This is a genomic window from Haloarcula sp. Atlit-7R, from assembly GCF_003666065.1.
Lineage (GTDB): Archaea > Halobacteriota > Halobacteria > Halobacteriales > Haloarculaceae > Haloarcula > Haloarcula taiwanensis.
This window is the reverse complement of record NZ_QXIK01000005.1, coordinates 1-54,033: the sequence shown is the minus strand read 5'-3', so window position 1 is coordinate 54,033 and position 54,033 is coordinate 1. Positions and strand designations below refer to the sequence as shown.

The window sequence follows — 54,033 nt, the reverse complement described above, 5'->3', positions numbered from 1 at the left end:
AGACTGAGGCCGTTCCGGTCAGCCTACGCGCGTTTCTCTACGGCTCCACGGATTTCTGCGGCGGCGAAGTCGTGGTCCGGGCGGATGTTGACGAAATCGAGGAACTCCTCCGCGGCCAGCAACTCAGACGTATCGTAGTGACGTGCGGCGGCGGCGACTGCGGTCGGTGCACCGATGAGCGGCTCCAGTGCGCCCAGCGCACACGCGAGATCATAGGCCCGGGCGTCACTGATCGCCGCTTCACGGACGCTCGTGGCGTCGATGAAGTACAGGTCGTCGTGGGCCACGAGTACGTTCTCACAGCGGAAGTCGCCGTGTGCCAGGCCGTCCTCGTGCATCCGGTGGAGGAAGTCAAACACCGTCGGACTGTGTCGCTCGACGGTTTCGGCCGGGAGGTCGTCCAGCGGCTCGAAGTCGGGGATGTATTCAAGTACCAGCACGCCCATTCCATCGTATTCGAATGCCTCGATTGGCTCGGGAGCGTTGACGCCGATTTCCCGCATCCGCTGGGTCGCCGCCAGCTCGTGTTCCGCCATCTCGTAGGGCGTCCCGAAGTGCTCGAAAAAGCCCTCTGTGCCGGACGAAAACGCGCCGATGTTGCGGCCGGCGGTCAACAGCGTGTGAACCAGCGAGTTCTGCCCCGTGATGACCTTCACGAACCACTGGTCGTTGACGACAAGCGGCGTCGAGAGCCAGTTATCGGCCTCCAGAAACGTCACGTGGGCCGCGGGCTCGTCGTACCGTTCGATTACCGCCTGCACCACGCCTTCGAGTTGCTCCCAGGGGACCGTCCCGCGGAGGAATCGCCGGAACGCCATTCCCTCTAGGAAACGCCGTGGACGGGCAAATGGCTTGTGTCTGTCGGCGTGTGCTATTTAGTAACACAAAACATAGCTTCGGTATGGAGTTCGACGTTCCCGGCGAACACCGGATGATACGGGATTCAGTCCGCGAGTTCTGTGAGAATGAGATTCAACCGATAGCACAAGACATCGAGGACGAGCACCGCTTCCCGGCCGAGATATTCGAGGAACTCGGCCAACTGGACGTGATGGGTGTGCCGATCAGCGAGGAGTGGGGCGGGCTCGGCGGCGATACGCTGATGTACGCGCTGGTCGCCGAGGAACTCGGACGTGTATCTGGGAGTATCGGACTCTCGTACGTGGCTCACACGTCGCTCGGGAGTAAGCCGATAGAGCTGTTCGGCACAGCCACACAGAAGGAGCGCTGGCTTACACCGCTCGCCACCGGCGAACAGCTCGGCGGCTGGGCGCTGACGGAACCGGGAAGCGGGAGCGACGCCAGCGACATGGACACGACGGCCAAGCGAGACGGCGACGAGTACGTCATCAACGGCACCAAGCAGTTCATCACGAACGCCTCCGTCGCCGGCTCGGTGCTCGTCAAGGCCGTCACAGACCCCGGAGCGGGCTACGACGGCATCTCGACGTTCATCGTCGCGCCCGAGGACGACGGCTGGGCGGTGACGACCGAGTGGGACAAGATGGGGCTGAACGCCTCGCCGACCTGTGAACTCCAGTTCGACGACTGCCGGATTCCTGCGGACCGACTGCTCGGCGAGGAAGGCGACGGCTGGGAACAGACGCTGCAGACCCTCAACGGCGGCCGCATCTCTATTGCTGCGCTCTCGACGGGACTCGCACAGGGGGCCTTCGAGGCCGCGAAATCCTACGCCACCGAACGCGAACAGTTCGACCGTCCCATCTCGAAGTTCGACGCCGTCCGGGACAAAATCGTCGAGATGGACCGCAAAATAGAGCGTGCTCGGCTGCTGACTCACAAGGCTGCGACGATGTACGACCAGGGAGAAGACGTAACGCGACTCTCGTCGCTTGCGAAACTCGACGCCAGCGAAATCTGTCGCGAGGTCGCCGAAGACGCCGTCCAGGTGCTTGGCGGCTACGGCTACACGACAGACTTCGCCCCGCAGCGGTTCTACCGGGACGCGAAGCTCATGGAAATCGGTGAGGGCACAAGCGAGATACAGCGGATGGTACTCGGCCGAGAACTTGGACTTTGACGACGCCTACAGCGTTCAGATGTCGGACGGACTCTCCGGGACGACCGTGACTGGCACGTCGGCGGCGTCGATGACCGAAACCGCCGCGTCGCCGTCGCGGATTTTACCGGCTAGACCTTTCGGCTCGTGGCCCATGACGATATGTTGCACATCCACGTCAGCCGCGAGTTCGAGTAGTTCGTTGCCGACCCGCGTGCCCGAACGCATTGCAGACCGACCGACGTGTTCGATAGCGACCGTTGCCACGACATTGGTGTCGCGGAATCGGTCCCGCATCTCGTCCCGGAGTTGCATGGCCGTGCCGTCGGCGGTGTCTTCGTCGACGAGGTGGACGACGTACAGTTCCTCACCAAGTCCGTCTGCGAGTCGAACCGCCGTATCGATGACTGCCGGGGAGACTGAATCGTTGGCGATTGCAACGAGAATGGTCATACAGGACCCACGGCCTTCGCGTCCAAATCACTTTCTGCCAACCTAACAGGTTGGCTTACTCTGTCGCCTTCAGGTTGTGGACAGCGTCAACGTACTCGACCACCTCGGCAGTCGGTTGGATGGCCGAGAGAATCGCGTCGGCGTCCTTGTACGCCATCGGCGCTTCGTCCCGGACGCCTTCGATGACGGACTCCGAGTAGATGCCGTCCATCGCCGCGGCGAACTCGTCCATGTCGACCTCGCTGTGGGCCTGCCGACGGCTCATCACGCGACCCGCGCCGTGTGGTGCTGTCTGGTGGTACTCGTCGTTACCCTTCCCTCGTGCGATAATCGACCCGTCGGCCATGTTGAACGGGACCAGCAGCCGCTGGCCGTCGCGGGCCGGGGTCGCCCCCTTGCGGATGGTGAGGTCGCGGAAGTCGATGTAGTTGTGAATCGACTGAAAGCGGTCGACGGGGTCGATACCCAGCGCGTCACAGACGGCGTCGCTCATCAGGTCGCGGTTCCAGCGGGCATATTGCTGGGCGAACAGCATATCGACGAGGTAGCCGTGGGCCTCACGGCCTTCGAGCCAATCGAGGTCCGTGTTGCGGTCCTCGTCGTCGCTGCTGTGGATGGCGTCCTGCACCTGTCCCAGCGCGTCGAAGGCGTCTTCGATCTCGGAGCCGTCGAGTTCCCGGCGTAGCCGCTCTTTCCGGATGTATGACTCGCCCATGCCGCCGGTGACCCAGGCGTAGAGGTCCCGGGATTCGACGGTGTCCGGGTCGAACTTCAGGTACTCGACGTACTCCTCGGGAATCTGCTCGCGGATCTCGCCGATGGTCCGGCGGTCCGTCGCCGTCGACTGCCAGTATTCGGCGACGGACTTGCCGAGGTAGCGGGAGCCACTGTGGATGACCAGCCAGTAGTCGCCCGATTCGCGTGCCTGTCCGAACTCGATAAAGTGATTCCCGCCGCCCAGCGTCCCCGCGCTCTTGATGATATACCCCATGCCCTGGCGCTGGTCTGCCAGCACGCGGTCACACAGCGACTCGAAGTACTCCTCGTCGTAGCCGTCGAAGTCGAACTCCACAGGGTCGATGTGTTCGCCGAACCGCTCCGCGTAGGCTGCGTCGAACTGCTCGAAGACGCGGTTAGCCCGCTCGAACGGGAACTCCTCGACGAGGTGGACGGCGTCGTCGTAGTCTTGAACGTTTCGCCCCATCGGGACCGCCTCGCGGACGCGTCGCTCGCGCTCGGCGTCTTCCAGCGGGAGGTCCGGTCCGAGGTTTGTCGCGGCCATTCCACAGCCGACATCGACGCCGACGATGTTCGGGACGACACGGTCGCCCAGCGGCATGGTGAATCCGATAGGTGCGCCGGCTCCCCAGTGCGTGTCCGGCATGATCCGCACCGGTTCGGTGAACGCCGGGTGGTCGATGAGCGTCTCGATCTGCTCTCGACACCCGCTCTCGACGAGCGATTCGTCGTCGACCATCACCCGCGCCGTGGTGTGTTCGCCCGTCAGTTCGAGTACCATTGGTGTCATAGCGTAATCGCATGGAGGGTTTGAACCTCACGGTGGCCCGTAAGCGACTGGCACTCCGCCGAAGCAACAAAAACCCGAGGCCGAACAGGAGGTGACAGGCTAACCCGGTGATATATTCCTTCTCAGCCGCTGAGATGGGTTTTCACTCTGTGAGAACTCCCGTTCCCTTATATGCCACCGTAGTTCGGAATTCCACATGTGAGGTGACACAGATGTCCTATCAAGCGGCGAACCCCTTGGCAGACGAGTTCGAGTTCGAGCTCGGCGGGGCGTGGACCGCGTACTGGCTAGCGTTCCTGCGTGTCGTGACCGGCTGGTGGTTCTTCCACGCAGGCGTGACAAAGCTCATCGAGAACGGGCTGGCCTACACCTACGGGCCGACGTATCTCAAGCAGATGACTGGCACGGCACTCGGTCCGATCCCCGTGCTGATGGGCGAACACCTAGGCTGGTTCATTCAGGCGATGGTCCCGCTGGGCGAGACGCTCATTGGGCTCGGACTGATGGTCGGCGCGCTGGTCAGGCTCGCCTCCGTGTTCGGGGTCTTCTTCATGGCCCTGTTCTGGATCGGCAACGCGAGCTTCGGCCACGGGCTGGTCAACAGCGACTTCATGGGTCTGCTGCTGTTCATGACGATGATCGTGCTGGCGACTGGTCGCTACTACGGCCTTGACGCGATCATCGAGAGGACCAAACTGGTCAAACGAAACCCGAAACTGAGGTACCTGCTCGGTTAAGGAGGTGACCACCAATGCAACAACACACCACCGTCATCGACAAAGCGGCGATGGCACTCAGCGGCGGTCTGATGCTGCTGGGCGTCGTCGTCCTCGGCATCGTGGAGATACTGGCGGGTAAGCCCTACAGCGCGGCACCGCTGACGAACGAGGCGGGCGAGGTCATCGCGACTCCGATGGTCGATCCGACGCTCCGGACCGGGCTGGTCTTGGCCGGCATCCTGGTCCTGGCTCTGTACGGGCTCTACAAGCTCGTCGCCCCGATGAAGAATCAGACGGCCACGGCACAGCAGGAAATCACGGCAGACTGAGCGGTTCTCGTTTTCGCTGTTTTGACTCGGTGTGTCGATACTGTTTACAGAAGTGATAGTGGGTGCCGCACCACCCCACCGATTCCCCACTAACAACGTATTTACTGTGGCCATATTAATCAAGTGGGGTAGTTTCGTATTCTGATAGAGCCCACCACAACGCTCATCTCTGTGGTGGTGTTGAAATGTATATGCCTTCGCTGGTGGTTCACTACGCCTTCGTGGGGTTACTCGCTGCAACGCTGCTTGGCGCTGCATTCGATAAGCGGTCGCTGCTACTGTCGATACTCGTCGTCACGTTCCCCGACGTTGACGCGTTTATCGGGCTCTACTGGCAGGCCGGCCACCGGGCCGCGACGACGAACCTCGTTATCCCGGCGGTGCTGGCACTCCTTATCGGAGTCGACCTGTACGTGCGTGACAAATCGTATATCAGGAGCCGCTGGGGGGCTTACGGTGTTCGGGTCAGTTGGTTCTGTGTCGTGGTATATGTGGTCGGGCACGTACTGCTAGACCTGATTACGGGCGGTGCAAACCTCTTCTGGCCGCTGTACGACCAGTTCTATCAACTCAGCGGTCACCTAGAACTGTCGAGCCAGCGCGGCATCGTCCAGACGTTCGTCGAACTGCCCGAACCGCGCGCTCAGACGCCCGGCGGCACCGGCACGGGGGGCAGCGGTGGGTCGACCACACAGTCGATGGGCAACTCCAGCGAGGTCCAGATGAGCACCGGCATCGACCCCAACCCGGGACAGCCGGAACCCGAGGCCGTCGACCGCGTGTTCCCCATCGCCCGGAGCGGCTGGGAGCTGGTCATCCTCGTTGTCGGGACGCTCGCCACCGCCGCTCGTCTCCGCTTCGGCCACGACCTCTCGGACGAGTGATAGAGCGTCGGTCGGCACCGAGGCGCGTTCGCTTTCGAGTCCTTCATATACGCCGTGGCCAACCGGAGAACCATGGGCTTCGAGGTACGCCGACGACTCAGTGTCGCCGACACGGTGACGTTGTTTAACGCCGTCGTCGGGTTCGTCGCCGGAGCCATCGCCTTTACCGACCCGCATCTGGCCGCTCGCCTCATTCTGCTGGCGGTCATCGCTGACGCAATCGACGGCATCGTCGCCCGGAACGGCGACAGTTCGGCGGTCGGCCCGCTGCTCGACTCGGTGACCGATGTAGTTTCGTTCGGTGCGACGCCGAGTCTCTTTCTGTACGTGCTGTTGACAGACGCCTACGGCGGTATCGAAGGTGCACACCCGGCCGTGTTCGTCGGTCTCGCGTTGCTCGCCTCCGCGTACGTTGTCTGTTCCATCGTCAGGACGGCGTTCTACTCGACGTACTTCGATTCTCCCGACCAGCGGCCGGGTATGCCGAACACGCTCGGGAGTATCATCATCGCGACGGCGTATCTGAGCGGTATCACGAACCCGCTCGTGTTGAGTATCGGCGCGCTCGCGCTCTCGCTTGCGATGATCGCGCCCTTTGACTACCCGAAGCCGGGACCAAAACACGCCATCCCGATGGGTGTTGTGCAGGCGGTCGCCGTCGTTGCGCCGGCGGCACTGTTCCGGGCCGGACCACGGGCGATGCTCGCCATCGCGCTGCTGTTTTTCGCGCTCGGTCCGTGGGTTTACCCCGGCGAGTAACCCTCGCCGGTCGCACTCCGCTCAGACCGCCTCCTCGATGAACTCCGTCAGAGTGTCGTTGAAGACCTCGGCTCGTTCGACCATCGCCAGGTGGGCAGCGTCGGGAACGAACGACACCTCGCCGTCGGGGATCTCGCTGGCCAGCGTCTCGTGATACGCTCGTGGGGTCAGTTTGTCGTGTTCGCCACAGACAGCCAGCACGGGCACATCAATCTCGCCCAGTCGGTCCCGCACGTCGAAGCCATGACAGGTCATGAAGTCGCGGCGGGTCACTGCCTGCCCGACTGCCTCCATCTGCTCGCGTGAGCGCGACACGGCCGCGTGATCGATGTCGTGGAACAGGCGGTCCCGTTCGTGCAGGAACTCGACAGCACGGTCCCAGTCGTCCGCAAGCCATTCTTGCAGCCCTTCGAACACCGGAAGTTCGGGGCCGGTCCCAAGCAACACAATCGCTTCGGGCGCCCAGTCTCGCTCCAGCGCGACCCACTGTGCAATGGCACCGCCAAGCGAGTTCCCGACCAGCACGTCCGCGTCTGTCTCCCGACCCACAGCGACTACGTCGTCCGCGTAGGCGTCGAGTGTCGTGGTCCCGGCCGCGGTGTCGATATCGTCCGACTCTCCGTGACCTGACATGTCAAGCGCGACAGCGGGGTGGGTTGGCCCGGACGGGGCGTACTGGCGGCCCCACACTCGGTGTGTCGCGCCGCTACCGTGGACATACAGCGCTGTCGGTCCTCCCCCAGCAGGCTGTGTCTGTCTGTACGCCGTGACTCGCCCGTGGTGACTGACCCGTTCCATGCGGTACCGTTCGGAAGCGGTGTGGATAAAAGATTGGCGCGCCCAGATACAGTGTGAACCGCATTCAATCAACTTCCAGTATTTTCCCGCAGTACAGCGCATTTCAGCGATAGGTTTATATACTAATCTCGCTTACTTTGAGTTAGCATGACTTCGGAACAGCAGTTGTTCGACGAGACGCCCCTCCGCCGATTCGAGTACGACGACAGCGTCGTGCTCGCGGCGGACGTGGGACCCGATGCCGACGCGAGTGTCGATGTGGTCGACGGGACCGTCATCGTCGTCGCTGACGGCCACCAGTACGAACAGGAACTCCCTGGTGACGACGCACGAGCGTTTATGAACCACGGGGTTCTCACTATCGAACTGTCAGAGCGCGAGGGAGATAACTGATGAGACTTACTGTCAAACCACTCAAACAGAAAGACGCCGGCCGAGGCCTCGCGGCTATCGACCGCGCCGCGATGGACGAACTCGACCTCGAGAACGGCGATTACATCGTTCTCGAGGGGAAACAGGACAGCCGCGCGGTCGCCCGCGTCTGGCCCGGCTACCCCGAGGACGAGGCGAAGGGCATCGTCCGTATCGACGGGCAGCTCCGACAGGAAGCCAACGTCGGTATTGACGACCACGTAAACATCGAGAAAGCCGATGTCAACCCCGCGACCTCGGTCACCGTCGCGCTACCCCAGAACCTCCGGGTCCGGGGCAACGTCGGGCCGATGATTCGCAACAACCTCAGCGGGCAGGCCGTCACGCAGGGCCAGACCGTCCCGGTGAGCTTCGGCCTCGGCCCGCTCTCCTCGATGTCCGGACAGAAGATTCCCCTGAAAATCGCGGAGACCGAACCCTCCGGCACGGTCGTCGTGACCGACTCCACGGACATCCAGGTCAGCGAGATGCCCGCCGAGCAGGTCCACAGCGGCGAGGGCGCGCCCGAAGCGAGCGACACGCCCGACGTGACCTACGAGGACATCGGCGGCCTCGACCGCGAACTCGAACAAGTACGGGAAATGATCGAGCTGCCGATGCGCCACCCCGAGCTGTTCCAGCAGCTCGGCATCGAGCCGCCGAAGGGCGTCCTCCTGCACGGCCCGCCCGGCACCGGGAAGACGCTGATGGCCAAGGCCGTCGCCAACGAAATCGACGCGTACTTTACCACCATCTCCGGCCCGGAGATAATGTCGAAGTACTACGGCGAGAGCGAGGAGCAGCTCCGCGAGGTGTTCGACGAGGCCTCCGAGAACTCCCCCGCCATCGTCTTCATCGACGAAATCGACTCCATCGCGCCCAAGCGCGGCGAGACCCAGGGCGACGTGGAACGCCGCGTGGTCGCCCAGCTACTCTCGCTGATGGACGGGCTCGAAGAGCGCGGACAGGTCATCGTTATCGGCGCGACGAACCGCGTCGACGCTATCGACCCGGCGCTGCGCCGCGGCGGCCGCTTCGACCGCGAAATCGAAATCGGCGTCCCGGACAAGGAGGGCCGCAAGGAAATCCTGCAGGTCCACACCCGCGGGATGCCCCTCTCCGAGGAAATCAACATCGAAAACTACGCCGAGAACACCCACGGCTTCGTCGGCGCTGACCTCGCCTCCCTCACCAAAGAGAGTGCGATGAACGCCCTCCGGCGCATCCGCCCGGAACTCGACCTCGAATCCGACGAGATTGACGCCGAGGTGCTCGAACGTCTAGAGATTGAGGACGAGGACTTCCGCGAGGCGATGAAGGGCATCGAGCCCTCCGCGCTCCGGGAGGTCTTCGTCGAAGTCCCTGATGTCACCTGGGACTCCGTCGGCGGCCTCGAAGACACCAAGGAACGACTCCGGGAGACTATCCAGTGGCCGCTCGAGTACGAAGACGTGTTCGAGTCGATGGATCTGGAAGCCGCCAAGGGCGTGCTGATGTACGGCCCGCCCGGCACCGGGAAGACCCTCCTCGCGAAGGCAGTCGCCAACGAGGCCCAGTCGAACTTCATCTCCGTGAAGGGGCCGGAGCTGCTGAACAAGTTCGTCGGCGAGTCCGAGAAGGGCGTCCGCGAAGTGTTCAGCAAGGCCCGCGAGAACGCCCCAACCGTGGTGTTCTTCGACGAAATCGACTCCATCGCCAGCGAACGGGGCGGCGGCACGACCGACTCCGGCGTCGGCGAACGCGTCGTCTCCCAGCTGCTGACGGAACTGGACGGCATCGAGGACATGGAGAACGTCGTGGTCGTCGCGACCACGAACCGCCCGGACCTCATCGACGACGCGCTCCTGCGCCCCGGTCGGCTGGACCGGCACGTCCACGTGCCCGTCCCCGACGAGGACGCCCGCCGCGCCATCTTCGAGGTCCACACCCGGAACAAGCCCCTGGCCGACGGCGTCGACCTTGACGCACTGGCCAGCCGAACGGATGGCTACGTCGGCGCAGACATCGAAGCGGTCGCCCGCGAGGCGTCGATGGCCGCGACCCGGGAGTTCATCAACAGCGTGGACCCCGAGGAAATCGGTGACAGCGTCAGCAACGTCCGCGTGACAATGGACCACTTCGAGCACGCGCTTGAGGAGGTCGGCCCCAGCGTCACCGAGGAGACCCGCGAGCGCTACGACGAGATCGAACAGCGCTTCGACCGGGCCGAACCCGGCGTCACCGAAGAGAGCACGGCCAGCCGCACCTTCCAATAGGGACGGGCGACACACCAGCGCTGATTTTCCGCAGTTGAGGGTCGATTTTCGTTGCGTTAATGATCGTCAAGCCTGTCGAGCGTGATTTCGAGACATTCGTAGGCTTCCTTTGTCGCACCGGCCCCGCCGACAGTGACCGGTCCTGAATCGGCGTCGATGGTGAGCGACCGTTCCGCCGGGTTCTTGCTCGATGCGGGATAGACGAGGCTCTGCCGGGCATTTATTACGGGTCCTGATATCGTTGTCTCAGTTCGGTCCGTCGTCGAAAGGACCCGAGCGCGAGCAGTGATCGGCGTCCCTTCCCGTAGCGCCAGTGCCGCCATGAGTACTGCAAATTGAAACGCGGAGAACGTCCGCGGGAACGCACACATGTCGGCGACGTAGCATTCCGTTCCCATCAGCCAGTGACTGCCGAGAAACATCGTGAACTCGTCATGTGCGAGGTTCTCGTTGTCGAATGTAGTCGCCTGATGCTCTGCCATCGAGTCAGTCAGCAGTCCGGAATGCCCAGTGAGCCCGCGCTGCATATCGGCGGTCACAAGCAGCGGGGTAATGCCGCTCTCGATTGTCCGGACCGCCGTCGCGATGTCCTCATATGCGGGCGTCGATGCTGTCTCATCGCCGTGGACAAGTAACAATACCAGTACATCCCGCTCGATAGCGGCGCTGAGTTGCGGCATAAACGCAGAGAGGGCCGATTTCGGGAGCGCAATCGTGAGATTCTCATCGGCACTTTCAATAAGTGATTGCATCGCACTGATGACTGACGACTGGGTCCGGTGGATTTCCAGTCCCGATTGTCCCATCAGCATAGAATTCGGTGCTACGTGTATAAATCGTCCCCTGTATTGGGAGCGAGCGGCGCTGAGACGGGAACCGTCATCAGCAGAGAGAGGTCTGGTGTAACTTCTTTATGTGTGTGTCTCCTCGGAAGGGTGATGAAGTCACAGCCCACCGTCCTGTTCGTCCGCAGTCCAAGTCAGGACAGGGCCGCGATTTCCATGCTCCGGGACAGTGGCCTCACCGTCAACGAGTTCGACGGGGTTCGTGATCTGGAGTGTGCGCTCGGAGACTACGACACGGACTGCGTCGTCACGAACTGCGAAGTGGAGAACGTGGACGGGACACAGTATCTCGGTGGACTGACCGTGATCGAACGGCTGCGGGAGAGCCACCCCGAACTCCCGGTTGTCCTCTTTGCCGAAGTGACAAACGGCGACATCGCCCGCGAAGCCTACAGCCGCGACGTGTTCGGCTACATTCCGAGTACAGTAAGCGATGCCCACCAGCGACTTCTGGCACAGGTCGATGCCGCTGTCGCTTCCAGTCCGGCCCGGCAGCGGGCGAACAAGCGAAAACAGCTCAACGAGGCTGTCCGGCTGGTCAATCAGGCGCTCGTCCGCTCACAGTCGCGGATGGATATCGAACGCGATGTCACGGCGGTTCTGGCAGGCACAACCAGATACACTGAGGCCTGTACGGTGACCTGTCAGTACGACAGGCCGGTCGTTCGAGCGCTGGGGTCACAGCGTGACCACGTTTCTATTACCGCACCGGACCCGTTGCGCCGCGCTGAGTCAGAAAACCGACTGGTCGTTGCAGACATCGACCACGCAACGGTCGCAGACGACACAGAGGCACTGGAGACGGACTGCACCCGAATTCTTGCGGTCCCACTGGTGTACGGCGGGGATTCGTACGGTGTCCTCGGAGTCTACGCCGACAGTGTCGACACCTTCGACGCGGAAGAACAGGATACGTTCAGGGAGGTCGGGCACAACATCGCGCTGGCTATCGACGCCAGCCAGACGAAAGACGCGCTCCGGCAGCGGACGACGGATCTGGAACAGCAGAAAGAGCGGCTCCGAGAGCTCGCACAGATTATCTCACACGAACTCCGGAACCCGCTTCAGGCGGCGATGGGTCGGGTCGAGCTGCTAGCCGCTGAACACGCCGCCGAGGAGTTCGACGCCATCCAGCGCAGCCACACCCGGATGTCGTTTCTCATCGACGATCTCATGGAGATCGCCCGAGAAGGCGGCAGACAGTACACCGTCGAGCCAGTCGCGCTCTCCGACGTGATGGCCGACGCTTGGACGACGGTCACCACCGATGGGTCGACCATCGAAATCGACTGTACCGAGACGATACTGGCCGATAGCAACCGCCTGCGTCAGCTTGCGGAAAACTTCTTTCGGCTCGCCACGGAGCAGGGTGACACCGGGAAGATAACGATCACCGACACGGCCGACGGATTCGCGCTTGAACACGACAGCATCCCGTTAGAGGTGGGACAGGAGGGACCGTTTGAGCTCTATTACGCTTCCAGTGACGAGGGTGGCGGACTCCATCTCGCCGTGATCCGAGAAATCGCACAGGGCCACGGGTGGGAAATCGCCCTCTCCAACGACCCGACGGGACGGGTCCGGCTGCACGTGACCGGTGTTGAACGGCCGTCAGCGAAACCCACGTAGCGACCCGGCCTCGCCGTACGTGACTCGAAACCGTATTTTGCATCCAGTCCGGAGTTGTGGTATGGATCTTCAGGCTCGGTATCGCGTGCCAGCACTCACTGGCCTGTTGACGGTCGTGTCGCTCGCGCTCGTGTTTGGGGCCGTTCTCGGGGCGATTCCCCGGTCGGCTCTCCCCGCTGCGCCCGCGAGCGTGCTCGGGGCAATCCCTCACGCCAACGCTGTGGTCAGTGCCCTCGCTATCGGCACAATCGTCGGTGGCGTTCGAGCAATCCGTCGCGGCAACGTCGCGCGACACCGAAAGCTGATGCTCTCCTCGTTTGGCCTGTTCGCCCTGTTTCTCGTGCTGTATCTCTATCGGATAACGCTCGAAGGGCCAACGGACTTCACCGGTCCGTCGGTCGTCGAGATGTACTTCTACCTGCCGTTTCTCGCCGTCCACATCCTGCTTGCCATCATCGCTATCCCGGCGGTGTACTACGTCCTGCTGCTGGCCTACACGTACCCTGTCTCGGAACTGCCGTCGACGAACCACCCGCGGGCCGGAAAGCTGGCCGCGGGGCTGTGGCTGATCTCGTTCTCGATGGGTATCGCCGTCTACGCGATGCTGTACCTGATCTGGTGAGGTCTAGTCGCGCTCCGCTCGGAGCAGGCCGAACCACACCATGTCTCGCCACGCGCCGTCGAGATACCACTCCGCCCGGTGCGTGCCTTCTTTGCTGAATCCCAGTCGGTCGACCACTGCGACAGAACGGTCGTTCCCGCCAACAATCTTCGCCGACCACTTCCGGAGCGCCCGCTGGTCGAAGCCATACTGGACCAGCCTGCCCGCTGCCTCGGTGGCGTACCCCTGGCCCCAGGCATCCGGGTCGAGCCAGTAGGCCAGTTCGGCTATGCCCCGCTCCGGGTCGTGGTCGGTCATGGCGACGAGTCCGACCGGTTCGGTTCGGTCCTCAACTGGGCCCGGACTTCCGTCCGGGTCGATACAGACCAGTAGATGGACCGAGTCCTCGTCGGACAGCGTCTCCTCGTAGTAGGTCTCCATCTGGTCGGTGGTCGGCGGGCGGGCGTACGTCCCCAGCCCCCAGACCTTCTCGTCGTGAAACACGCGCTGTATCCAGTCGAGGTCATCCCGCTCCGGGGACCGAAGGGCGGTTCGGTCAGTTGCGAGGAAGGACGGCCCTGGCATGCGTGAGTCCTTGCTCGGACTGCGCAAAAATGTGGTGCCAGTCTGCACCGACGACGCTAGTCGTCAGCCGGCCTCGATTGCGTCCCGATATCGGGGCGGGCAACGTCGCGGTCCGTCGCCTCGCCTTCGATGTCGTAGGGGTATTCGCCGGTGACACAGCCGAGACAGAGGTCAGTTTGGCTCTTGTCCAGCGTCTCTGCGATGGCGTCGATGGAGAGATACGACAGCGAGTCCGCCTCGATTTCGCTGCGGATCTCGTCGACGGACTGGTTCCCGGCGATGAGTTCGTCCCGGGAGGCCATGTCGATGCCCATGTAACAGGGCGCGACGATGGGCGGCGCCCCGATGCGGACGTGGACCTCCTCGGCCCCGGCGTCTTTCAGCAACTGGATCAGTTGCGTCGAGGTGGTCCCACGGACGATAGAGTCGTCGATGATGGTGACGCTTTTGCCCTCGATAGTCGACTTGATGGGGTTGAGCTTCAGCCGGACGGCCCGCTCGCGCTCGTCCTGGGTCGGCATGATGAACGTGCGGCCGACGTACCGGTTTTTCATCAGCCCTTCAGCGAATTCGATGTCCGAACCGTCGTCCTGTGCGGCTTCGGCGTATCCGGAGGCGAACGCACGTCCGGAGTCAGGCACCGGCAACACCACGTCCGAGTCGACGCCGGACTCTTCCCAGAGTTTCCGGCCTAGTTCGCGCCGGACCTCGTAGACGAGGTTCTCGTCGATGGTCGAGTCCGGTCGCGCGAAGTAGACGTGTTCGAAGAAACAGTGGGCCGTGTTCTCGGGCTGGATTAGCTGGTACGTGTCGTAGCCGGTCCCGTCGGCGTGCAGGACGACGAGCTCGCCGGGCTTGACATCCCGGATCAGTTCGCCGTCGAGCGTGTCGATGGCGGCCGACTCGGAGGCGAGGACGTAGCCGTCCTCGAGTTCGCCGATACACAGCGGCCGGTTGCCCTGCGGGTCGCGCACACCGAGCACCGTCTCGTCGTGCATGATGGTCAGTGAGTACGACCCGTGGATACGGTTCATCGTCCGCTTGACGGCCCGGACCAGGTCCTCCTCCAAGAGATTACGCGCGAGGTCGTGGGCGATGACCTCGGTGTCGCCGTCGGACGTGAAGGCGTGGCCGAGGTCGGCCAGTTCGTCGCCGATTTCGTCGGCGTTGACAAGGTTCCCGTTGTGCGAGAGGCCCAGCGACCCCGACTTGAACGAAACGGAGAACGGCTGGGCACAGCAGGCGTTGACGCTCCCGGCGGTCGGGTATCGGACGTGGCCGATACCGTTCGGGCCGTTGAGCGCCTCCAGATCACCGGGGTCGAAGGCGTCACCGACGAGTCCCATTTCGACGTGGCTGTACTGCTGGAACCCGTCGTGGGTGACGATGCCGGCCGATTCTTGGCCGCGGTGCTGAAGCGCGTACAAGGAGTAGTAAAGCGGTCGGGCGGCGTCACGGTCCTCCAAAGAGATGCCAACAACGCCGCACTTCTCGTGCATTTGTGTTGAGTGTGTTATTCGCCCGCTTTCGACTGCCACTCGTAGTCACGCCGCTTGGCCGACTTGCCGAAACCGCACGACGAGCAGACCTTCTTTTTCGTGTGATACGACTTTTCACCACACCGTCGGCACTTCGTGTGCGTCGTGGTGTTTTTCTTGCCCTGACTCGGAGTTCCTGCGCCAGTCATGGAGTAATTGAGACGACGTTATCGCCGCGTATAATCGTTGTGTCTTCATCCTCAACGACGAGGTTCATGTGTTGGTCGTAGCCGGTGAGTTCCCCCTCGAACAGCTCGCCACCCTTCAGCTGTACGGTGACTGTCTCACCGAGGGACGCTTCGAGTACATCCAGCGGTCGTCCACTCATGTACGGTTTGGATAGTGATGGCCGCTTAAACGTACCGTTTGCGCGATGGCACTCCCACCACGGTTCCGATATCCTAGACCTCGACGCTAAACGGCGCTCGGTCGGCCGCTCGGACGGCGAAACCAGCCAGCAGGTCCGCGAGCGCGTCGAGGTCGTCGGGGTCGATAACCTCGACCGGCGTGTGCATATAGCGGTTCGGCAGGCCGACGTTGACCGACGGAATTCCACCCCGCGAGGTGTAGAAGGCGTCCGCGTCGGTCCCGGTCCGGATGCCCGTCGCCTGCAACTGAATGTCGATGTCCTCCTCTTTGCCGGTCTCCCGGAGTGCGTCGACCGCGACCGGATGGTTCGCGCTCCCGCGAGCGACGACCGGTCCTTCGCCGAGTTCCACACCCGTCGCGGCCTTGCCGGGCGAGCCCGGTGCGTCCGTCGCGTGAGTCACGTCAGCGGCGATGGCAACGTCAGGCGCGAGGTCGAACCCGACCATCTTTGCGCCCTGCACGCCGACCTCCTCTTGTACTGTCGAGACCGCGTAAACCGTCGCGTCCACATCCGACTCTGCCGCACGGCGAAGGCCCTCAGCGGCCGCCCAGATACCGATGCGGTTGTCCATCCCCCGGGCCGCCAGCCGGCCGTTCTCCAGTTCGCTCAGCGTCTGGACGAACGTCACCGGGTCGCCACGGTCGACGAGCGATTCCACTTCGTCGCCGTCCGCTGCACCCACGTCCACGTGCTGTTCGGCGATCTCCGGCACGGAGTCGTCATCCGAGTCCCGGAGGTGAATCGCGGTCTGTCTGACGACGCCCGAGACGGGACCGTCGGCCGTGTGAATGGTGACGTGTTGCCCGCGCGAGACAGTCTTGTCTGAGCCGCCAATGCGGCCCAGTTTGACGAAGCCGTCGTCGGTGAAGTCCCGAACAATGAAGCCGATCTCGTCCCCGTGGCCCGCGAGGGCGACGGTCGTGTCGCCGCCCTCGACTTTCGCGACGGCGTTCCCGTAGTCGTCCGTTCGAACCTCGTCAGCGAACTCGCTGACGTAGTCGAGCCACACCCGCTGGCTGTCGGCCTCGTATCCAGACGGACCGGGCGTTGTCAGAAGGGATTCGAGAAACTCTCGTCGTCGTGTGTCCATAGGCGGCATAGATCCCCCGTAGTCATGAAAACAGCGGACTGCACACGGATGGGACCGGCCGTCGTAGCCCGGTACCGCCACGGCTAAGAGCCGCGGCGTCGAACTGTCACTATGGCAGAATTCACCTTCCTGGAAGTACATCTCGACGGTGCGGAGTTCACTGCGAACGCTCCGTTCAGCGCTGGTGACGATGACGACGGCTCAGACAGCACGTCGTCGTGGTCGCGGACGGACAGATCACGCGACGAAACGGACGCAGAAGGCGGCAGTGGCCCCAGTGTCGCTCGCCTCGCACTCGCGGTACTCGGTGTCGTCGCAGTTGTCGCGCTCGTGCTGCGCCTGTACCTCGGCGGGTCCGATGACGGTGCTGCTAGCGATGGCGACCTGTAGCGGATAGGCCCCGCTCCCGAACCGGACGCGGGGAGTCGTTTTTACAGGGAGAAGGCCTATTTCCTCCCGCCACATTTCAGACGTATGGGATTATACCACAGTGTACAGGCTGTCGCCGGCGCGACCGGCGACGGCCCCATCGACTGGAGTGCTGTCGCCGACGCCGCAAAGGGGGCCACTGACACAGGCGACCTCACCGTCGAGAAGCCTGAACGCGACGGCTACGCCACCGACGTTCGGGACGCCAGAGACCGCGTTCGTGAGGTCGGTGAACTCGCCTTTGATCTGCCCGAGACTGTCGAAATCCAGAACCGTCACCACTGGATCGACGCCAACGTCGCGACGTTCAGTCGCGTGATGGAGCCGATTGAACAGCAGGCTGAGTACATCCCCGGCATCGCCCGCGTCGTCAATACCGGGTCGATGGCTGTTGCACTGTCGTTCCTGGGAAACAACGTTCTTGGCCAGTACGACCCCGTCCTGCTCGCAGACAACGACGCCCATGCGCTGTACTTCGTGCGCCCCAACATCAACCGGGTCGCCGATCAGTTGAACGTCGAGCGGGACCGCTTCCGCCGCTGGATCGCGTTCCACGAGGTCACCCACGCAGCGGAGTTCGGCGCGGCCCCGTGGCTGTCCGACCACCTCGAAACGGCGATGGAGGACGCCATCGACAACCTCACCGACGGCAACATCGACCGGACGACGCTCGGCGAACTCGATACGACGATGACCGCCGTCGAGGGGTACGCGGAACTGCTGATGGACCGTGCCTTCGACGACGAGTACGACGACCTGCGACGGAAAGTCGACGAGCGCCGACAGGGCCGTGGCCCCATCGCGTCGCTTATGCGACGACTGCTCGGTCTCGGGATGAAACGGCAGCAGTACGAACGCGGAAAGGCGTTTTTCGACGCAGTCGCAGACGCCCGCGGCGTCGCTGCGGCCGGGCGCGTCTGGGACTCGCCGGACACCCTTCCCACTGAAGACGAAATAGAGACGCCGACGCTGTGGATCGACCGCGTCGACCCCTGAAATAGCTACAGCACGCTACGTGGCCGCATGGACCGCTTATTTCTCCGGCTCTTCGACAGGCGCTTCGATTTTCGCGACGTCGAGGAGGATTTCGCTGTTCGATTCGTCGACAGCGACAACCGTCCCGGCGACGACGAGCTTTGAGATCGGCGTCGGGCCGAGAATGACTGCCTGGCCTTCGCTGAAGTCCTGTACCGAACTCTGGAGGTGGAACCGGGCGCGGCACTTCTCCGGGTCGTGGACGTTCGTAAAGTTGATTTCCTCGACAGTGACGTCGACCCGTTCGTAGTCGTGAGCGACGACGACGCTCTCGGCCTCGTCGATCTGCTGGCGGTCGATTGCGTCGAAGGCCTCGGAGGTCGGCTTGTATCCGCCTGTCGGGCCGGGAATACCTTCGACAAGCCCCAGCGAGGTCAGGCTCTGCATCTGGTTTCGTACTGTTCCGGGGTTCCGGTCGATCTCCTCGGCGATTGTCTCACCGGTGACCGCCTCACCGGTCTGTTGATACCTGTTTACCAGCGTCGTAAGCATCGTTCGCTGGCTGTTGTTCAGATCGATGCTAACCATACCGGTGTGTATCGGGAGCGGCTACTTATCCCATTGGGTTCACTCATTCGACGCCAGTCGCTGGCACGGCCGCAGCTACTCCATGTATCCCAGTTGTTTCAGGCGGTCTTCGACGGCGTCGCCGTCGTCGCTCCCGAGCGCGTCCGCGATGCTGAGCGGGTCGCGCTCGCCGACGGCGGGGTCCTCGGCAAACACCGGGAGCACCTCGCCGCGCATGTCCGTCGGCACCGCACAGCCGTGGGCAGCTAGCAGCGTCGGGGCGATGTCGAGGATGCTGATACGGTCGAGTTCGCCCTGTGGCTCGAAATCCGGCCCACTGGCGGCGAAGATGCCGTAGGGCGTGTTCTCGGCCGCCCAGCGGTCAGGGCCGCTCTGGACAGTCCCGCCGCCGATGCCGTCGTTGACGTGGACGCCCGGACGCTGGTCGACGACGACCTCCGGCCCGGCGTCGACATAGGGGCCGCTGTACACGTCCTCGCCCCGGTACACGTCGGTAAACAGCGGGCCGTGTTCGTCCTCGACCTCGCGCAGGTCGGCCATCAGCGACTCGCGGACCGATTCCACGTCGAACCGGGGGTTGATGTACACAGGCCCCTGCCCACTGGCGACAACTTTCGTCTGTTCTAGGTCGATAGCTTCGAGCTTCCGGTCCCGCTTGACGCCGTCGCGCTGTGGAACAAGCTGCTGGATGGACTCGGGGACGACGCGAGCGAGCGTGTCGACCAGTCCAGCACGCTTTGCGACCGCAAGCAGGTTCTCCCGGTCGAGTCCGATCCGGGTGAGGACGGCGTCGACGCTGGTGTCCCGGACCTGATAGCCGTTTTCGGCCAGCCACTCGTTGATGTAGAACTCCGTCTGGGTCGCGTCGCAGCCGTGATCGGACATCAGGACGAGGTTCAGCTCCTCCCGGTCGTCGAGTCGGCCGACCCACTTGTCGACCAGCTCCCACGCGCGCAGGCTCGGTTCGTCGTCCCAGAAGAAGTGATGCAGGACATTGAGGTAAAACAGCGTCACGTGGACGAAATCGAGGTCTCGCTCGTCCAAGAGCGTCGTCGCTACCTCGAATCGCTTCTCCAGCAGGTCGAGAATGGCGTCGACCTCCGCGCCGCGCTCGTCGTTCGAGGACAGCAGCGGGTCCGGGTGGACGCTGTAGTCGAACCGGGATTCAAGTTCCTCGGCCAGTTCCGGCGGCGAGGTGTAGCCGGAGCTGATTGACCGGTATTCGCCCTCGACGGCGTCAGGGCCGCCGGCGACGACGAGGTCGTCGATGTCCCGCGGCGGGTACATCGTCGGCATGTTGACGACGCCGGCCGACTGCCCCTCGTCGTTGAGGTAGTCCCACAGCTCGGCGGTATCGTAGTCGCCGCCGTTCATTACGGTGATCTCGCCTGCGGCGAGGTCGACGTTCTCGAACCAGAACACGCCAAAGCCACCGGGGTCTTTCCCCGAGGAGTAGCACTTCCAGTTCGGGAACGTCACTGGCGGCAGACAGCTCCGTGTCCCCGCCCAGGTACCGGTGTCCCGTAACGCGGCCAGATTCGGGAGCTCGCCGGCCTCAATCCACGGGTCGAGCAGTTCCCAGCTCGCGCCGTCGAGGCCGACGACGAGGGTCTTCGTCATGCTGAGACGGAGACAGGCGAGTCACTAGTCCCTTTCGCACCCGTCGCTAACGCGGGCCGACGGGCGACCGCGGGTCGAAACTAACAACGCGTCACTTTTGAGCGCGCCGCCGGAACTGGCAGTATGAGCAACCGGTCGGACATCGCACCGGACACCGTCTCGGTCGAGTTAACCGAGGACGGCGTCGTCGTGGAGTACCTCGACGGCCGCCAGGCGTTCTATCACGGCGTCCCAACGGCGGTCGAAGGGAGCATCCAGACTGCCCCGGGAAAAGACACACACGTCCTGATTACCGACGAGACGGAGACATCGGGTATCCTCGTGTACGTCAACGACCTCCGGACGCATGACGACATTCTCGAAGAGACGGGCGTCGGACGGGTCATCCTTGACGACGGCGAGGAAGACGAACTGTTTCCGGGGGTCACGGTCCGGGACAATCAGATGCGGACAGAAGTGGAAGTGGACTACGACGTGACGAACGGCCGGGTATTCGTCTTCGAGGAGGACGAACTCGGCGAGCGGAGCTTCGAAATCGTCGAAGCGTAATGCCTGTGGTGCGGGTGCGTGACTGCGAGGGCGAGGACCGTTACTGGATGTAGGACGGGTCTTCGTCGTCACAGTTCTCCTCGTGTTGACGCGCGTCGCTCTGGTCGTCGAACATCAGGCCACAGGTCTCGCACTTGTACCACGTGACCTCGTCTCGCTCGGTTTGGACAACCATACCAGAGATTCCGACGGCCGCCCGTATATTATTTTCCCGCAACACAACGGGAACCCTCAAGGGAGTCGGATTGCAAGAAGGCGGCATGAGCGGGGCCACTGACGCCGGTGTCGAACTCACAGTCGAGGGTGCGAACAAGCGCGACGCCGGGCGCGGTATCGCACGACTGCCGGAGTCCGCACGGACTGAGCTGGGCGTGCTGAGCGGGTCGCCCGTCATCGTTGAAGGCGACGACAGGACTGTCGTGAAGGTCTGGCCGGCGGATGACGACGGGTCCTTCGTCCGCATTGACTCAGATACCAGAGCGAACGCCGGCGTCAACATCGGTGACACGGTCACCGTGACCAGCGGGTCAGTCTCCGAGGCCACTGAGATCGCCGTCCAGCCGGTCGAACCGATGCCGGGCAGCGAGGACTACGAGAGCCTGGTCAGGAAGCGCCTGGTCGACCAGATAATCCAGGCCGACGAGCGGACCCACATCGAGGGGCTGGGGACCTTTCTCGTCCGCAAAACGTCGCCGTCGGGGCCGGTTCGGGTCACCGGCACGACGGCAGTGACTGTGCTGCCCGGTCTCGACGGCGGCAGCGATACCGACCAGTCGGCATCCGACGAGACAGCCACGGCGAACACACCGACCGCCGAGACGGAGTCCGGGGTGAGCTACGAGGACATCGGCGGCCTTGACGAGGAACTGGACCGCATCCGGGAGATGATCGAGATGCCCCTCTCCGAGCCCGAGGAGTTCCGCCGCTTGGGCATCGACCCCCCGAGCGGCGTCCTCCTGCACGGCCCGCCCGGGACGGGGAAAACCCTCATCGCCCGTGCCGTCGCCAACGAAGTCGACGCCTACTTCGACACCATCTCCGGCCCCGAAATCGTCTCCAAGTACAAGGGCGAAAGCGAGGAGCGACTCCGGGAGGCCTTCGAGAAGGCCGAGGCGAACGCGCCGGCTATCCTCTTTGTCGACGAAATCGATTCCATCGCGGGCTCCCGCGACGAGGACGCCGACATGGAGAACCGCGTCGTCGCCCAGTTGCTCACACTGATGGACGGCCTCGAAGACCGCGGCCGGGTCGTCGTCATCGGGGCGACGAACCGCGTCGATGCCATCGACCCGGCGCTGCGCCGCGGCGGCCGCTTCGACCGCGAAATCGAGATCGGCGTCCCCGGTGAGAGCGGCCGTCGCGAGATTATGGATGTTCACACGCGGGACATGCCGCTCCACGAGGACGCAGATCTGGACCGCATCGCCGCACAGACCCACGGCTTTGTCGGGGCGGACCTCGCGTCGCTGACCACTGAAGCCGCGATGGCCGCACTCCGGGCGGACCGCGATGACGGTGACGTCCACCAAGACGACTTCGAAAGTGCACTCGCCACAGTCGACCCCAGCGCGATGCGGGAGTACGTCGCCGAGTCGCCGACGGCGACGTTCGACGACGTGGGCGGGCTGTCCGAGGTCAAACAGACGCTGACGGAGGCTATCGAGTGGCCGCTGTCGTACGGAGAACTGTTCACCGCGACGAACACGGACCCACCGAGCGGCATCCTGCTGTACGGCCCGCCCGGGACGGGGAAGACCCTGCTGGCGCGGGCCGTCGCCGGCGAGAGCGACGTGAACTTCATCCACGTCGCCGGGCCGGAAATCATGGACCGGTACGTCGGTGAGAGCGAGGAAGCCGTCCGAGAACTGTTCGAGCGCGCCCGCCAGACCGCGCCGAGCATCATCTTCCTCGATGAAATCGACGCCATCGCCAGCCACCGCGGCCAGGGCAACGAAGTCACCGAGCGCGTCGTCTCGCAACTGCTTGCCGAACTGGACGGCATCACCGAAAACCCCAATCTGGTCGTGTTGGCCGCGACCAACCGCCGGGACATGATCGACGACGCGCTGCTGCGGCCGGGTCGCCTCGAACAGCACGTCGAGGTCCCCAACCCCGACCGTGACGCTCGCGAGGAGATTCTCGCTGTCCACACCGCCGGGAAACCGCTCGCTTCTGACATCCATATCGGGGACCTCGCCGAGGAGACTGATGGTTTCTCTGGCGCAGAACTGGAGGCCGTCGTCCGTGAAGCGTCGATGTTGGCCATCCGGGAGGTGGCGTCCGCCTACGGGCCCGAGGAAGCCACCGAGAACGCCGACGAAGTGACGATTACGCGTGCACACTTCAGCGAAGCGCTGGAACGGGAACGCGCGCGGTAGCCACGAGCGACGCGGTCGGGTCAAGCCGTTTTGCAGTAACTGCTGGTCAGTGGTTTCTCTTGACGCGTTCGGCCGAAAGGCGAGGAGAGGCGAAAGGGTCGACTCCGGGAGAGGAGTAAAAAGGCTGTCCGGACAGCCTTGGCGGACGAGCGACGCCGAGTGGCCGAGCAGCGAGACGGGCGTTAGCGCCGGCATCGACGTGAAAAGCGCCTTGCCGGCAGCTACTCGTAGCGAGTGGACACGCAAAAAAGGCCCGGTTGTCGGGTTCCGGCTACGCCTTATCGTCAGGCGACTCCGAATCCGGTTGGTCAGTGGGCTCCTGCTGTGGGGCGTTGCCTCCGCCTCCACCGTCGCCGTCCTCTGTAGCTGATTCCGACGCGCCTCGTCGGCCCAGTAGCGGGAGCGACCGACCGCGAAGGAGCCGCCGGCCGCCGACGACTGGAACGGCGAGGGCGACGAGCCAGGGCGCGAGACTCGCAGCAGTCACCAGCAGGCCTCGGGTGAACACGTATACGTCGGTCACCGACGAGAGGAACGCAGTGACCAGCGACCGCTCGTGGTACGGCACCTGCTGGGCCGACGGTTCCGGCGCTGGCTCGTGGATTTCGACACGCAGCGTCGAATAGGCGACCCGCTGTTCGAGTGAGCGTTTCTGTGCTTCGAGACGTTCGATGTCACTCTGCACTGACGACAGTTCGTCCTCGATGCGGAGCAGTTCTTCCGTGCTATTTGCCCGGTCGTAGAAGGTCCGCAGTCTGTCGCGGCGCTCCCGGAGATTGGTCAGCCGCGCTTCGAGGTCGACCAGTTTGTCGGTCACGTCTTTCGTCGTCGTCTCTTCGGAGCGGATCGTCCCCTGCTCGGCCACCATCGACTGGGTCGGCTCGTACTCCTCGCTTGGCACTCTGACGACGATGTATCCGGTGTACCACGTTTCGCCGTCATCGCGGTGGAGTTCACGGTTGGAGTCGCTCACGTACCCGCCGGACGCGCGAGCGCGGGCGGCGATTGCGTCGGCCGTCGTCGAGTAGTTCTCCACTTCGACCACCATCCGGCCGTTGCGGATGATGGCCCGGTCGGCCGCCGCGTCGCCGGCCTGAATATTCCCGCTATCCGCGGCGTTCGCCCCGGAGTCCGCTTCGACGGGCTGACTTGAGCTGCTGTCACCGCCGGACATCTGTGCGCCGTCACCGCCGCCCTGTGGCCCGCCCGCGTCGCTGCTCCCACCCAGACCGGCACAGCCGGCAAGGAGGAGGAGGGCGACGACAGCGAGGACCCTAACTCGCGAAGCCATACGGGATGGAATCGTCCTGACGACGGTATAATGACAGCGAACGCTCAAAAACCGCTTTTTGTCAAACAGCGACTGCGGTTATGGCCAGTCCGTCCGGCGGTCTGCAAGCGCCGGAAACTCCTCGCGGACCTGTTCGACACGGGTCGGGTCGAGAGTGGCAGTCACCAGCGCGGGGTGGTCGTCGGCGCTGGCGAGCGTCGTTCCCCACGGGTCGTACACCGTCGACCGACCCAGCAGTTCCGCGTCCTCGAATTTCCCGACGCCGTTCGCTGCGGCGACGTACAGCTGATTCTCGACTGCGCGGGCGCGACCGAACAGTTTCCAGTGCTCGACGCGCGGATACGGCCACGCACTGGGCACGAGCGTCAGCGTCACGCCCTCGTCGACGAGGTGGCGGTACAGCGCTGGGAACCGGAGGTCGTAGCAGGTGGTGACTCCCACAGTGAACCCCTCGAAGTCCACAGTCGGAACCGTCTCACCCGGCTCCAGTAGCTGGGATTCCGCGGAGTCGTAGCCAAACAGATGCTGTTTGCGATACACTGCCCGTCGCTCCCCGTCGCGGTCGAAGAATACGGCGGTGTTCGCCAGTCCGGCATCGGCGGGCACGTCGAACCCGGCCTCAGCGCTCGTCGCCAGGTCCTCGACGACGCTCCCGGCCAACACAGCCACGTCGTGGTCCGCGCCGGTGCTGCAGATTCGACTGAGCGTCTCGCCGTCCAGCCCCTCTGCTTCGCGTGCGTATCGGTCGAACGCGAAGTAGCCGACGTTGAACAGTTCCGGAAGCACGACGAGGTCCGCGCCGTCCGCGGCCGCGTCCTTGATGGCGGTCGTCGCGCGGCTGACGTTCTCGGCGACCGAGTCCGACGAGACGTCTATCTGGGCAAGTGTGAGCCTCATGCTTCGACTTCGAGGTCGTCCCGCAGCGCCTGTTCGAGGTTCTGCATCTCGCCGTCGAGGTTCCGCTTGAAGAAGCGCTCGACGCCCGGGAGCTTGCCGTCGACGATGAACCGGTTCGTCAGCTTCGTGCCGCCGTCGGCTGTCTCTTCGAGTTCGTGTTCGCCCTGAACGGTCATCACCTTCGAGCGACCGATAAAGCGAGCGTACTCCGGGCGACGCTGTTCGACGTCCTCGGTTTTCACCGTCATCGTCTGGTTGACCACCGGAATCGGGAGTTCGATCGACCAGTTCGCGTGTGTGTCGTCGATGATTTCCCAGTCAGTGACCACACTAATCGGCCGGGCCCGTTTATCCGGGTCAGTGATGAATTCCCAGACACGTTCCGGTGTGGCCGGCACAGTCATCGTTCGTTCGACCCGGACAGTCATGGAAGATACTGAGGACTACTGGCCGATGAATCCACCGATTGTAACAGTGCGGAAAACCCGGCAGCGGCTATCCAGTCGGCGTGACGCGCCACGTCGTCGACCGTGCGCGCCCCCATTTCTCGATCTCGACCTCGTCGGCCTCCTCAGCTAAGCGTGGGAGTCGCGCACCCACTTGCTTCGACGAGAGGCCGAGCTGCTCAGCGATGTTCTTCGCGCGGAAGTAGCTCTCTCCACGCGAGACGCTGTCCCGGAGATATTCGAGAATGCGTCGGTCTTCCTCGCTGTAATCGGCCATATAGGAGATACGGTCTCGGCGTTTTTAACGGTTCCCTTCACAGTCTCGCATCTGATACCGGTATCAGGCGTCGTAGGCGTGGATCGCCACGATAGCCACGGCCGCAGCGAGCATCGCGAGCCCGAACGCGCCGCCGGACGTCACGAGCAGGTTCCCCGTCTCAAGCTCCTGTGCGTGCAACACTGCGTAGTTGTAGCTGTTAGTTGCTGTGAACAGGGCCGCACCGACCGAGACGAGCCCGAACACCAGGGCCAGGCCCATCCCCATGTCGCTTTTGGACGCCTTGGAACTCATGTACGACGCTTTCGGTGTTGCCCACTTAGTTCATTCGGGCTGGGGCCACAGGACATATACCGACCCGTCGAAGCGAACCAGCCGCTCGTCTCGGACCCGGTGCTCTACGTCAACAAGACCCGCGGCGCGTGGGACCGGGCGAACCTCACACAGTCCGAGACGCCGCTGAACCTCGCGTTCGACACCTACAACCCCAAGCCGTACCCCTACACGATTACGAAGGTCGGCTACACCATCCGGATGAACGACGTGACCGTCGGAGAGGGCGCTCCGTCGTCGAGACAGACACGGCGCGGCCAGCGCAAGGAAAAACCGGACCGGTTCGGCGTCGCTTACTCGATGGTCGTGTGCTCGGACTCCTCGTTGAGCGCGAGGTTCGTCGCGATTTCGGCGCTCCGGACCGCGAACTCGGCGGTCTGCTGGAGGCTGACGAGCACCTCACGCACTTCCAGCAGCGCCTCGTTGTCCATCTCCGGCAGGTCGTCCAGAATCTCGTGTTCCTTGTCGCCGATGTCCTTGTACAGCTCCCGGACCTGAATCGCGGTGTCGTAGTTGCGGTCGACGGCTGCCTGCACCGCCAGCTCGGTGATGTCGTTGACCTGGTCGGTGAACTCGCGGATGCGCCGCATCGTCGAACTGTCGACGTTGAGCGAGTGGTCCTCGGTCTCGAGGGCGATTTCGGCGATGTCCTCGGCGTTGTCGGCGGTCAGTTCGAGGTTCTTCGCAATCGAGCGGTAGCCGATGAGCGGGAAGCCGTCGTTGAGGCCGATGGCCCGCGCGAGGTTCGGGTTCTGGTAGGCCGTGAAGATGAGGCGAAGCAGGAGGACGAATATCTTGTTGGCCTGTCGCTCGCGGTTGAGCGCCCGCTGCGCGAGATCGGGGTTGCCGTGTGCGAGAGATTTTACTGCCTCGTTTCGCATCGTCGAGCCGGTGGACTCCAGCCGTTCGAGGAGGTTGTTGAGTGTGAAGTCCTCCGGGTCGACGGAACAGCGGATGGCGATTCGGTCGGGTGTCTCCTCGATGACACCAAGCCCCATCAGCTGGGTTTCGGCGTTGTAAACGGCGTTGATGTGAGAGGATTCCAGCGTCTCCCCCTCTGGGGCTTCGACGTGGATGACGCGCCGGCCGAGCACGTACTGGGCGACGATAGCCCGCTCGACAGACGCAGCATCGAGATTTTCCGCGTGGATGATAGCCTCCGACTCCTCGGTCTGGACGGACTCGGGCATGACTGTCAGCGTGCCTTTGCCGCCCATCCGTAGCGACACCTCGTCACCTTTTTCGACGTCGTGCGCACTGGCCCACTCCGCAGGCAGCGTCATCGCGAGCGTCGACGGCCCCAGTCGCTGGACTTTCCGTGTTTCCATATGTCCTTTGTGGGGCGTGAGATACCTTAATCTTGACTATACATGATAAAATACCGCGGGCGATATATCATGGCCTGCCGCCCTCGACTGTGGAAGCGTCAGACGACTTCGACAAGTCTCCGCTCGTGACGCCCGACGCGGACCCGCAGCCAGCCGCGCAGTTCCTCGTCTAATTCCGAGTCCCCAGTGTCGACACGGAGCGTGCCGATGCCGTCCAGCTTCCGCCGCGAAGCGACCACTTCGAGGTCACACTGCCTGATGACCGCCGGCGACAACTGTTGGTTCCCCCGGCCGAACACGAACCCCTGCCCGCCGATGGGCGAGACAACGATGATATTCCGGTCGCCGAGAGCATCGAGAATGTCCGATTCGGCAGCGTCGCGGACGAGTACCTCTCCGTCGCGCCACACATCGACACCAAGGGTCGTCCCGTCGAATCCGATTTCACCTTTGATAGCGCCGACAGTGCTCCCCGGACCAAGAATGTACGTGACGCCTGGTTCGACGGCGTCGGCGACGCTCTCTGCGAGGGACCCGACGCTCCCGCCGCCCAGCTGCTTGGCCGACTGGCGCTGGTCGGCGACGGGGACCGTGGCGACCGCCCGCAGTTCCGTGACGACCTCCCCGCCCCTGAAGGCGTCCTCGTCGATGTCGTTGACCTCCGCACGCTCCGTCTCAGAGAAGCGGGCGACGATGCGGCCGGCCGCCCGCGGCGACACGCCGAACACGGAGGAGTACACCTTGACGCCCGCCGGCACCCCGAGAATCGGGATCGTCGCGCCCAGTTCGTCGAGGGTCATCGCCACGTCCACGGCCGTGCCATCGCCGCCGACGAACAGAATCACGTCCGCGTCAGCCTCGACGAAGGCCCGGACCGCCGCCCGCGTGTCCTCGCTCGTCGTCTCGTCGGCGGTTGCCGGAGCGCCGACAACAGTCGGGTCGAATCCTACCTCGCGAGCGATATCCGCACCCATCGGGTCACCGTACGTGAGCAGTTCCACATCCGCCCCAACCTGGGCGAGCGATTCCAGCGCGATCCGTGCCCGGTCCGGTGCGCGTTGCTCCGCACCACGGCGGCGCGCCTCGTCGACTTTCCCGTCAGTGCCCTTGAGGCCGACGCGGCCGCCCATGCCAGCGATGGGGTTGACCACGACACCGATTCGTCGCATTCGCCGTCACTACGCGACCCTGCGGCAAAAGCGGCCCGGGAGCGTGCCTTTCAAGCCACCCCACGCAGAACGCACAGCTATGTCAGTCGTACTCCAGAGTGGCGTCCAGACAGGAATCATCAACGCGTCCGGCGCAGTCATCACGCTCGGTGGCCTGCTGCTTACGTTTCTCTGGCTGAACCATCTCTACCGGTAGTCACTCCGCCGTTGGTGAGTCGACGCGCTCGCTGAACCACGCCGCTGCCTCCTCGACTAGCTTCTCCTCTGTCCCCTCGAACCGGACGGTCACGTGGTCGCCCGGATAGCTACCGACCTTGACCGGGAACTGCTCCTGTACCTCCGCGAGTCGGTCGAGCAGCGCGCTCTCGGGCTCATCGGCGTCGACGGTGCGAACGTACCGCTGCTCGCCGGTGAACTCGTCGGCGACCTCCTCGAACATCCGCTTCATCTCGGCCGGCACGCCCGGCAAGACGTAACAGCTCTCGACGACACAGCCGGGTGCGACGCCCTCGTGATTGGACAAGACACGGGACCCCTCCGGCACCTCGCCGGTCCCATCGGTCAGGTCGTCGCGCGTATACCCGCCGTGTTCCTCCAGCCACGCGATGGCGTCCTCGCTCTCGACGACGTCCCGGCCGAACGCCGCGGCGACGGCCTCGATGGTTTTGTCGTCGTGCGTCGGTCCGAGGCCGCCGGTGACGATGACGGCATCGAACTCCGCGTGGTACTCGTTGACCACGCGGGCGATGTCCGCGATCTCGTCGGGGACGACCGTCGTCCGTCCGACAGTGACGCCCCGCTCCGCGAGCTGGTGTCCCAGCCACGCGGCGTTCGTGTTGACCGTCTCGCCACTGAGCAGTTCGTCTCCGACCGTGACTACCGCGACGCGCATACCGCCTGCTTGGACTGGGGGACACAAATACTGTCGGTCACAGCACTTAGCGGTTTCAGTGAATCGGAGAGAAATGCTCCGTCAGGGATTTGAACCCTAGTCATCACCGTGAGAGGGTGATATGATTGGCCGGACTACACCAACGGAGCGTACACAACTTCGTAGCGAGGAGATACGTATAATCATTGCGTTTCAGCCCCGCCCTGTGCTGGTTTATCATGCTGGTCGCTGTAACTATTACCAGCTCTCTGCGGTAGCGAAATGTCACACGGACGCACAGCCGGACGTATCACTCATCGTCAAACGGTGATCCAGCGGCGTCGGGTTCCTGACCGGCGAGGCTGATTATGTTCTCGCGGCCGACCCTGAGCTTCGAGATATCGCCGTTGTCTTCCATGTCAGAGAGGAGCATGCTCACTTTCGACTTCGACCAGTCGGTGCTGTCGACGATATCCACCTGCTTCATTCGGCCGCCGTTCTCCTCCAGCAGCTTGCGGACGCGGTCGCTGTCGGTGAGTAACTCCTCGTCAGGGACCGCCGGTTCGTCGGGCGTATCGGTGTCCGCTGTTGCATCGCCCGGCGGAGCCGACGACGGCTGCTCCGTGGCCGCAGCGGCTGACGGTGTCGAAGCGGGCGGTTCGTCGTCGTCGGTTCCCAGCACCTGTCCCAGCGCGCCGGACCGCCACGCGGCCGCACCGCCGGCGACGAGGGCGATAAAGATGACGACAGCCGGGAGCATCCACGATGGCCCGCCACTGGACCCGTCAGGGGCGTCGGCAGCCGCCGTGGTACCGCGCTCCGTCTCGGTATTCTGCCCGGTCTCGCGCGGTTCCAGTTCCACGTAGGGCCGGCGGTCGTTGAACGACTGCTCGCCGTTCCACGTGACACTCGCGCTGTTTTCGAGCGAGTCAGGGGCGCTCTGTGAGTCCGGGTCCGGCTGGACATCGACGAACGTCAGTTCGGGGCCGCGCTCAAAGACGAACGACTGACTCGACCCGATGTAGAACCCGCCGTCGAATACGTCGCTGACAACCACTGCATCGCCCTCGACGACCGCGAAATTATGCCAGCGGAACGACATCTTCACCGTCCCAGTGTTCTGGAGCGGGTCGACCGTTGCCGACCGGTCGTAGTCGGTCGCACTCATGTTCCGGCCGGTCACGTTCGTCCCGTACTGCGTCAGCAGCGTCGACTGCCTGACGAAGTTCTGGTATAATGGCTGCTCTGACTGCTCGAACTCCGCGGCGAACTCCTCGAACTGCTGTTGCTCAGACTCGTTCGTGAGCGGGGTCCTGTGGAGGATAGCCCACTCCGCGGACCCGTTCTGATACAGCGTGACCTGGAACGTCGTCCGGTCGAACCTGTCCGGCGTCTGGACGCCGACGCTCTCGTCGGTCGGCTGTGCCACCGCCAGCGGCGCGGCACCGCTTCCCAGCAAGAGAACCAGCACGAGACTGGCGACGACCAGGCGTACCATCTGTCGTATATCATCGATGGACCGCATAAAAGCGCTGTGAATAGCACTGTTCTCAGTCAGTATCGGGCCGGTGTCCGGTGATTTCTCGATACGAGTACAACGAAGGTGCTGGTGACCGAAACCGGTGTCGCGCGCCGTGCGGGCGCTCGATCTCACAGCCCTCACCGGGTTCGAAGTAGATTCAATCGGCACTCTGTCCCGTGGTATCGGTTGTCTCTCGTCTAACACGTGACCATGGGAGGGGGCGATTCCTGTTTTGACACCGGTGTCTTGGCTTCTACACCGGTATTTCGCATAAATTTCCGGTGGGTTATTTAGAGAGGAGGGTCCAACGAACGGTAACCTATGGGAATTGCTGAGTTCGCAAGAGACGGCCGCGTAGTGGTGGGCGATCGGCCGGGCGCAGCAGTGGTAGCCGCTGTAAGTGGCTTCCTCTTGCTGGATTTAGTTGCAAAGCTCGCTGGGACAACCGTGTTCTTCCTCGGAACCAAGTTGCTGGGTGGCTCCCTCACTGTGGGCTCGTTGCTCTCGATGGTGGTGGACGGGCTGCTCGTCGGACTAGCGGTTGGACTCGCCGGAATCGGCCTGTCGATGACATACAGCATCCTCGACTTCGCTAACTTCGCACATGGGGACACGGTGACTGTCGGGGCGTTCCTGGGATGGGTCGCCGCTTATATCACCGCTGGCCTCGGGACCGGAGCCCCGATTTCAGAGCTGTTTATGCTTAACTCGGGACGGCAGTTGAGCACCGTTTCGACGTTCGGTCCGGTGCTTCTGGGTCTCGTCATCGCCGGCGTTGGGTCCATCGGTATCGTGTTACTTATCGACCGCCTCACCTATCGCCCCATGCGCGACACGGACAACATCTCGTTGTTGATTGCGTCAATCGGCGTCGCGCTCGCGCTGCGCTATCTCATCGCGTTCGTCTTCGGCACGCAGACCAGTGGGGTCGCAAGCGGCGGGCTTCGGGTGACCGTTTTCTCGATGGTCTCGGTGACCGACAACGAAATCACTCTGCTGGTAGTGTCGGTCCTGCTGATGCTCGGCGTCCACCTTCTGCTACAGCGGACGAAACTGGGCAAAGCAATGCGGGCGATGGCTGACAACGAGGATCTCGCACGCGTGACCGGGATTCCGACTGAACGCGTGATCCGGCTCACCTGGATTCTCGGTGGCGGCCTGGCGGGCATCGGCGGCTACCTCCTTGTTCTGGAAAGCGGCACCATCGCGTTCAATTTCGGTTGGATACTGCTGTTGCTCATCTTTGCCGCCGTTATCGTCGGCGGTATCGGCTCGATATACGGGGCGATGGCCGGCGGCGTCCTCATCGGGTTGGTTGACAGTCTGGCCCTGATCTGGTTGCCATCTGGGCTGACCCGGGCTTCCGCGTTTCTGGTGCTCATCGTCGTCTTGCTGTTGCGCCCGTCCGGCATCTTCGGGGGGGTGTCGACAGCATGAGTACTGTTGATACTGTTCGAGACCGTCTGGACGCACTCCCAGACGTAGGGCTAGTTCTCGGCTTCATCGCCAGTATCTGGGCCGTCATGCTCGTGCTGGCAATCGCTGTCGGCGGTGCGAACTGGACGAACCTCGCCGCCGGCTTCGTCGGCAGCGTGACCGTTCTTATCGGTGGCTATGCCATCCTCGCGCTGGCGCTGAATCTCCAGTGGGGATACACCGGCCTGTTCAATATCGGCATCGCGGGGTTCATGGCCGTCGGCGCGTACACGACGGCGGTGCTCACCGCGCCAACTGACCCGGCTGCCGGGGCGGTCCCCGGCTTCGGCCTCCCGCTGTGGTTCGGCCTCATCGGCGGCATGGTGATGGCCGCTATCGTCGGCGGCCTCGCAGCGCTACCGGCGCTTCGACTGAAAGCAGACTACCTCGCCATCGTGACGGTTGCGTTCTCCGAGATCATCCGGCTTATCGTCAACTGGAACGGCCTCGCCGAGGTCTCGCTGTTCGGGGTGCCGTTCGGAACCGGCGGCGCGACTGGTATCTCGTTCAAGTCCGCGAACGAGGTGGCGTCGACGCTTATCAACGGCGTCGGGCAGCCACTCGTTACCGCTGCGGAGGGTGTCGGCGTCTCCGGGCCGAACCTGGCGAACCTCACGTACGGAATACTCCTCTTGCTGGTCGTGGCCGCGAGCTACTGGGTGCTCGCTCGAATCACCAATTCGCCGTTCGGCCGCGTGCTGAAAGCGATCCGCGAGGACGAGACCGTGACCCAGTCACTGGGCAAGGACACCCGGCTGTTCAAAATCAAGACGTTCATGATCGGCTGTGCGCTGATGGGGCTGGCCGGCGTCCTGTTCCGCGGACAGGCGGGCTACGTCAGCCCGCAGCAGTTCAGACCGACGATTACGTTCTACGTGTTCGCGGCGCTCATTATCGGCGGCTCCGGCTCCAACACCGGGAGTATCATCGGCGCAGCGACGTTCTCCGGGCTGCTGTTCTACCTGCCCGCCCGACTGGGCGAGAACGTCACTCTTGGCGGCACTCGCGCACCCGGCAACATCATCGACGCAGTCGCCGGGCTCGGGTCGCTGGATCCACTTCCTCTCCTCGCATACACCATTAGCAACGTCAGTACGCTCCGGTTCGTTCTCATCGGCGTCGTGCTGATATACATCATTCAGAACCAGCCAGAGGGGCTGCTTGGCCACCGAAACGAACCCGCAACGAGCGTGCGCCTCGATAGATCGCAGTCAGGGCCAGGAGGTGAGGCAGATGAGTGAACCTGATGCTGCACCGCGACAGGAGACCGCCGTCACGAGCGACGCGATCGAGTCGCCACTGCTGGAAGTCGACGGCCTCCGCAAGGAGTTCGGTGGCGTCGTCGCGGTCGACGGGGCGACGTTCTCCGTCGCAGAGGGGTCGCTCACTGGCCTCATCGGGCCGAACGGGGCCGGCAAGTCGACGACGTTCAACTGCATCACGGGCATCCACGAGCCGACTGGCGGTCGGGTTACCTTTGACGGCCAGAATATCACCGGGCTCGCGCCGTACACGCTCGCAAACCGCGGGCTAGTCCGGACGTTCCAGATCGCCCGCGAACTGTCCGACATGACCGTCATAGAGAACGTAATGCTCGCGCCGGGCGGGCAGGTCGGTGAATCGGTCATCCGGTCGGTGACGCCGGGGCTTCGCGGCGACGTGATCGCGGACGAGACCGCCGTTCGCGACCGCGCGTGGGAGACGCTGGAGTTCTTCGAGATCGATCACCTCGCACACGAGAACGCCGGCAATCTGTCGGGCGGCCAGCGAAAGCTGCTTGAGATGGCGCGGGTCCTGATGACCGACCCCGAGATGATCCTGCTGGACGAACCGCTCGCCGGCGTCAATCCGACGCTCGAAGAGAAGTTGCTGGAGCGGATCCACGAACTCCGCCGAGAGCAGGGCCTGACCTTCCTGCTGGTCGAACACGACATGGATGTCATTATGAACAACTGCGAACACATCATCGTCATGCACCAGGGGAGCGTCCTCGCCGAAGGGGACGCCGAGACCATCAAGTCGGACGAGCGGGTACTCGAGGCGTATCTGGGAGGTGACGTATGAGCCAGCGTGCAACGGAGTCCGAGACTGTCACGCTCCCTAACCCAGCCGAGCGACTTCTCGCCATCCGGGACCTCGATGCGGGCTACGGCGACCTGCAGGTCCTGAGTGACGTCCACATGGACGTTGCGGACGGCGAGTACGTCGTCATCGTCGGCCCGAACGGGGCCGGCAAGTCGACGGTGATGAAGTCCGTCTTCGGCCTGACGACGTACATGGGCGGGGATGTCATCTTCGACGGGACCGATATCAGTCAGCGAAATCCCGACGAAATCATTTACGAGGGAATCAGCTACGTCCCCCAGACCGGCAACGTGTTCGGCTCGCTGAGCGTCCGCGAGAACCTCGAGATGGGCGCGTACATCCTCGACGAGGTGCCGGAAGGCCGGATCGAGGACGTGTACGAGCGGTTCCCGATTCTCCGGGAGCGGTCCGACCAGTCGGCCGGGACGCTGTCGGGCGGCCAACAGCAGATGCTCGCCATGGGCCGGGCGCTGATGCTCGACCCCGACCTGCTGTTGCTCGACGAGCCGTCCGCCGGGCTCGCTCCCGACCTCGTTGACGATATGTTCGACCGCATCGACCGCATCAATGACGACGGCACGGCTATTCTGATGGTCGAGCAAAACGCAAAAGAGGCACTTCGGCGGTGTGATCGGGGTTACGTGCTCGTACAGGGGCAGAACCGCTACGAAGACGACGGAACGGTTCTCCTCAACGACGAGCAGGTTCGACAGGACTTCCTTGGCGGATAAATAAAAACGGTCGGCGCTGCGGCCCCGTTACTGGTTCATCGCACTGTTGATCTCAGACGTGTAGGACGACTGTTGTTGCTCGAAGCCGACCTGATTGACGATGGTTCCGCCCTCCGCTTCGAACGCGCCGGCAAACGCCTCCTGCAACGCCTGCCCGTAGCTGTTGTTCACGTACAGCGTCGATGCAGTCTCGGCACCGAGTTCGTCCACGCCGACTTGCGCCAGGACCTGCCCCTGCAGGGCGTCGCTGGGTGGGGTACGGAACATGTAGTCGTTGTCTTCGAGGTCGGTAATCGTCGGCGACGTGGACGCCGGCGAACAGCCGACGACGCCGCTGTCGATGAGCACGTTCCTGGCGACCTGTATCGACGTTTCGGAGCTGGCCGCACCGGTGATAGACGGATAGCCCGCACTGACCAGTGAGTTGGCCGCGTCGATGCCCGCCTGCGCCTGCGTCTGGGTGTCACCGACCTGATAGTCGAACTCGAAGTCGACCTCGCCTTCGAGTTGCAGGGCCGGAAGTATCGCGCCGTCGCGGATTGGCCTTCCGAGCGGCCCGAGATCGCCGGTCTCGGGCATCAGCACACCGAACCGGATCGTCCGTCCGGAGTCGCTCCCGGAGCCGTTTGGTTCCGGCTGCGGGATGTCGTCGCCAGCGTTGAAGTCGACGGTGCTGAGCGATTCGATGCCACCGCCGTCCTGGAAGCCAAAGACCTGATACTGCGCGGAGGCCATGTCCCCGTTTTCGTCGAAATTGACTGCACTCGACGCCCCCTCGTACTGGATGTTCTCGCCCGCGGCGGCCGCTTCGACGGCCGCTGGCAGTTCGGAGGGACCGTACGTGTCACCCCCGGGGTTGGCGACGACGCGCATGTGATTCCGGACGGCTTGTCCGTCGTTTTCGCCGGCCAACACGTTCGCGAGAATCTGAACTGCCGTCGCGTCGTAGGCCTGTGAGGTGAACACGCCGGCCTCGTCGTAATCGAACTCGGAGGTGAACAGGTCGGTGAACGTATCGACGCCGGGACCGGCCGCCGACGGGGCCGTGCCACGGGCGTTCGACATATCGTTGCCGACGTTGCTCGGCAGCTCCCCGTCCTGCAGTCCGTCGGTGACGAGGATATCGGCGGCGTCGTCGCCGTAGTCAGCATAGAAGTCCTTGAACAGTTGGACACCACTCTGGGGGTAGCCGACGACCATCAGCACGTCCGGCGACTCCGGACCGCTGTCGCCACCGGACTCGGTCCCGGTTCCGGTCATTCCGCCATCACCCCCGTCTCCGCCGTCCCCGCCGTCTCCGCCGGTCTGTTCAGTCGAACAGCCTGCTAATCCGCCGAGCAGACCGACAGTGCTTATCGCCCCGGTTCGCTTCAGGAACGCTCGCCGATTAGTATCGCGAGACATACCACTTACCAGTGATGCACATCTTATAAAACTATATCCTCCCGTAACCCTGCTGTTCCGTAGTCTGCTACGAGCGCATCGATATTTTTTGTTGCCGTCGTTAGATATTAACGTTGAACTACTCGCTATCGGTTCAGATAGCGCTCAGAGGACCAGCACCGCTGCAAAAAACGTCGATGGTCGTCCCTTACTCGAAGTGACTGACCGACTTCTCGTACTCTTCAGCAGCCTTGTCCCAGTCGACGACCTCGAAGAAGGCGTCGATGAAGTCACCGCGGGCGGGACCGTAGTCGTAGTAATAGGAGTGCTCCCAGACGTCGAGCGCGAGGATGGGATGGGAGCCCCAGAGTGCGCCCTGGTCGTGCTTGTCGACCGGCACGTTGCGCAGTTGCTTGGCAACGGGGTCGTACACGAGCAGCGCCCAGCCGCCGGCGGCAGATGCGGCGGCTTCGAACTCGCCTTTCCAGCCTTCGTAAGAGCCGAAGTCCTCCTCGATGCGGTCACGGAGGGCACCCTCCGGCTCACCGCCGCCGTTGGGGTCCATGTTCTCCCAGAACAGCGTGTGGAGATAGTGCCCACAGCCGTTGTGGGTGACGTTGCCCATCGCAGCAGCGCTCGAGCCGAAGTCACCGGACTCGCGGTTCTCGGCGAGCGTCTCCTCGGCCGATTCGAGGCCGTTTACGTACCCCTGGTGGTGGGTGTCGTGGTGCCAGGTGAGCACCTGCTCGGAGATGTGTGGCTCCAGTGCGTCGTAGTCGTACGGGAGCGGTGGCAGTTCGGGATTTGAGTGTTCGGACATATGAAAACGCCTCCATCAATATCTGTCGCGCGGCTGCCTGTTAAACGTTTAGGAACCATTTGGTAGCACTAAACAAGGACAGCGAGACAGAGCGGTGACGGCCCGTGGCAGAGACGCTATCGAGCGCCTTCGTTTCGCGTGTAAGCGCCCGGGAGAGTTCAGCAAAGCAGAACGAAGCCGCCCTAGTCGTCTCCTCTGGCCTGCTCGAACATCGCGAGGGCTTGCTCGCGTCGCTCACTGTGGTCGACAACTGGGTCCGGGTACTCCGGCGCAGCGTTGCGCCGTTGTGTGAGCGAGCACTCGTTCCAGTCGTGGATAACTTCTGGCGCAGCGTCCCGTAACTCCGGGACGTACTCCTTGATGTACTCGGCGCTCGGGTCGTAGTCTTCACCCTGTGTCATCGGATTGAAGATGCGGAAGTAGGGCTGTGCGTCGGTCCCCGTTGAGGCTGCCCACTGCCAGCCGCCGTTGTCGTTGGCCGTGTCGTGGTCGACCAGTTTCTCCCGGAACCACTCGTAGCCGTGCCGCCAGTCGATGAGTAGGTCCTTGGTGAGGAAGGAGGCGACGATCATCCGGACGCGGTTGTGCATGTAGGCTTCCTCCCGGAGCTGTCGCATTCCGGCGTCGACGATGGGATAGCCCGTCTCGCCGTCTTTCCAGGCCTGCAACAGCTCTTCGTCGTTTTCCCACTCTATTGGATTCTCGTAGGACTTGTAGTTCGAACTGACGACGTGGGGATGGGCAAACAGTACTTGCGTGTAAAACTCTCGCCAGGCCAGCTGGGACTGGAACTCACGGACGGACTCGCGACGGTCGCCGCCGGTCCCCTCCTTGGCGTCCTGCGTGCGGTCGTACACCTCGCGAATACCGATGGTACCGAACTTCAGATGAGCCGAGAGCCGGGACGTGCACTCGTCAGCCGGGAAGTCCCGGCGCTCCTCGTACTCGTAGACGTTCTCGTTGAGGAAGTCATTGAGCAGGGCGCGCGCTTCATCGGTTCCCGCCGCTGGCACGTCCGCTTCCGGTTCCTCGAAGCCGAGGTCGGCCAGTGTCGGGAGCGTATCGCCGTCGACGTCGGCCAGTTCGTCGGCTGACGGCGGCTCATAGGGAGCCGCCTTCTCGCGGTCGTGCCATTTCCGGCCAAAGTAGGTGAAGACGCTGTAGGGGTCGCCGTCGTTCGTCGTAATCTCACCGGGTTCGTGCAACACGGCGTTCTGGACGGCCTCGCGGGCCACGTCCGCATCGTCGAGGGCTTGCCGGACGGCCGCGTCACGTTCCCGTGCGAGCCCGGAGTAATCCTTGCCCCAGGTGACTTTTTCGGCGCCGTACTCGGCTGCCAGCTCTGGCAAAACGGAGGTGGGGTCGCCCTCAGCTACAATCAGGTCACTGCCGCGGTCGCGGTACCACTCGCGCAAACTGTCGAGCGCGTCCAGCATGAACACGACCCGTGGTGGGCCAGCGTGGTCGAGCACGGCCCTGTCGAAGACGAACACCGGGACAACCCGGTCGGACGGTGTCGCCGCGGCGAGGCCAGCATTGTCCGTCGGCCGGAGGTCACGGCGATGCCAGTGGAGACGCATACGTAATACACGGACCAGCCCGGCCAAAAGGTACTGCCCAACGATGTTGGTCTGGCAGGCGCTGACGGACACCACTGTTATCTTGCCGCCGGTCGAGGGCCAACGTATGGAAGACGCGACCGTGACGCTGTCTGTTGACGACGGGATCGCCACAGTGACGCTGAATCAGCCGGAGTCGCGAAACGCCCTGTCGGCAGAGTTGGCCGACGCACTCACTGCGCAGTTCGAAGCGGTGACGGACAGCGACGCCCGGTGTGTCGTACTGGAGGGCGCGGGACCGGCGTTTTGCGCTGGCGGAGATATCAATGCGATGTTACAGGGCGTGAAACACGACCGACCGCCGGCCACGCAGGTCGAACTGGTGGTTTCGTCGCTCCACGAAGCGATTCGGACCGTCCATAGCTGTCCGCTCCCAGTCGTCGCAAAAATCGACGGCCCCGCCTTCGGTGCCGGCGCAGGACTCGCGCTGGCCTGTGATATACAGATCGCAAGCACTGCCGGCCAGATCGGCTTTGGCTTCCGGCAGGTCGGACTGGCGTGTGACTCCGGCGTCTCCTATTTCCTTCCACGTATCGTCGGCCCGAACAAGGCCAAAGACCTCCTGTTTACCGGCGAACTACTGGATGCTGCGGCGGCCGAGGAACTCGGGCTGTTTACCCGGGTGTTCGACGCAGAGACGTTCGAGTCGGAGTTTTCGGCGCTTGTCGCGGATATCGCCGCTGGACCGACGGTCGCACTCGGGCACGCCAAGCGGCTGGTCAACCGAAGCCTGGACAGTTCGCTGGAACAGGCACTCGAAAACGAAGCCACCGCGCAGGGTGTCGCGTTCACAACTGCCGATCACGAGGAAGGGACGACCGCGTTCGTCGAGAAACGCGACCCGGAGTTCGAGGGCCAGTAAGTTGATTACTGTGACCGACGCAACCACTGAGTCAGCAATCGGTAGTCAGCAGACAGATAATGTCTACGAGCTTTCCAACGCAGATTCGACCGAGCACACGTACCGTGACTGAGCGCGTCTGTCCCTCCGCCGGGACGGGAGTTCTGACATGACCGACAACCCCCCGGACTGGGAGTTCAGCGAGCGGGATATGTACATTCTGAGAGAGCTCTCGGCGGACCCCCAGCGGTCGTCCCGCGAGCTTGCGGACCTGCTGGAGTCCGAGTACGACATCGACGTGTCTCACGTAACGGTCAGCGAATCGATCCGAGAGATGCGTGACGCGGACGTTTTCCGGGAGACCATCGTCCCGAACGAGGAACTGTTCAATTTCGCACTGTTCGAGTTCAAGTTCAATCCCGAGCATTTCGCCGACTCCTGGCACGACGCGATGGTGTCCATCCGGGACGACCGGCACACGCTCTTTTACTTCCTCTCCGACGGTGAATATCAGTGGAAGTCAGTGATGATGTTCCCGAGCCGAACGGCCGAATCCCGCTGGATACACGACTTCTATAAGGAACACGGCGACGTGATCCAGAACGTCCGGAACTCGGTCGTTCACAATGTCCTGAAGTTCAAGACAGACCCGGAGGTGTTCACAGAACTCAACGGTGAACGGTCGTAGCCAACGGGAGAGACGGATCGAAATAAAGACGAGAGAATCCGACGCAGGGCCAGCCTGCTTACAGTTTCCGCTCGGCGTCCTCGGCCAGTTCCTTCATCCGCTTGCTGACACGGCCCGCGTCAGAAAATTCGTCTTCGCTCATCGCCGTCGCCAGCGAGTTTCCGAGCACGAACACGGCGTGTTTGTGTTCGCTCTTCGATTTGTGCACGTCGGAGGGACGCACGTCGAGTTCCTGGTAGGCGTCGAACAGGTCGGGGTCAACCGAGTCCATGTCGTCGCGGAAGTACTCCATAATCGTCACCATCTGCTCGTGTAGCTCGAGAAGCTCGTCTTTGTGCATAGCTACAGTATGCGGTGGCATGTGCATAAGAATTGCTTGAGAAGGGATACCAGACGCTCACGCCTGTATTTTCAGAAGACGTACTCGTCGTCGTGGCCCATCATGCCGTCTTCTTCGAACCCTGGTTCCTCGTCTTCGTCCTGTGGTCCGGAGGTTTTGTACGCCTTGAGCCCGGTCGATAGGAGGTCCTCGATGGCTTCCTCGCGGTTGAGGAACTCGCCTTTTTCGACGAGCTGCGCGATCTGCATCTCCAGGTGTTCCGGGATATTGATCTCTACCTTAGGCATCGCAACATAGGGGGCTTCGACTATGCCCTATTTAAACCTGACGGGGGTATGTTCGGAGATTGCAGAATTACAATTGTAGAACTGAGAGAGGAAGTTCGTAAACTCAGATATTAATTTCCGCGAATCGGAATCCGGTTGCTGTCACGTCGCGTGGCAGGTCAGAACGGCGAGAACTCGGCGGCTCCGGGCGGCGGTCCGGTTGTGCGCGGAATCGAGCGTATAGTTAGGCTCAAAGGTGCGCAATCCTAAGGCATGGCTGATGGAACCACTGCGTGGTGACGGGACGACGGTTGGTGAGACAACGGTCGTCGCACGCGGGTGTCGCCTCGACGATGCACCGGTGCGAGCGGTACTGGAGACAGACGCTCGCCCCCGGTTCTTCTGGGCGGCCGGTACAGAATCAATCGCAGCCCGCGGGAGCGCGGCGACTGTGACTGCCGACGGGCAGTCGCGGTTCGACGACGTTCGGACAGCGCTCGAAGCGCTGTTCGATGACTGCTCCGTTCCCGACAGCCTCCCGAGCATCGCTCGACCGCGAGCGTTCGGCGGGTTCGCTTTCCACAACGGAACACACGAAGGGGAGGACTCTCCCTGGGATGGGTTCTCAAGCGCGGCGTTTTTTCTCCCCGAGATACAGGTGACAAGGAGAGACGACGACGCCTGGCTCACGGCGATTGCGACAGGTCCCGAGGCCGCGACCGAAGCTGAGACGCTACTGGGTGAGTGGCGCGACAGGCTAGCCACAGACACCGAACGCGAGCCGGGCACCCCACCGGGAATTTCACACCGGAAGCGCACGCCAACACAAGACGGCTGGCGCGAGCAGGTGTCGGCCGCCATCGCAAGCGTCGACTGCGGCGACCTCCAGAAGGTCGTCCTCGCACAGAGTCTCAGGGTCGCGCTGGAGACCGACCTGTCGGTCCCCGACGTGATGGCGCGGCTGTCCCGGACCTACCCGGACTGCTACCGGTTCATGCTGTCGCCCGAGGCCGGCGGCACCTTCTTCGGGGCCACGCCGGAGCGGCTGGTCTCGGTCCGCGGGCGCACCGTCAGGACAGAAGCGCTCGCCGGCTCGACGGGCCGGGGCGACACGCCCGCCGAGGACGAGTGGCTCGCCGCCGAACTCCTCGATAGCGAGAAGGACCGCCACGAGCAGAAGCTCGTCGCCGACGCGATACGCGACCAGCTGGAGCCGTTCGCCTCGACGGTCCGCATCGGCGACCGAACGGTCCGCCGGCTCGCCACGGTCCAGCACCTGCGCACGTCGATAACGGCCGAACTCGACGACGACGAGCACGTCCTCTCACTTGTCGAGGCGCTCCACCCGACGCCGGCCGTCGGCGGCCTGCCGCCGGACGCCGCGCTGCGGACGATACGCGAGACTGAGGCGTTCGACCGCGGCTGGTACGCCGCCCCTATCGGCTGGGTCGACGCCGCCGGCAACGGGACTTTCGCCGTCGGCATCCGCTCGGCCGTCGCCACGGAGCAGAAGACGACCCTCTTTGCGGGCGCGGGCATCGTCGCCGACAGCGACCCCGACCGCGAGTGGGACGAGGTCCAGCTCAAGTACCGGCCGATTCTGGACGAACTGGAATGACCGCGCCGAACGTCAACACGCTGTGGGCGGAGACACTCGTTTCCGAACTCGTCGCCGGCGGCGTCGACGCAGCGTGTCTCTCGCCCGGCAGCCGCTCGACGCCGCTGACGGTGGCCTTCGCCGAACACCCCGAGGTCGAGGTGTTCTCCCACCTCGACGAGCGCTCGGCGGCCTTCTTCGCGCTGGGCCGGGCCCGCCGGACCGGCGAGCCGACGCCGCTGGTCTGTACCTCGGGAACTGCGGCCGCGAACTACCACCCGGCAGTCATCGAGGCGAACCAGTCAGGCGTCCCGCTGCTCCTGTTGACGGCGGACCGACCGCCGGAACTCATCGACAGCGGCGCGAACCAGACCGTCGACCAGGAGAAACTCTACGGCGATGCCGTCCGGTGGTATCGGGACATGCCCGAACCCGAGGCCGAGCCCCGGAAGATGCGGATGCTCCGGACCACGGCGGCCCGTGCGCTCACCGAAAGCACCGGCGCTGACCCGGGCCCGGTCCACCTGAACTGTCGGTTCCGGAAGCCGCTGGAACCGACGCCGACGCCCGCGGACGATCCGGACGGCGTCCCGGACGACTGGGCGGGCGGCGACGACGCGGCCGAAGCCGGCCGCGACGGCCCGTTCGTCTCGACCAGCGAGGGCGTCGCCGAACCGGACGAGGAGACGGTGCGCCGCGTTCGAGCGGCGCTTCGGACCGCCGAACGGGGTCTCATCGTCGCCGGGCCAGCCGATCAGGGGCTCAGTGCCGGCTCGCTGGAGCGGCTGGCGTCGGCGACAGGCTTCCCCGTTCTGGCGGACCCGCTGTCGGACCTGCGGTTCGGCCCCCACGTCGACCGCCTCGACGTGCCGGTCTGTGGCGGCTACGACGGTTATCTCGGCAGTGACGGCGTCGAGGAGTGGGGCGACCCCGACGTGGTCGTCCGCTTTGGCGCGTCACCGACCTCGAAGCCGCTGCGACATTACCTCCATGACGCCGACTGCCGGCAGTTCGTCGTCGACCCGAGCGGCGGCTGGCCGGAGGCCGAATTCACGGCGACAGACCTGCTCGTCGCCGACTCCGACGCTACCGCTGACGCGCTCGCGGCGAAGCCGCTGGGTGGCGGTTCGGAGTCGTGGCGCGAGCGGTTCGCCGGGGCGGAACGGGTCCACTGGGCGGCCGTCGACGAAACCGTCGCCGAAACCTACTGGGAGGGCGGCGTTCTCGCGGACGTGGCCGCGCTGGCCCCGGACCCAGCCACGCTGTTCGTCTCCAACAGCATGCCGGTGCGGGACGTGGACCGCTTCGGGCGGCCCCGCGACGCCGACCTGACCGTGCTGGGCAACCGCGGGGCCAGCGGCATCGACGGCATCACGTCGACGGCGCTCGGGGCCGGCAGCGCGACGGCGGACCCGCTCGTGCTCGTCACCGGCGACCTGGCATACTACCACGACATGAACGGCCTGCTCGCGCTCGGGCGCTGTGGCGTGGACGCGACGGTCGTCCTCGTCAACAACGACGGCGGCGGCATCTTCCACATGCTCCCAATCGAGGACCACCCCACCTTTGAAGACCAGTTTCGGACGCCACACGGTCTCGATTTCGAGCCGACAGAGGCGCTCTATTCGCTTGAGTTCGAGCGGGTGGCCGACCGCCGGGCGTTCCGCGAGCGGTTCGGCGAGTCAGTCCGGAGCGATGGGACACAGGTCATCGAGGTCCAGTTCGATGCCGGCGACAGCCACGCAGTCAGAGACCGGCTTGCCGAACAGGTCGCCGAGGCCCTCGCCGGCGACTGATTTTTCAGAGCCGCAACACCGACGCTGTCAACAGCGAGAGTCCGAACGGGAGCCACGTCCCCGACAGCGCGAGCGCCCCAATGAGCGAGAGCGCGCTGATGTTCAAGACCACCAGCAACACCGCCGTCGTCAGGCTCCAGCTCCCAAATACCATAATCGCAATCGTGGGCTCGGACTGGAGGTAGCCGACCATGAAGAGGGTACAGGCCCCGATTGTCAGGTTGACCCACAGGGGGAACGCCGGCAACAGTGCGCTGAACAGCATCACCGGATAGAGGGCGAACGTGATGGCAAACAGCGTCAGCCCCCGGCCGGTCGGCATCTCCAGAAGCGACCCGCGGGACGGCGTGTCGGTCTGGCGAACGGAGTACGTGGCCGACGAACTCCATGTGGCCTCGCCGCCGGCATTGTCGCTGAAATCGCTAGTCGCAGCGGCCCCGGAGCGACGGGTGGAACCTGCGTTCGACGCGGCCGCCGTCCCGCTGGTCGGATCGGTCGACTGTTCGTCGCTCGACGACGCATCGGTGTCGGTCGTCGAGCGGTCGGCTCTATCTTCGGCGACGCGCTCCCTTGCAGCCCGTTCTCGTTGTTCTCGCTCCCGGGCGCTTGTCCGGGACGTGCCCTGACCAGCGCTTGCCTCGGTCCGGTCGCTACCTGACGGAGATCCGCCATAGCCCGCCCGCCGTGCCGCTTCGGCCACGTCACTGCTGTGGGCGTCTGCCATATTGCTCTCGCCCGCAACGTAGGCGTCGTGACCCAGCCGGTCGTATCGCGCCCGCTCGTCCTCGTCGGTGAGCACGTCCCGGGCTTCGATGAGCCGCTGTGTCGCCTCGCCGGCGTCAGCAGCGTCGCTCACGTCGGGGTGTGTCTCTTTCAGTCGTTCCCGATAGGCCGTTTCGATGGCCGCCGTCGACGCGTCAGTCGGGACGCCCAGTATCTCGTAGAACGTCTCGCTCATGGCGGCCGAACCACCCGTCCGCGGCTCTGGTCGGTCACTCCTCCTCAACGCCTCCGTCAGTCTCCGCGCCACGGCCGGACGACTCGCGGTCCCTCGCGAGGCGTTCGAGCGCCGCCGCGATGCGTTCGAGCGTGAACACGAACCGCACGATTAGATACAGAACCCAGGGGACAACGGCCACTAGCAGGCCGAGGAGAATCTGCTGGACGATAAGCAGGCTGTACAGGACGATAGCCACGGAGAGGCCTGCGAGTATCCCTATCACCGCCTTGCTGTTCGGGTTGGAGGGCATCGCTAGCCCGTTCACGCCCGCGGAACCAAAGCGTTTGCTCCCGCGTGGATACGAGGAATCTTTTTGCGAGGGCCGTCCCGAGCCACGGTATGGTCTCTGAGCTATTCGACCCGGCCCGCTGGACCGCCGTCGACCGGTTCGACTTCACCGATATCACCTACCACCGCTCGACGGAGACGGGCGCAGTCCGCATCGCCTTCGACCGGCCCGAGAAGCGCAACGCCTTCCGCCCGGAGACGGTCGACGAACTCGCGACGGCGCTGGACCACGCCAAGCGCCAGACCGACGTTGGCTGTGTCCTCCTGACCGGGAACGGCCCCTCTGAGAAGGACGGGGGCTGGGCCTTCTGTTCCGGCGGCGACCAGTCCATTCGGGGCGAGAGCGGGTACGAATATCAGGCGGACGAAGATAGCGAGTCGCGGAGCGACTCGGAGCGGTCGAGCGGGGAGTCCGGCGACCCGCGAGACGTCGGCGACCCGGACGCCCCCGAGAACGTCGGCCGCCTCCACATCCTCGAAGTCCAGCGCCAGATCCGTCACATTCCAAAGCCCGTGGTCGCCGTCGTCCCGGGGTGGGCCGTCGGCGGTGGCCACTCCCTGCACGTCGTCTGTGACCTCACGCTCGCCAGCGAGGAGCACGCGAAGTTCCTCCAGACGGACCCCGACGTGGGCAGTTTCGACGGTGGCTTCGGCTCGGCGTACCTCGCCCGACAGGTGGGCCAGAAGAAGGCCCGCGAGGTGTTCTTCCTCGGCAAGACCTACAGCGGCGAGGAAGCCGCCGAGATGGGGATGGTCAACGAAGTCGTGCCACACGAAGACCTCGAAGACACCGCTATCGAGTGGGCCGAGCGGATGAACGAGAAGTCGCCGACGGCGATGCGGATGCTGAAGTACGCCTTCAACCTCGACTCGGACGGGATGGTCGGCCAGCAGGTGTTCGCCGGCGAGGCGACCCGGCTGGCCTATATGACCGACGAAGCACAGGAGGGTCGTGACGCCTTCAACGAGGGCCGGGACCCGGACTTCGACGACGTGCCCTGGCACTACTGAGCCGACGGAACGGACGGAACTGCGCGCTCAGTCCTCGTAGGCCAGCGTCATGACCCACTGCGAGAAAGTATCGTCGTGGGGGTCGACTTCTTCATCGCCGATAAACGGCGAGAGCTGGTCACCGGCCATCAGGAGCGAGAAATCCAGATCGCGGGCCGCAGGCGTCAGGTAGTACGTGTTGTGGCCATCGTACACCGTCTCCTCACGCTGAATGAGGTCCTTCTCGAACAGGGACTCGACGATGCGACTCCCCTTTCGCGAGGAGACGTCGAGTTCCTTCCAGAAGTCGCTCTGGTGGATGCCACCGGACTCCCGAATCAGTTCAAGCCCGGCCCGCTCACCATCAGAAAGGTCCGCCTCCGACGCTGCTGAACTCATGTATTACTCATACCGTGAGTCGGCCGCTTAAATCTGACCTTCGACCGGGCGGTACGGCGTCCGACATGGCGGCCCGGCCGCGTGCTGATACTCGTGGTCGGCACCCAGTGTGATGAGCGACGACGACCGCGTCCCGAATCCGTCGCCGTGGACGCAGACGCCGTACTCGTGGTCGCTGATGGTTTCGCCTGCCCGGTCAATCCATTCGCCGGCGGACTCGCCCGGTTCCGGTCGCATGGCCTCGTGTAGCCGCGCCGCGTTGTTCGCCTGCTCCTCGCCGGCGTCGGGCCGACGCGATGGAATCCGGTAGTCGCCGTCCGCGCCGACGTTGACGACGACGTGAACCCCGGGCTGGAAGTTCCGGACCGCGAGCTGCCCGTCCCATTCCAGCAGCACGGCGGCGTTCTCGTCTGCCAGCAGAAGATTGAATCCCGAGTATTCGGACTCTCTGGTCGCCTGTTCGACAGCGCGGGCGGCTGATTCGGCCGTTTCGTGGCTCAGCGCGTCCCGGACGAGCAGGCCGCGTGAGCGGTCGCCGGCAAGATCGGTGTCGATCCAGCGGTTCGTCACCGCCGCTAGCAGGCCGTGCTCGTTGTAACCTATCCACGTGCCGTCAGCTTCTTCGTCGGCGGGCGCGACGACGCGACTCCCCCAGTGGCGCTGTCGCGGCGGCTGTGACGGCCTGTCGAGTCGCTCGTCGCGGTTCGCTGCGACCGCGACGGGCGTGCCGTCGAAGACCTGCCACGCGAGGACGATTGTACACACGGGCTTCTATACGCTATCGACGTAGAAAACCGCTTGGCTGTGGCCCCCAGTCCGCTATGCCGATTCGTCCGATTCGCTGGCAGTCCTGAGCCGCGACCGGACGGCCTCGCGGTCGACGGTGCCCGAGGGCGTCCGCGGGAGCCCGTCGACGACCCGGACCGTCTTCGGGACCTCGTAGGCCGCGAGCCGCCCGGCGCAGTGCTCGCGGACGGCCGCGGGCGTCACGTCCCCGACGACCAGCGCGGCGACCCGCTGGCCCCACTCCTCGTCCGGCAGACCCACCACGGCCGCGTCCTCGACGGCGGGGTGGTCCCGAACCGCCGCGGCGACCGTGCCCGCGTCGACGTTCTCGCCGCCGGTGACGATACGGTCGTCGACGCGGCCCTCGACCCAGAGGCGGCCGTCGCCGTCGCGGTAGCCTAGGTCGCCTGTCCGGAAGCCGAACTCGCCGAACGCCGCGCCGTCGCCGCTTAGATAGCCCGACGTCACTGTGGGACCGTCGACGACTATCTCGCCGCGTTCACCGGGATCGCAGGGCTCCCCGTCCGAAACGACCGTCACGTCGGTGAACGCGAGCGGCTGGCCGACGGTGCCGGCATAGTCGAAGGCCGTCTCCGGCCGGGCCGTCGCTATCTGGGACGCCGTCTCGGTCATCCCGTAGGTGGGACAGACCGGGACGCCCCGCTCCCGACAGCGGTCGACGAGCGCCTCGCTCGCCGGCCCGCCGCCGAGCAGGACGAACCGGAGCGCGGACGGCGGTTCCCAGCCCGCATCGAGCAATCGCGAGAGCATCGTCGGCACCAGCGAGACGCCCGTCGCCCCGTGCTCCGCGATGACCCGCTGGGTCGCGTCGGCGTCGAACGACCGCTGGACAACGACCGCCGTGCCGTACAGCGCGCTCCGGACGAACGAGGCCAGCCCGCCCATGTGGTAGGTCGGCAGGCAGACCAGCCAGCGGTCCGTCGGCAGGACGCCCAGCCGGTAGGAGGACGCGACGGCGCTGGCGACGAGGTTGCCGACCGTCAGCCGGACGCCCTTGGGTTCGCTCGTGGTCCCCGAGGTGAAGACGACGAGCTGGGTGTCCGTCCGGGAGAGGCCCGCCGGCGTCACGTCGGACTCCCGGTCGGCACTCGCTCCGTCCGGCTGGACCGGGAGGTTTGCCACCGAGACGACCGGGCACGTCGCCGCTTCCGCGGCGAGGTCGCGCGTCGACGGCTCACAGACCAGCAGGTCCGCCTCGACGGTCGCACACTGTGCCCGGAGCGTCGCCGCGTCGAGTTCGACGTTCAGCGGCGCGACCGTCGCGCCCAGTCGCATCGTTGCGAACAGGAGCGTCCCGGTTTCGGGTCGGGTCGGCAGGAGTGTCGCGACGGTTGGGTCTGCGTCGAGTCGCCGGTCGAGGTCGGCGGCCACCGCGTCGACGGCGGCGTCGAGTTCGCGGTATGTCGCCTCGTTGCCTGCGTCCGCCGCAACCATCGCCGTCCGGTTTGGCGTGGCGCTCGCCCGGTGGGTCACGAGGTCTTTCGTCGGCCAGTCGATTGGGTCACGCATCGGTTTCCACCTCTGCTGGATTGATGCCGAGGCCGGTCGACTGGGGGACCGACATCGCGCCGTCGGTCACCGTCGTCGGGTCCGGCGCGAGGTCGGCGGCCAGTCTGTCGCCGGTCGCCAGACCGCAGGCCGAAACGTCGGGAATCGCGGCGGCGACGTGTAGCGCCGCGAGGCGGGCGACGACCGCGTCGATAGTCGTCGTGACGACCGGCTCGACGCCCTGCTCGCGGGCGCGCATCGCCAGCGTGTGGGCGTTGCCCGGGCCGCCCAGCACCATCGGCTTCAGTATCAGCACGTCGGCTGCGTCGGCGTCGAGCACGCTGTCGACCCGACGGTCGACGAGCGACTCATCAAGTGCGACGCCGACGCCATTGCCCCGAAGCTTGGCGTGGCCGGTGAGGTCGTCGGCCGGGAGCGGCTGTTCGACGTAGGCCACGTCCAGCGGGGCGAGCCGGTCGATGGCGTCTGCGGCCTTCTCGCGGGACCACGCGCCGTTGGCGTCGGCCCGCAGGGTCACGTCGTCGCCCACGCGCTCACGGACGGTCCGAACGCGCGCGACATCTTCGTCAACGGTTCGCTTCCCGACCTTGACCTTACAGCAGTCGTAGCCGGCCGCGACCGCCCGCTCGACGGCGTCGGCGGTTTCGGTCGGGGACCCGTCGCCGACTGTCGCGTTGACCGGGACGCGATTACAGTGCCTGTTGGAGTCGAACCACCGGTATAGCGGCACGCCATCGGCCCTGGCGTCGGCGTCCAGCAGCGCGGTCGCGAAGCCGTGGCGGGCGGCGGGAACCGATGCGGCGTCAAGCGAGAGGAGAATGTCCGTGTGCCCGCCGTCGGCCGCGACTGTGGTCGCGTCGTCGAGCGCGCGCTGACAGTCGTCGGCGGACTCAGTCCAGCCCGGAAGCGGCGTGGCTTCGCCGACACCCGTTTCGCCGCGGTGGTCGTAGCGGACGACGAACCCTGAACGCTGGCTGATAGTCTCGCGGGCGGTGGCAAGCGGACTCGACAGCGGGAGCGAGAACGGGTCGACCTTCATAGTAACTGTGGGATGGCGAGTCCCAGCGCGAACAGAACGGAGTGGGCGAACAGCGTCTGGCCGACCCGTTCAAGCGTCGGGTTCAGCGCGTCGCCGCCGGTCTGCGTGAGGACTGTTTTCGAAATCGTCGCCGCCAGTGGCAGGGTCAACAGCGGAGCCAGTGCCGGCAGCCCGTACTGGCCGTCAAGGGCGAACACGACCGGGACGGCGTAGGCCATCCCGACCAGCAGGAGAAATTCGACGCGGCTCCATCTGTAGCCCATGTAGACGGCCAAGGTCTTCTTGCCCGCGGCGCGGTCCGTCTCGCGGTCGCGGATGTTGTTGACGACGAGAATCGCGGTCGACAGGCCGGCCGCCGGGAGGCTCGCCGTGATAGCGGCGGCAGTGACTGACCCCGGCGGGAGTGTCATCGGGAACGTGCCGACGCCGCTTGCGCTCGCAACAGCCTGCACGTAATATGTGCCGGTGACCGCGATGACGCCAAAGTAAACGAACACGAACAGGTCGCCCAGACCGCGGTAGCCGTAAGGGAACGGACCGCCGGTGTAGAGAATCCCGGCGGCGATACCCGAGAGGCCGACGACGACGATGGGAAGGCCGCCGACTGCGACGAGATAAATACCGATGACGACGGCGAGCCCGTAGGTCGCGATCATCGCTCGTTTGACTTCGTCGGCGTCGATGAGGCCGCCAGCGGTCACTCGGGTGAACCCCTCGCGTTCGTCGGTGTCGGCCCCCTTCACCGCGTCGTAGTAGTCGTTCGCGAAGTTCGTTCCAATCTGGATGAGCAGCGCACCCACCAGCGCTGCGACTGCCGGCAATAGAGCGAAGACGCCGGCGTGGACTGCCAAGCCCATCCCGACGATGACCGGCGCGGCCCCGGCAGGCAGTGTCTGTGGCCGCGCGGCCATCACCCACGCCTGCCGCTTCGAAACGTCCGCCGTCGCTGTACTCATTGGCGAAAACTGGGGACGCTATCCCCAAAGCGACTGTGGTTCGACGGACACCCAAAATATGACCCGTTCTGAGACAGCAAGATCAGGGGAGTATCACAACCACTTTATCATGATTAACCATACGATAGCCTGAGATGCATAAGCCACTGCTTACCACGGATTTTCTCGACCGGGCGCGGGAATACTACGGGGATAAAGAGGCCATCGTCGCCACGACCGGCGAGCGCTTCACATACGACGAATTCGGCGAGCGAGCCGACGGGTTCTCTGCGGCGATGGCTGCCCGCGGCATCGAGAAAGGGGACCGGGTGGCCGTGCTGGACCCGAACACGCACTACCAGCTCGAAGCGGCCTACGGGACCATGCAACTGGGCGCAGTCCACACACCACTGAACTACCGGCTCGTGCCGGACGATTTCGAATATATTCTCTCGGATGCGGAGGTCGACGCCGTCTACGCGGACTACGAATACGCTGATAAAATCGAGCCGATCCGCGACGAGGTGCCCACCGAAATTTTCGTCACCAACGACACGGACGCCGTCGACGGCGACTGGGAATCGTTCGACGAGATCATCGAAGAGGCGGGGACCGGCTACGACCGCCCCGAGATGGACGAGGACGACCTCATCACCATCAACTACACGTCGGGGACGACCGGCGACCCGAAGGGCGTCTGCCGGACCCATCGTACCGAAACGCTCCACGCTTACATCGTCGCGCTCCACCAGGAAATCCGCGACGACGACGTGTACCTCTGGACGCTCCCGATGTTCCACGTCAACGGCTGGGGCCACATCTTCTCCGTGACGGGGATGGGCGCGAAACACGTCTGCACCCGCGGCGTCGACGCCGAGGGCATCTTCGACGCCGTCAGGACCGAGGACGTGTCCTACCTCTGTGGCGCGCCGACGGTGCTGAACATTCTGGCGGACCGCTACGACGACCACGATGGCGACATCGAGACAACGGGAGCCAACGACGTTCGCATCGCCACGGCCGGCAGCGCGCCGCCGGAAGCAGTCATCCGGACCGTCGAGGACGACTTCGGCTGGTATCTGAAACACGTCTACGGCGCGACCGAGACCGGCCCGCTTGTCACGACCTCCGACGCTCGCCGCTTCTTCGACGACGGCAGCGACGCCCGCTTCAGCGTCAAGAAGCGGCAGGGCATCGGCTATCTCGGGACAGACGTCCGGGTCGTCGACGAGGACGGCAACGACGTGCCCCACGACGATGAGACGCTGGGGGAAGTCGTCGTCCGCGGCAATCAGGTGATGGACCGCTACTGGAACAAGCCCGAACAGACCGAGGAGGCTTTCTCGGACCGCGTCGAGGGCTACTACCACATGGGCGACCTGGCGACGGTCGACGAAGACGGCATGATCGCCATCCGCGACCGCAAGAAGGACATCATCATCTCCGGCGGCGAGAACATCTCCAGCATCGAACTGGAGGACACGCTTTACGAACACGACGCCGTCAGCGACGTCGCGGTCATCCCTGCGCCGAGCGACGAGTGGGGCGAGACGCCGAAGGCCTTCGTGGTCCCGAACTCCGGTGACCCCGACAACCCCGGTGTGACAGCCGAGGACCTCCGGACGTTCACCCGCGAACAACTGGCGACCTACAAAGTCGTTCGCCGGGTGGAGTTCGTCGAGGAACTGCCCACGACGGCGACCGGGAAGGTCCAGAAGTACGAACTCCGCGAGCAGGAGTGGGAAGACGAGGACGAGATGGTCGGCCAGGGGTAGCGACGCGCGCCACCCTCACAGACATGTAGAAGAGGGGCACTGTCTAGTTGAGCGAGTTTGAGAAGCGAGGAGGTCGTAGCGAGAAGTGTTCATGCCACTCGCAGACCTCCTCAGAGAAACGTTAGATGAGGACAGCCAAGACGTTTGGGAGAATGAGCGCAC

58 protein-coding genes, 1 tRNA gene and 1 pseudogene (1 of these 60 only partly in view) are annotated in these 54,033 nt (G+C 64.2%); 25 read left to right on the top strand and 35 right to left on the bottom strand.

Features of this window, described 5'->3' with window-relative positions; all coding sequences use genetic code 11:
- Positions 1-7 carry the final stretch of a DMT family transporter gene (locus tag D3D01_RS12075; protein ID WP_101349990.1) on the top strand. It extends 902 nt beyond the left edge of the window, so only the last 7 of its 909 coding nucleotides appear in the window; its start codon lies beyond the left edge, outside the window; the stop codon is at positions 5-7.
- A gap of 16 nt (positions 8-23) precedes the next feature.
- Here D3D01_RS12075 and D3D01_RS12070 read toward each other — a convergent pair whose 3' ends face one another.
- Entirely contained in the window at positions 24-818 is a 795-nt protein-coding gene (locus D3D01_RS12070; RefSeq protein WP_101349991.1) for an RIO1 family regulatory kinase/ATPase, read from the bottom strand.
- Positions 819-901: 83 nt separating this feature from the next.
- Between D3D01_RS12070 and D3D01_RS12065 the strand changes: the two genes are divergently transcribed.
- Positions 902-2,041 carry an acyl-CoA dehydrogenase family protein gene (locus D3D01_RS12065; protein ID WP_121512350.1) on the top strand — a complete coding sequence of 380 codons (1,140 nt, stop codon included), beginning with the start codon at positions 902-904 and terminating at the stop codon, positions 2,039-2,041.
- A gap of 15 nt (positions 2,042-2,056) precedes the next feature.
- Here the strand turns inward: D3D01_RS12065 and D3D01_RS12060 are convergent, their stop codons facing one another.
- Positions 2,057-2,473: a universal stress protein gene (locus D3D01_RS12060; protein ID WP_101349993.1), complete on the bottom strand. Its 417-nt coding sequence runs from the start codon at positions 2,471-2,473 to the stop codon at positions 2,057-2,059.
- A gap of 55 nt (positions 2,474-2,528) precedes the next feature.
- Entirely contained in the window at positions 2,529-3,992 is a 1,464-nt protein-coding gene (locus tag D3D01_RS12055) for an RtcB family protein (protein ID WP_121512349.1), read from the bottom strand.
- Positions 3,993-4,213: 221 nt separating this feature from the next.
- Here D3D01_RS12055 and D3D01_RS12050 point away from each other — a divergent pair, with 221 nt between their 5' ends.
- From D3D01_RS12050 to D3D01_RS12035, 4 genes are all read left to right on the top strand, one after another.
- Positions 4,214-4,738 carry a DoxX family membrane protein gene (locus D3D01_RS12050; protein ID WP_101351431.1) on the top strand — a complete coding sequence of 175 codons (525 nt, stop codon included), beginning with the start codon at positions 4,214-4,216 and terminating at the stop codon, positions 4,736-4,738.
- 14 nt (positions 4,739-4,752) lie between these two features.
- A complete protein-coding gene (locus tag D3D01_RS12045; RefSeq protein WP_121512348.1) occupies positions 4,753-5,049 on the top strand; it encodes a hypothetical protein in 297 nt (98 codons plus the stop codon).
- Between the two features lie 191 nt (positions 5,050-5,240).
- Positions 5,241-5,933 carry a metal-dependent hydrolase gene (locus D3D01_RS12040; protein ID WP_121512490.1) on the top strand — a complete coding sequence of 231 codons (693 nt, stop codon included), beginning with the start codon at positions 5,241-5,243 and terminating at the stop codon, positions 5,931-5,933.
- Positions 5,934-6,005: 72 nt separating this feature from the next.
- Entirely contained in the window at positions 6,006-6,692 is a 687-nt protein-coding gene (locus D3D01_RS12035) for a protein sorting system archaetidylserine synthase (protein WP_101349996.1), read from the top strand.
- A gap of 21 nt (positions 6,693-6,713) precedes the next feature.
- On the opposite strand, the gene D3D01_RS12030 is transcribed toward D3D01_RS12035, so the two are convergent.
- Complete coding sequence (locus D3D01_RS12030; RefSeq protein WP_101349997.1) at positions 6,714-7,490, bottom strand: alpha/beta fold hydrolase; 777 nt, start codon at positions 7,488-7,490, stop codon at positions 6,714-6,716.
- Positions 7,491-7,637: 147 nt separating this feature from the next.
- On the opposite strand from D3D01_RS12030, the gene D3D01_RS12025 reads away from it, so the two are divergent.
- Together D3D01_RS12025 and D3D01_RS12020 are read left to right on the top strand one after the other, a co-directional pair.
- On the top strand, positions 7,638-7,883 hold the full coding sequence (locus tag D3D01_RS12025; RefSeq protein WP_101349998.1) for a hypothetical protein: 246 nt from the start codon (positions 7,638-7,640) through the stop codon (positions 7,881-7,883).
- Positions 7,883-10,156 carry a CDC48 family AAA ATPase gene (locus D3D01_RS12020; RefSeq protein WP_121512347.1) on the top strand — a complete coding sequence of 758 codons (2,274 nt, stop codon included), beginning with the start codon at positions 7,883-7,885 and terminating at the stop codon, positions 10,154-10,156. The genes D3D01_RS12025 and D3D01_RS12020 overlap by 1 nt, the downstream gene beginning before the upstream one ends.
- A gap of 56 nt (positions 10,157-10,212) precedes the next feature.
- Here the strand turns inward: D3D01_RS12020 and D3D01_RS12015 are convergent, their stop codons facing one another.
- Positions 10,213-10,965, bottom strand: coding sequence for a TrmB family transcriptional regulator sugar-binding domain-containing protein (locus D3D01_RS12015; protein ID WP_121512489.1), 753 nt, complete (start codon positions 10,963-10,965; stop codon positions 10,213-10,215).
- Positions 10,966-11,094: 129 nt separating this feature from the next.
- Here D3D01_RS12015 and D3D01_RS12010 point away from each other — a divergent pair, with 129 nt between their 5' ends.
- Together D3D01_RS12010 and D3D01_RS12005 are read left to right on the top strand one after the other, a co-directional pair.
- Positions 11,095-12,630: a histidine kinase dimerization/phospho-acceptor domain-containing protein gene (locus D3D01_RS12010; RefSeq protein ID WP_121512346.1), complete on the top strand. Its 1,536-nt coding sequence runs from the start codon at positions 11,095-11,097 to the stop codon at positions 12,628-12,630.
- A gap of 61 nt (positions 12,631-12,691) precedes the next feature.
- A complete protein-coding gene (locus D3D01_RS12005; RefSeq protein WP_121512345.1) occupies positions 12,692-13,252 on the top strand; it encodes a DUF420 domain-containing protein in 561 nt (186 codons plus the stop codon).
- 3 nt (positions 13,253-13,255) lie between these two features.
- Here the strand turns inward: D3D01_RS12005 and D3D01_RS12000 are convergent, their stop codons facing one another.
- The 5 genes from D3D01_RS12000 to D3D01_RS11980 form a co-directional block, all read right to left on the bottom strand.
- The gene (locus D3D01_RS12000) at positions 13,256-13,816 is read right to left on the bottom strand and encodes a GNAT family N-acetyltransferase (RefSeq protein ID WP_121512344.1); all 561 of its coding nucleotides are present in this window, start codon (positions 13,814-13,816) and stop codon (positions 13,256-13,258) included.
- A 56-nt stretch (positions 13,817-13,872) separates the two neighbouring features.
- On the bottom strand, positions 13,873-15,315 hold the full coding sequence (purF, locus tag D3D01_RS11995) for an amidophosphoribosyltransferase (protein ID WP_121512343.1): 1,443 nt from the start codon (positions 15,313-15,315) through the stop codon (positions 13,873-13,875).
- A gap of 14 nt (positions 15,316-15,329) precedes the next feature.
- On the bottom strand, positions 15,330-15,503 hold the full coding sequence (locus tag D3D01_RS11990; protein ID WP_004517916.1) for a 50S ribosomal protein L37e: 174 nt from the start codon (positions 15,501-15,503) through the stop codon (positions 15,330-15,332).
- Positions 15,500-15,682: an LSM domain-containing protein gene (locus D3D01_RS11985; protein ID WP_004517917.1), complete on the bottom strand. Its 183-nt coding sequence runs from the start codon at positions 15,680-15,682 to the stop codon at positions 15,500-15,502. The genes D3D01_RS11990 and D3D01_RS11985 overlap by 4 nt, the downstream gene beginning before the upstream one ends.
- A gap of 73 nt (positions 15,683-15,755) precedes the next feature.
- Positions 15,756-16,814, bottom strand: a complete 1,059-nt coding sequence (locus D3D01_RS11980; protein WP_121512342.1) for a M20/M25/M40 family metallo-hydrolase — start codon at positions 16,812-16,814, stop codon at positions 15,756-15,758.
- A gap of 111 nt (positions 16,815-16,925) precedes the next feature.
- Between D3D01_RS11980 and D3D01_RS11975 the strand changes: the two genes are divergently transcribed.
- Positions 16,926-17,204: a hypothetical protein gene (locus tag D3D01_RS11975; RefSeq protein ID WP_101350005.1), complete on the top strand. Its 279-nt coding sequence runs from the start codon at positions 16,926-16,928 to the stop codon at positions 17,202-17,204.
- Positions 17,205-17,288: 84 nt separating this feature from the next.
- Positions 17,289-18,239: a zinc-dependent metalloprotease gene (locus D3D01_RS11970; protein ID WP_121512341.1), complete on the top strand. Its 951-nt coding sequence runs from the start codon at positions 17,289-17,291 to the stop codon at positions 18,237-18,239.
- A 36-nt stretch (positions 18,240-18,275) separates the two neighbouring features.
- Here D3D01_RS11970 and D3D01_RS11965 read toward each other — a convergent pair whose 3' ends face one another.
- Entirely contained in the window at positions 18,276-18,806 is a 531-nt protein-coding gene (locus D3D01_RS11965; protein WP_023843253.1) for an Rrf2 family transcriptional regulator, read from the bottom strand.
- A gap of 75 nt (positions 18,807-18,881) precedes the next feature.
- Positions 18,882-20,426, bottom strand: a complete 1,545-nt coding sequence (locus tag D3D01_RS11960) for an alkaline phosphatase family protein (protein WP_121512340.1) — start codon at positions 20,424-20,426, stop codon at positions 18,882-18,884.
- A gap of 123 nt (positions 20,427-20,549) precedes the next feature.
- Here D3D01_RS11960 and D3D01_RS11955 point away from each other — a divergent pair, with 123 nt between their 5' ends.
- Positions 20,550-20,975, top strand: coding sequence for a DUF5796 family protein (locus tag D3D01_RS11955; protein ID WP_101350008.1), 426 nt, complete (start codon positions 20,550-20,552; stop codon positions 20,973-20,975).
- A 40-nt stretch (positions 20,976-21,015) separates the two neighbouring features.
- Here the strand turns inward: D3D01_RS11955 and D3D01_RS24835 are convergent, their stop codons facing one another.
- Complete coding sequence (locus D3D01_RS24835; protein WP_004517924.1) at positions 21,016-21,150, bottom strand: hypothetical protein; 135 nt, start codon at positions 21,148-21,150, stop codon at positions 21,016-21,018.
- Between the two features lie 85 nt (positions 21,151-21,235).
- Here D3D01_RS24835 and D3D01_RS11950 point away from each other — a divergent pair, with 85 nt between their 5' ends.
- Positions 21,236-23,353: a CDC48 family AAA ATPase gene (locus D3D01_RS11950; RefSeq protein WP_121512339.1), complete on the top strand. Its 2,118-nt coding sequence runs from the start codon at positions 21,236-21,238 to the stop codon at positions 23,351-23,353.
- A 271-nt stretch (positions 23,354-23,624) separates the two neighbouring features.
- On the opposite strand, the gene D3D01_RS11945 is transcribed toward D3D01_RS11950, so the two are convergent.
- The 10 genes from D3D01_RS11945 to D3D01_RS11895 form a co-directional block, all read right to left on the bottom strand.
- A complete protein-coding gene (locus tag D3D01_RS11945) occupies positions 23,625-24,644 on the bottom strand; it encodes a DUF4349 domain-containing protein (RefSeq protein ID WP_121512338.1) in 1,020 nt (339 codons plus the stop codon).
- Between the two features lie 78 nt (positions 24,645-24,722).
- A complete protein-coding gene (locus D3D01_RS11940; protein ID WP_121512337.1) occupies positions 24,723-25,541 on the bottom strand; it encodes a carbon-nitrogen family hydrolase in 819 nt (272 codons plus the stop codon).
- Positions 25,538-25,969 (bottom strand): SRPBCC family protein, encoded by a 432-nt coding sequence (locus D3D01_RS11935; RefSeq protein WP_101350012.1) that lies wholly within the window; start codon positions 25,967-25,969, stop codon positions 25,538-25,540. The genes D3D01_RS11940 and D3D01_RS11935 overlap by 4 nt, the downstream gene beginning before the upstream one ends.
- Positions 25,970-26,036: 67 nt before the next feature.
- Positions 26,037-26,264 carry a hypothetical protein gene (locus D3D01_RS11930; RefSeq protein ID WP_004592831.1) on the bottom strand — a complete coding sequence of 76 codons (228 nt, stop codon included), beginning with the start codon at positions 26,262-26,264 and terminating at the stop codon, positions 26,037-26,039.
- 63 nt (positions 26,265-26,327) lie between these two features.
- On the bottom strand, positions 26,328-26,525 hold the full coding sequence (locus tag D3D01_RS11925; protein WP_101351434.1) for a hypothetical protein: 198 nt from the start codon (positions 26,523-26,525) through the stop codon (positions 26,328-26,330).
- Between the two features lie 365 nt (positions 26,526-26,890).
- Positions 26,891-27,925: a phosphate uptake regulator PhoU gene (locus tag D3D01_RS11915; protein WP_004961528.1), complete on the bottom strand. Its 1,035-nt coding sequence runs from the start codon at positions 27,923-27,925 to the stop codon at positions 26,891-26,893.
- A gap of 98 nt (positions 27,926-28,023) precedes the next feature.
- Positions 28,024-29,094, bottom strand: coding sequence for an ATP-NAD kinase family protein (locus D3D01_RS11910; protein ID WP_121512336.1), 1,071 nt, complete (start codon positions 29,092-29,094; stop codon positions 28,024-28,026).
- 196 nt (positions 29,095-29,290) lie between these two features.
- Positions 29,291-29,986, bottom strand: coding sequence for a molybdopterin-binding protein (locus D3D01_RS11905; RefSeq protein ID WP_121512335.1), 696 nt, complete (start codon positions 29,984-29,986; stop codon positions 29,291-29,293).
- A 74-nt stretch (positions 29,987-30,060) separates the two neighbouring features.
- Positions 30,061-30,135 (bottom strand) — tRNA-Glu (locus tag D3D01_RS11900).
- A gap of 140 nt (positions 30,136-30,275) precedes the next feature.
- Complete coding sequence (locus tag D3D01_RS11895; RefSeq protein ID WP_121512334.1) at positions 30,276-31,490, bottom strand: hypothetical protein; 1,215 nt, start codon at positions 31,488-31,490, stop codon at positions 30,276-30,278.
- Between the two features lie 318 nt (positions 31,491-31,808).
- On the opposite strand from D3D01_RS11895, the gene D3D01_RS11890 reads away from it, so the two are divergent.
- Genes D3D01_RS11890 through D3D01_RS11875 form a run of 4 tightly spaced genes read left to right on the top strand, consistent with a single transcriptional unit; the run spans position 31,809 to position 35,779 of the window.
- Positions 31,809-32,924, top strand: a complete 1,116-nt coding sequence (locus D3D01_RS11890) for a branched-chain amino acid ABC transporter permease (protein WP_101350016.1) — start codon at positions 31,809-31,811, stop codon at positions 32,922-32,924.
- Positions 32,921-34,204 (top strand): branched-chain amino acid ABC transporter permease, encoded by a 1,284-nt coding sequence (locus tag D3D01_RS11885; RefSeq protein ID WP_121512333.1) that lies wholly within the window; start codon positions 32,921-32,923, stop codon positions 34,202-34,204. Before D3D01_RS11890 ends, D3D01_RS11885 begins: the two co-directional genes overlap by 4 nt.
- Entirely contained in the window at positions 34,197-35,027 is an 831-nt protein-coding gene (locus D3D01_RS11880; protein WP_101350018.1) for an ABC transporter ATP-binding protein, read from the top strand. The genes D3D01_RS11885 and D3D01_RS11880 overlap by 8 nt, the downstream gene beginning before the upstream one ends.
- Positions 35,024-35,779 (top strand): ABC transporter ATP-binding protein, encoded by a 756-nt coding sequence (locus D3D01_RS11875; protein WP_121512332.1) that lies wholly within the window; start codon positions 35,024-35,026, stop codon positions 35,777-35,779. The genes D3D01_RS11880 and D3D01_RS11875 overlap by 4 nt, the downstream gene beginning before the upstream one ends.
- Positions 35,780-35,806: 27 nt before the next feature.
- Here D3D01_RS11875 and D3D01_RS11870 read toward each other — a convergent pair whose 3' ends face one another.
- The 3 genes from D3D01_RS11870 to D3D01_RS11860 all read right to left on the bottom strand — a co-directional run bounded on the left by D3D01_RS11870 (position 35,807) and on the right by D3D01_RS11860 (position 39,562).
- Positions 35,807-37,183, bottom strand: a complete 1,377-nt coding sequence (locus D3D01_RS11870; protein ID WP_101350020.1) for an ABC transporter substrate-binding protein — start codon at positions 37,181-37,183, stop codon at positions 35,807-35,809.
- A 187-nt stretch (positions 37,184-37,370) separates the two neighbouring features.
- Positions 37,371-37,982 carry a superoxide dismutase gene (gene sod / locus D3D01_RS11865; protein ID WP_053968142.1) on the bottom strand — a complete coding sequence of 204 codons (612 nt, stop codon included), beginning with the start codon at positions 37,980-37,982 and terminating at the stop codon, positions 37,371-37,373.
- Positions 37,983-38,164: 182 nt separating this feature from the next.
- Positions 38,165-39,562: a deoxyribodipyrimidine photo-lyase gene (locus D3D01_RS11860; RefSeq protein WP_121512331.1), complete on the bottom strand. Its 1,398-nt coding sequence runs from the start codon at positions 39,560-39,562 to the stop codon at positions 38,165-38,167.
- Positions 39,563-39,605: 43 nt separating this feature from the next.
- On the opposite strand from D3D01_RS11860, the gene D3D01_RS11855 reads away from it, so the two are divergent.
- Together D3D01_RS11855 and D3D01_RS11850 are read left to right on the top strand one after the other, a co-directional pair.
- A complete protein-coding gene (locus D3D01_RS11855) occupies positions 39,606-40,463 on the top strand; it encodes an enoyl-CoA hydratase/isomerase family protein (RefSeq protein ID WP_121512330.1) in 858 nt (285 codons plus the stop codon).
- A 148-nt stretch (positions 40,464-40,611) separates the two neighbouring features.
- Positions 40,612-41,130, top strand: coding sequence for an Lrp/AsnC family transcriptional regulator (locus D3D01_RS11850; protein ID WP_101350023.1), 519 nt, complete (start codon positions 40,612-40,614; stop codon positions 41,128-41,130).
- 58 nt (positions 41,131-41,188) lie between these two features.
- Here D3D01_RS11850 and D3D01_RS11845 read toward each other — a convergent pair whose 3' ends face one another.
- Positions 41,189-41,470 (bottom strand): UPF0058 family protein, encoded by a 282-nt coding sequence (locus D3D01_RS11845; protein WP_004517945.1) that lies wholly within the window; start codon positions 41,468-41,470, stop codon positions 41,189-41,191.
- Positions 41,471-41,541: 71 nt separating this feature from the next.
- Positions 41,542-41,757 carry a ribbon-helix-helix domain-containing protein gene (locus tag D3D01_RS11840; RefSeq protein ID WP_004517946.1) on the bottom strand — a complete coding sequence of 72 codons (216 nt, stop codon included), beginning with the start codon at positions 41,755-41,757 and terminating at the stop codon, positions 41,542-41,544.
- A gap of 259 nt (positions 41,758-42,016) precedes the next feature.
- Here D3D01_RS11840 and D3D01_RS11835 point away from each other — a divergent pair, with 259 nt between their 5' ends.
- Both D3D01_RS11835 and menD read left to right on the top strand, forming a co-directional pair.
- Positions 42,017-43,354, top strand: a complete 1,338-nt coding sequence (locus tag D3D01_RS11835; protein ID WP_121512329.1) for an isochorismate synthase MenF — start codon at positions 42,017-42,019, stop codon at positions 43,352-43,354.
- Positions 43,351-45,129, top strand: a complete 1,779-nt coding sequence (gene menD, locus D3D01_RS11830) for a 2-succinyl-5-enolpyruvyl-6-hydroxy-3-cyclohexene-1-carboxylic-acid synthase (protein WP_121512328.1) — start codon at positions 43,351-43,353, stop codon at positions 45,127-45,129. Before D3D01_RS11835 ends, menD begins: the two co-directional genes overlap by 4 nt.
- 4 nt (positions 45,130-45,133) lie before the next feature.
- Here the strand turns inward: menD and D3D01_RS11825 are convergent, their stop codons facing one another.
- Together D3D01_RS11825 and D3D01_RS11820 are read right to left on the bottom strand one after the other, a co-directional pair.
- Entirely contained in the window at positions 45,134-46,087 is a 954-nt protein-coding gene (locus D3D01_RS11825; protein WP_121512327.1) for a J domain-containing protein, read from the bottom strand.
- Positions 46,088-46,121: 34 nt separating this feature from the next.
- Positions 46,122-46,379, bottom strand: coding sequence for a hypothetical protein (locus D3D01_RS11820; protein WP_101350027.1), 258 nt, complete (start codon positions 46,377-46,379; stop codon positions 46,122-46,124).
- A gap of 89 nt (positions 46,380-46,468) precedes the next feature.
- On the opposite strand from D3D01_RS11820, the gene D3D01_RS11815 reads away from it, so the two are divergent.
- Entirely contained in the window at positions 46,469-47,428 is a 960-nt protein-coding gene (locus D3D01_RS11815; RefSeq protein WP_101350028.1) for a 1,4-dihydroxy-2-naphthoyl-CoA synthase, read from the top strand.
- Positions 47,429-47,455: 27 nt separating this feature from the next.
- Here the strand turns inward: D3D01_RS11815 and D3D01_RS11810 are convergent, their stop codons facing one another.
- From D3D01_RS11810 to D3D01_RS11790, 5 genes are read right to left on the bottom strand one after another with little or no spacing between them, the layout of a single operon-like run.
- Positions 47,456-47,806 carry a MarR family winged helix-turn-helix transcriptional regulator gene (locus D3D01_RS11810; RefSeq protein WP_101350029.1) on the bottom strand — a complete coding sequence of 117 codons (351 nt, stop codon included), beginning with the start codon at positions 47,804-47,806 and terminating at the stop codon, positions 47,456-47,458.
- A gap of 27 nt (positions 47,807-47,833) precedes the next feature.
- Positions 47,834-48,571 carry an NRDE family protein gene (locus D3D01_RS11805; protein ID WP_121512326.1) on the bottom strand — a complete coding sequence of 246 codons (738 nt, stop codon included), beginning with the start codon at positions 48,569-48,571 and terminating at the stop codon, positions 47,834-47,836.
- A 54-nt stretch (positions 48,572-48,625) separates the two neighbouring features.
- Positions 48,626-50,122, bottom strand: a complete 1,497-nt coding sequence (locus D3D01_RS11800) for a class I adenylate-forming enzyme family protein (RefSeq protein WP_121512325.1) — start codon at positions 50,120-50,122, stop codon at positions 48,626-48,628.
- A complete protein-coding gene (gene menC / locus D3D01_RS11795; RefSeq protein WP_121512324.1) occupies positions 50,115-51,161 on the bottom strand; it encodes an o-succinylbenzoate synthase in 1,047 nt (348 codons plus the stop codon). The genes D3D01_RS11800 and menC overlap by 8 nt, the downstream gene beginning before the upstream one ends.
- A complete protein-coding gene (locus D3D01_RS11790; protein WP_121512323.1) occupies positions 51,158-52,117 on the bottom strand; it encodes a 1,4-dihydroxy-2-naphthoate polyprenyltransferase in 960 nt (319 codons plus the stop codon). Before D3D01_RS11790 ends, menC begins: the two co-directional genes overlap by 4 nt.
- A gap of 134 nt (positions 52,118-52,251) precedes the next feature.
- On the opposite strand from D3D01_RS11790, the gene D3D01_RS11785 reads away from it, so the two are divergent.
- On the top strand, positions 52,252-53,871 hold the full coding sequence (locus tag D3D01_RS11785) for a long-chain-fatty-acid--CoA ligase (RefSeq protein WP_121512322.1): 1,620 nt from the start codon (positions 52,252-52,254) through the stop codon (positions 53,869-53,871).
- Positions 53,872-53,962: 91 nt separating this feature from the next.
- A pseudogene (locus D3D01_RS11780) lies at positions 53,963-54,033 on the top strand (IS6 family transposase); the annotation flags it as partial.

What these genes read in the sequence shown, in the direction of transcription:
- D3D01_RS12070 (WP_101349991.1), bottom strand. Translation starts at nt 818, where the DNA reads ATGGCGTTCCGGCGATTCCTCCGCGGGACGGTCCCCTGGGAGCAACTC.
- D3D01_RS12065 (WP_121512350.1), top strand. Translation starts at nt 902, where the DNA reads ATGGAGTTCGACGTTCCCGGCGAACACCGGATGATACGGGATTCAGTC.
- D3D01_RS12060 (WP_101349993.1), bottom strand. Translation starts at nt 2,473, where the DNA reads ATGACCATTCTCGTTGCAATCGCCAACGATTCAGTCTCCCCGGCAGTC.
- D3D01_RS12055 (WP_121512349.1), bottom strand. Translation starts at nt 3,992, where the DNA reads ATGGTACTCGAACTGACGGGCGAACACACCACGGCGCGGGTGATGGTC.
- D3D01_RS12050 (WP_101351431.1), top strand. Translation starts at nt 4,214, where the DNA reads ATGTCCTATCAAGCGGCGAACCCCTTGGCAGACGAGTTCGAGTTCGAG.
- D3D01_RS12045 (WP_121512348.1), top strand. Translation starts at nt 4,753, where the DNA reads ATGCAACAACACACCACCGTCATCGACAAAGCGGCGATGGCACTCAGC.
- D3D01_RS12040 (WP_121512490.1), top strand. Translation starts at nt 5,241, where the DNA reads ATGCCTTCGCTGGTGGTTCACTACGCCTTCGTGGGGTTACTCGCTGCA.
- D3D01_RS12035 (WP_101349996.1), top strand. Translation starts at nt 6,006, where the DNA reads ATGGGCTTCGAGGTACGCCGACGACTCAGTGTCGCCGACACGGTGACG.
- D3D01_RS12030 (WP_101349997.1), bottom strand. Translation starts at nt 7,490, where the DNA reads ATGGAACGGGTCAGTCACCACGGGCGAGTCACGGCGTACAGACAGACA.
- D3D01_RS12025 (WP_101349998.1), top strand. Translation starts at nt 7,638, where the DNA reads ATGACTTCGGAACAGCAGTTGTTCGACGAGACGCCCCTCCGCCGATTC.
- D3D01_RS12020 (WP_121512347.1), top strand. Translation starts at nt 7,883, where the DNA reads ATGAGACTTACTGTCAAACCACTCAAACAGAAAGACGCCGGCCGAGGC.
- D3D01_RS12010 (WP_121512346.1), top strand. Translation starts at nt 11,095, where the DNA reads ATGAAGTCACAGCCCACCGTCCTGTTCGTCCGCAGTCCAAGTCAGGAC.
- D3D01_RS12005 (WP_121512345.1), top strand. Translation starts at nt 12,692, where the DNA reads ATGGATCTTCAGGCTCGGTATCGCGTGCCAGCACTCACTGGCCTGTTG.
- D3D01_RS12000 (WP_121512344.1), bottom strand. Translation starts at nt 13,816, where the DNA reads ATGCCAGGGCCGTCCTTCCTCGCAACTGACCGAACCGCCCTTCGGTCC.
- purF (WP_121512343.1), bottom strand. Translation starts at nt 15,315, where the DNA reads ATGCACGAGAAGTGCGGCGTTGTTGGCATCTCTTTGGAGGACCGTGAC.
- D3D01_RS11990 (WP_004517916.1), bottom strand. Translation starts at nt 15,503, where the DNA reads ATGACTGGCGCAGGAACTCCGAGTCAGGGCAAGAAAAACACCACGACG.
- D3D01_RS11985 (WP_004517917.1), bottom strand. Translation starts at nt 15,682, where the DNA reads ATGAGTGGACGACCGCTGGATGTACTCGAAGCGTCCCTCGGTGAGACA.
- D3D01_RS11980 (WP_121512342.1), bottom strand. Translation starts at nt 16,814, where the DNA reads ATGGACACACGACGACGAGAGTTTCTCGAATCCCTTCTGACAACGCCC.
- D3D01_RS11975 (WP_101350005.1), top strand. Translation starts at nt 16,926, where the DNA reads ATGGCAGAATTCACCTTCCTGGAAGTACATCTCGACGGTGCGGAGTTC.
- D3D01_RS11970 (WP_121512341.1), top strand. Translation starts at nt 17,289, where the DNA reads ATGGGATTATACCACAGTGTACAGGCTGTCGCCGGCGCGACCGGCGAC.
- D3D01_RS11965 (WP_023843253.1), bottom strand. Translation starts at nt 18,806, where the DNA reads ATGGTTAGCATCGATCTGAACAACAGCCAGCGAACGATGCTTACGACG.
- D3D01_RS11960 (WP_121512340.1), bottom strand. Translation starts at nt 20,426, where the DNA reads ATGACGAAGACCCTCGTCGTCGGCCTCGACGGCGCGAGCTGGGAACTG.
- D3D01_RS11955 (WP_101350008.1), top strand. Translation starts at nt 20,550, where the DNA reads ATGAGCAACCGGTCGGACATCGCACCGGACACCGTCTCGGTCGAGTTA.
- D3D01_RS24835 (WP_004517924.1), bottom strand. Translation starts at nt 21,150, where the DNA reads ATGGTTGTCCAAACCGAGCGAGACGAGGTCACGTGGTACAAGTGCGAG.
- D3D01_RS11950 (WP_121512339.1), top strand. Translation starts at nt 21,236, where the DNA reads ATGAGCGGGGCCACTGACGCCGGTGTCGAACTCACAGTCGAGGGTGCG.
- D3D01_RS11945 (WP_121512338.1), bottom strand. Translation starts at nt 24,644, where the DNA reads ATGGCTTCGCGAGTTAGGGTCCTCGCTGTCGTCGCCCTCCTCCTCCTT.
- D3D01_RS11940 (WP_121512337.1), bottom strand. Translation starts at nt 25,541, where the DNA reads ATGAGGCTCACACTTGCCCAGATAGACGTCTCGTCGGACTCGGTCGCC.
- D3D01_RS11935 (WP_101350012.1), bottom strand. Translation starts at nt 25,969, where the DNA reads ATGACTGTCCGGGTCGAACGAACGATGACTGTGCCGGCCACACCGGAA.
- D3D01_RS11930 (WP_004592831.1), bottom strand. Translation starts at nt 26,264, where the DNA reads ATGGCCGATTACAGCGAGGAAGACCGACGCATTCTCGAATATCTCCGG.
- D3D01_RS11925 (WP_101351434.1), bottom strand. Translation starts at nt 26,525, where the DNA reads ATGGGCCTGGCCCTGGTGTTCGGGCTCGTCTCGGTCGGTGCGGCCCTG.
- D3D01_RS11915 (WP_004961528.1), bottom strand. Translation starts at nt 27,925, where the DNA reads ATGGAAACACGGAAAGTCCAGCGACTGGGGCCGTCGACGCTCGCGATG.
- D3D01_RS11910 (WP_121512336.1), bottom strand. Translation starts at nt 29,094, where the DNA reads ATGCGACGAATCGGTGTCGTGGTCAACCCCATCGCTGGCATGGGCGGC.
- D3D01_RS11905 (WP_121512335.1), bottom strand. Translation starts at nt 29,986, where the DNA reads ATGCGCGTCGCGGTAGTCACGGTCGGAGACGAACTGCTCAGTGGCGAG.
- D3D01_RS11895 (WP_121512334.1), bottom strand. Translation starts at nt 31,490, where the DNA reads ATGCGGTCCATCGATGATATACGACAGATGGTACGCCTGGTCGTCGCC.
- D3D01_RS11890 (WP_101350016.1), top strand. Translation starts at nt 31,809, where the DNA reads ATGGGAATTGCTGAGTTCGCAAGAGACGGCCGCGTAGTGGTGGGCGAT.
- D3D01_RS11885 (WP_121512333.1), top strand. Translation starts at nt 32,921, where the DNA reads ATGAGTACTGTTGATACTGTTCGAGACCGTCTGGACGCACTCCCAGAC.
- D3D01_RS11880 (WP_101350018.1), top strand. Translation starts at nt 34,197, where the DNA reads ATGAGTGAACCTGATGCTGCACCGCGACAGGAGACCGCCGTCACGAGC.
- D3D01_RS11875 (WP_121512332.1), top strand. Translation starts at nt 35,024, where the DNA reads ATGAGCCAGCGTGCAACGGAGTCCGAGACTGTCACGCTCCCTAACCCA.
- D3D01_RS11870 (WP_101350020.1), bottom strand. Translation starts at nt 37,183, where the DNA reads ATGTCTCGCGATACTAATCGGCGAGCGTTCCTGAAGCGAACCGGGGCG.
- sod (WP_053968142.1), bottom strand. Translation starts at nt 37,982, where the DNA reads ATGTCCGAACACTCAAATCCCGAACTGCCACCGCTCCCGTACGACTAC.
- D3D01_RS11860 (WP_121512331.1), bottom strand. Translation starts at nt 39,562, where the DNA reads ATGCGTCTCCACTGGCATCGCCGTGACCTCCGGCCGACGGACAATGCT.
- D3D01_RS11855 (WP_121512330.1), top strand. Translation starts at nt 39,606, where the DNA reads ATGTTGGTCTGGCAGGCGCTGACGGACACCACTGTTATCTTGCCGCCG.
- D3D01_RS11850 (WP_101350023.1), top strand. Translation starts at nt 40,612, where the DNA reads ATGACCGACAACCCCCCGGACTGGGAGTTCAGCGAGCGGGATATGTAC.
- D3D01_RS11845 (WP_004517945.1), bottom strand. Translation starts at nt 41,470, where the DNA reads ATGCACAAAGACGAGCTTCTCGAGCTACACGAGCAGATGGTGACGATT.
- D3D01_RS11840 (WP_004517946.1), bottom strand. Translation starts at nt 41,757, where the DNA reads ATGCCTAAGGTAGAGATCAATATCCCGGAACACCTGGAGATGCAGATC.
- D3D01_RS11835 (WP_121512329.1), top strand. Translation starts at nt 42,017, where the DNA reads ATGGAACCACTGCGTGGTGACGGGACGACGGTTGGTGAGACAACGGTC.
- menD (WP_121512328.1), top strand. Translation starts at nt 43,351, where the DNA reads ATGACCGCGCCGAACGTCAACACGCTGTGGGCGGAGACACTCGTTTCC.
- D3D01_RS11825 (WP_121512327.1), bottom strand. Translation starts at nt 46,087, where the DNA reads ATGAGCGAGACGTTCTACGAGATACTGGGCGTCCCGACTGACGCGTCG.
- D3D01_RS11820 (WP_101350027.1), bottom strand. Translation starts at nt 46,379, where the DNA reads ATGCCCTCCAACCCGAACAGCAAGGCGGTGATAGGGATACTCGCAGGC.
- D3D01_RS11815 (WP_101350028.1), top strand. Translation starts at nt 46,469, where the DNA reads ATGGTCTCTGAGCTATTCGACCCGGCCCGCTGGACCGCCGTCGACCGG.
- D3D01_RS11810 (WP_101350029.1), bottom strand. Translation starts at nt 47,806, where the DNA reads ATGAGTTCAGCAGCGTCGGAGGCGGACCTTTCTGATGGTGAGCGGGCC.
- D3D01_RS11800 (WP_121512325.1), bottom strand. Translation starts at nt 50,122, where the DNA reads ATGCGTGACCCAATCGACTGGCCGACGAAAGACCTCGTGACCCACCGG.
- menC (WP_121512324.1), bottom strand. Translation starts at nt 51,161, where the DNA reads ATGAAGGTCGACCCGTTCTCGCTCCCGCTGTCGAGTCCGCTTGCCACC.
- D3D01_RS11790 (WP_121512323.1), bottom strand. Translation starts at nt 52,117, where the DNA reads ATGAGTACAGCGACGGCGGACGTTTCGAAGCGGCAGGCGTGGGTGATG.
- D3D01_RS11785 (WP_121512322.1), top strand. Translation starts at nt 52,252, where the DNA reads ATGCATAAGCCACTGCTTACCACGGATTTTCTCGACCGGGCGCGGGAA.